Origin of the sequence: Chitinophaga sp., from assembly GCF_035538455.1 — a bacterium.
Lineage (GTDB): Bacteria > Bacteroidota > Bacteroidia > Chitinophagales > Chitinophagaceae > Chitinophaga.
In genome coordinates this window covers 1-57,671 of the sequence record NZ_DATLKJ010000101.1, presented here as the reverse complement: position 1 = coordinate 57,671, position 57,671 = coordinate 1, and the positions used below count along the sequence as shown (strand labels likewise).

Annotated in this window: 50 protein-coding genes, 1 tRNA gene and 2 pseudogenes (1 of these 53 running past the window's edge); 26 read left to right on the top strand and 27 right to left on the bottom strand. The window is 47.0% G+C overall.

The genetic code is table 11. The features are described from left to right. From VM802_RS12565 to VM802_RS12520, 10 genes and pseudogenes are all read left to right on the top strand, one after another. On the top strand, positions 1-1,571 hold the 3' portion of the coding sequence (locus VM802_RS12565) for a glycoside hydrolase family 20 protein (RefSeq protein ID WP_325530913.1). It extends 721 nt beyond the left edge of the window; only the last 1,571 of its 2,292 coding nucleotides appear in the window; its start codon lies off the left edge, out of view; it ends in the stop codon at positions 1,569-1,571. A 284-nt stretch (positions 1,572-1,855) separates the two neighbouring features. Next, positions 1,856-3,787, top strand: a pseudogene (gene nagB, locus VM802_RS12560) (glucosamine-6-phosphate deaminase); the annotation flags it as partial. A gap of 57 nt (positions 3,788-3,844) precedes the next feature. Then, a complete protein-coding gene (locus tag VM802_RS12555) occupies positions 3,845-4,297 on the top strand; it encodes a phosphohydrolase (protein ID WP_325530911.1) in 453 nt (150 codons plus the stop codon). 62 nt (positions 4,298-4,359) lie between these two features. Next, positions 4,360-4,923: a hypothetical protein gene (locus tag VM802_RS12550; protein WP_325530909.1), complete on the top strand. Its 564-nt coding sequence runs from the start codon at positions 4,360-4,362 to the stop codon at positions 4,921-4,923. Between the two features lie 52 nt (positions 4,924-4,975). Then, positions 4,976-5,809, top strand: coding sequence for a hypothetical protein (locus VM802_RS12545; RefSeq protein ID WP_325530907.1), 834 nt, complete (start codon positions 4,976-4,978; stop codon positions 5,807-5,809). 98 nt (positions 5,810-5,907) lie between these two features. Further along, positions 5,908-6,864 (top strand): YeiH family protein, encoded by a 957-nt coding sequence (locus VM802_RS12540; protein ID WP_325530905.1) that lies wholly within the window; start codon positions 5,908-5,910, stop codon positions 6,862-6,864. Between the two features lie 88 nt (positions 6,865-6,952). Continuing rightward, positions 6,953-7,837 carry a class I SAM-dependent methyltransferase gene (locus tag VM802_RS12535; RefSeq protein WP_325530903.1) on the top strand — a complete coding sequence of 295 codons (885 nt, stop codon included), beginning with the start codon at positions 6,953-6,955 and terminating at the stop codon, positions 7,835-7,837. A gap of 64 nt (positions 7,838-7,901) precedes the next feature. Next, on the top strand, positions 7,902-8,600 hold the full coding sequence (locus tag VM802_RS12530; RefSeq protein ID WP_325530901.1) for a glutamine amidotransferase-related protein: 699 nt from the start codon (positions 7,902-7,904) through the stop codon (positions 8,598-8,600). A 12-nt stretch (positions 8,601-8,612) separates the two neighbouring features. Continuing rightward, the gene (locus VM802_RS12525; RefSeq protein WP_325530899.1) at positions 8,613-9,575 is read left to right on the top strand and encodes a YpdA family putative bacillithiol disulfide reductase; all 963 of its coding nucleotides are present in this window, start codon (positions 8,613-8,615) and stop codon (positions 9,573-9,575) included. A gap of 68 nt (positions 9,576-9,643) precedes the next feature. Further along, positions 9,644-9,826 carry a class I lanthipeptide gene (locus VM802_RS12520; RefSeq protein ID WP_325530897.1) on the top strand — a complete coding sequence of 61 codons (183 nt, stop codon included), beginning with the start codon at positions 9,644-9,646 and terminating at the stop codon, positions 9,824-9,826. Positions 9,827-9,903: 77 nt separating this feature from the next. On the opposite strand, the gene murB is transcribed toward VM802_RS12520, so the two are convergent. Beyond that, positions 9,904-10,917, bottom strand: a complete 1,014-nt coding sequence (murB, locus tag VM802_RS12515; protein WP_325530895.1) for a UDP-N-acetylmuramate dehydrogenase — start codon at positions 10,915-10,917, stop codon at positions 9,904-9,906. A 64-nt stretch (positions 10,918-10,981) separates the two neighbouring features. On the opposite strand from murB, the gene VM802_RS12510 reads away from it, so the two are divergent. After that, on the top strand, positions 10,982-11,644 hold the full coding sequence (locus VM802_RS12510; protein ID WP_325530893.1) for an oxidoreductase: 663 nt from the start codon (positions 10,982-10,984) through the stop codon (positions 11,642-11,644). A 23-nt stretch (positions 11,645-11,667) separates the two neighbouring features. After that, positions 11,668-13,647: a DUF3857 domain-containing protein gene (locus VM802_RS12505; RefSeq protein WP_325530891.1), complete on the top strand. Its 1,980-nt coding sequence runs from the start codon at positions 11,668-11,670 to the stop codon at positions 13,645-13,647. Between the two features lie 25 nt (positions 13,648-13,672). On the opposite strand, the gene priA is transcribed toward VM802_RS12505, so the two are convergent. From priA to VM802_RS12490, 3 genes are all read right to left on the bottom strand, one after another. Beyond that, positions 13,673-16,114: a replication restart helicase PriA gene (gene priA / locus VM802_RS12500; protein WP_325530889.1), complete on the bottom strand. Its 2,442-nt coding sequence runs from the start codon at positions 16,112-16,114 to the stop codon at positions 13,673-13,675. Further along, positions 16,111-16,881, bottom strand: a complete 771-nt coding sequence (locus VM802_RS12495; RefSeq protein ID WP_325530887.1) for a lysophospholipid acyltransferase family protein — start codon at positions 16,879-16,881, stop codon at positions 16,111-16,113. Before VM802_RS12495 ends, priA begins: the two co-directional genes overlap by 4 nt. Positions 16,882-16,975: 94 nt before the next feature. Further along, positions 16,976-17,410 carry a DUF4258 domain-containing protein gene (locus VM802_RS12490; RefSeq protein WP_325530885.1) on the bottom strand — a complete coding sequence of 145 codons (435 nt, stop codon included), beginning with the start codon at positions 17,408-17,410 and terminating at the stop codon, positions 16,976-16,978. Between the two features lie 215 nt (positions 17,411-17,625). On the opposite strand from VM802_RS12490, the pseudogene mtaB reads away from it, so the two are divergent. Continuing rightward, positions 17,626-18,768 (top strand): annotated as a pseudogene (mtaB, locus tag VM802_RS12485) (tRNA (N(6)-L-threonylcarbamoyladenosine(37)-C(2))-methylthiotransferase MtaB); the annotation flags it as partial. An 81-nt stretch (positions 18,769-18,849) separates the two neighbouring features. Here mtaB and VM802_RS12480 read toward each other — a convergent pair. The 3 genes from VM802_RS12480 to VM802_RS12470 all read right to left on the bottom strand — a co-directional run bounded on the left by VM802_RS12480 (position 18,850) and on the right by VM802_RS12470 (position 20,598). Beyond that, a complete protein-coding gene (locus VM802_RS12480) occupies positions 18,850-19,458 on the bottom strand; it encodes a DinB family protein (RefSeq protein WP_325530883.1) in 609 nt (202 codons plus the stop codon). A 50-nt stretch (positions 19,459-19,508) separates the two neighbouring features. Then, positions 19,509-20,099: a leucyl/phenylalanyl-tRNA--protein transferase gene (aat, locus tag VM802_RS12475; RefSeq protein ID WP_325530881.1), complete on the bottom strand. Its 591-nt coding sequence runs from the start codon at positions 20,097-20,099 to the stop codon at positions 19,509-19,511. A gap of 190 nt (positions 20,100-20,289) precedes the next feature. Further along, a complete protein-coding gene (locus VM802_RS12470; RefSeq protein ID WP_325530879.1) occupies positions 20,290-20,598 on the bottom strand; it encodes an ATP-dependent Clp protease adaptor ClpS in 309 nt (102 codons plus the stop codon). Between the two features lie 100 nt (positions 20,599-20,698). Between VM802_RS12470 and VM802_RS12465 the strand changes: the two genes are divergently transcribed. After that, positions 20,699-22,843: a cation:proton antiporter domain-containing protein gene (locus VM802_RS12465; protein ID WP_325530877.1), complete on the top strand. Its 2,145-nt coding sequence runs from the start codon at positions 20,699-20,701 to the stop codon at positions 22,841-22,843. Between the two features lie 301 nt (positions 22,844-23,144). After that, positions 23,145-23,222 (top strand) — tRNA-Val (locus VM802_RS12460). A 141-nt stretch (positions 23,223-23,363) separates the two neighbouring features. Here the strand turns inward: VM802_RS12460 and VM802_RS12455 are convergent. After that, on the bottom strand, positions 23,364-24,323 hold the full coding sequence (locus VM802_RS12455) for a hypothetical protein (protein ID WP_325530875.1): 960 nt from the start codon (positions 24,321-24,323) through the stop codon (positions 23,364-23,366). 131 nt (positions 24,324-24,454) lie between these two features. Here VM802_RS12455 and VM802_RS12450 point away from each other — a divergent pair, with 131 nt between their 5' ends. Both VM802_RS12450 and VM802_RS12445 read left to right on the top strand, forming a co-directional pair. Beyond that, positions 24,455-25,114: a metal-dependent transcriptional regulator gene (locus tag VM802_RS12450; protein WP_325530873.1), complete on the top strand. Its 660-nt coding sequence runs from the start codon at positions 24,455-24,457 to the stop codon at positions 25,112-25,114. A gap of 30 nt (positions 25,115-25,144) precedes the next feature. After that, positions 25,145-27,019, top strand: coding sequence for an Nramp family divalent metal transporter (locus VM802_RS12445; RefSeq protein WP_325530871.1), 1,875 nt, complete (start codon positions 25,145-25,147; stop codon positions 27,017-27,019). Between the two features lie 123 nt (positions 27,020-27,142). Here the strand turns inward: VM802_RS12445 and VM802_RS12440 are convergent, their stop codons facing one another. Together VM802_RS12440 and VM802_RS12435 are read right to left on the bottom strand one after the other, a co-directional pair. Continuing rightward, complete coding sequence (locus VM802_RS12440) at positions 27,143-28,735, bottom strand: MFS transporter (protein WP_325530869.1); 1,593 nt, start codon at positions 28,733-28,735, stop codon at positions 27,143-27,145. Between the two features lie 46 nt (positions 28,736-28,781). Then, positions 28,782-29,207 (bottom strand): MarR family winged helix-turn-helix transcriptional regulator, encoded by a 426-nt coding sequence (locus VM802_RS12435; RefSeq protein WP_325530868.1) that lies wholly within the window; start codon positions 29,205-29,207, stop codon positions 28,782-28,784. A 115-nt stretch (positions 29,208-29,322) separates the two neighbouring features. Here VM802_RS12435 and VM802_RS12430 point away from each other — a divergent pair, with 115 nt between their 5' ends. Next, positions 29,323-29,718 (top strand): thioesterase family protein, encoded by a 396-nt coding sequence (locus VM802_RS12430; protein WP_325530866.1) that lies wholly within the window; start codon positions 29,323-29,325, stop codon positions 29,716-29,718. 97 nt (positions 29,719-29,815) lie between these two features. Here VM802_RS12430 and VM802_RS12425 read toward each other — a convergent pair whose 3' ends face one another. From VM802_RS12425 to VM802_RS12400, 6 genes are all read right to left on the bottom strand, one after another. Continuing rightward, positions 29,816-30,562 carry a LytR/AlgR family response regulator transcription factor gene (locus VM802_RS12425; protein WP_325530864.1) on the bottom strand — a complete coding sequence of 249 codons (747 nt, stop codon included), beginning with the start codon at positions 30,560-30,562 and terminating at the stop codon, positions 29,816-29,818. After that, positions 30,540-31,607, bottom strand: coding sequence for a sensor histidine kinase (locus VM802_RS12420; RefSeq protein WP_325530862.1), 1,068 nt, complete (start codon positions 31,605-31,607; stop codon positions 30,540-30,542). The genes VM802_RS12425 and VM802_RS12420 overlap by 23 nt, the downstream gene beginning before the upstream one ends. Positions 31,608-31,625: 18 nt before the next feature. Beyond that, complete coding sequence (locus VM802_RS12415) at positions 31,626-31,979, bottom strand: DUF4288 domain-containing protein (protein ID WP_325530861.1); 354 nt, start codon at positions 31,977-31,979, stop codon at positions 31,626-31,628. Between the two features lie 85 nt (positions 31,980-32,064). Further along, positions 32,065-32,808, bottom strand: coding sequence for a LiaF transmembrane domain-containing protein (locus VM802_RS12410; protein WP_325530859.1), 744 nt, complete (start codon positions 32,806-32,808; stop codon positions 32,065-32,067). 116 nt (positions 32,809-32,924) lie between these two features. Next, complete coding sequence (locus tag VM802_RS12405; RefSeq protein WP_325530857.1) at positions 32,925-33,593, bottom strand: FAD-binding oxidoreductase; 669 nt, start codon at positions 33,591-33,593, stop codon at positions 32,925-32,927. A 45-nt stretch (positions 33,594-33,638) separates the two neighbouring features. After that, complete coding sequence (locus tag VM802_RS12400; protein ID WP_325530855.1) at positions 33,639-34,244, bottom strand: SGNH/GDSL hydrolase family protein; 606 nt, start codon at positions 34,242-34,244, stop codon at positions 33,639-33,641. Positions 34,245-34,457: 213 nt separating this feature from the next. Here VM802_RS12400 and icd point away from each other — a divergent pair, with 213 nt between their 5' ends. Both icd and VM802_RS12390 read left to right on the top strand, forming a co-directional pair. Further along, the gene (gene icd / locus VM802_RS12395) at positions 34,458-35,729 is read left to right on the top strand and encodes an NADP-dependent isocitrate dehydrogenase (RefSeq protein WP_325530853.1); all 1,272 of its coding nucleotides are present in this window, start codon (positions 34,458-34,460) and stop codon (positions 35,727-35,729) included. Positions 35,730-36,060: 331 nt separating this feature from the next. Beyond that, positions 36,061-37,293 (top strand): NADP-dependent isocitrate dehydrogenase, encoded by a 1,233-nt coding sequence (locus tag VM802_RS12390; RefSeq protein WP_325530851.1) that lies wholly within the window; start codon positions 36,061-36,063, stop codon positions 37,291-37,293. A gap of 69 nt (positions 37,294-37,362) precedes the next feature. Here the strand turns inward: VM802_RS12390 and VM802_RS12385 are convergent, their stop codons facing one another. The 7 genes from VM802_RS12385 to VM802_RS12355 form a co-directional block, all read right to left on the bottom strand. After that, a complete protein-coding gene (locus VM802_RS12385; RefSeq protein WP_325530849.1) occupies positions 37,363-39,042 on the bottom strand; it encodes a L,D-transpeptidase family protein in 1,680 nt (559 codons plus the stop codon). A 207-nt stretch (positions 39,043-39,249) separates the two neighbouring features. Further along, positions 39,250-39,822: an AraC family transcriptional regulator gene (locus VM802_RS12380; RefSeq protein WP_325530847.1), complete on the bottom strand. Its 573-nt coding sequence runs from the start codon at positions 39,820-39,822 to the stop codon at positions 39,250-39,252. A 5-nt stretch (positions 39,823-39,827) separates the two neighbouring features. Further along, positions 39,828-40,694: a hypothetical protein gene (locus VM802_RS12375; RefSeq protein WP_325530845.1), complete on the bottom strand. Its 867-nt coding sequence runs from the start codon at positions 40,692-40,694 to the stop codon at positions 39,828-39,830. Positions 40,695-40,708: 14 nt separating this feature from the next. Beyond that, positions 40,709-41,254, bottom strand: a complete 546-nt coding sequence (locus VM802_RS12370; protein WP_325530843.1) for a heavy-metal-associated domain-containing protein — start codon at positions 41,252-41,254, stop codon at positions 40,709-40,711. 82 nt (positions 41,255-41,336) lie between these two features. Continuing rightward, the gene (locus tag VM802_RS12365; protein ID WP_325530841.1) at positions 41,337-41,726 is read right to left on the bottom strand and encodes an HYC_CC_PP family protein; all 390 of its coding nucleotides are present in this window, start codon (positions 41,724-41,726) and stop codon (positions 41,337-41,339) included. 359 nt (positions 41,727-42,085) lie between these two features. Beyond that, the gene (locus VM802_RS12360) at positions 42,086-44,068 is read right to left on the bottom strand and encodes a putative porin (RefSeq protein WP_325530839.1); all 1,983 of its coding nucleotides are present in this window, start codon (positions 44,066-44,068) and stop codon (positions 42,086-42,088) included. A gap of 19 nt (positions 44,069-44,087) precedes the next feature. After that, positions 44,088-44,909: a purine-nucleoside phosphorylase gene (locus VM802_RS12355; protein ID WP_325530837.1), complete on the bottom strand. Its 822-nt coding sequence runs from the start codon at positions 44,907-44,909 to the stop codon at positions 44,088-44,090. Between the two features lie 130 nt (positions 44,910-45,039). On the opposite strand from VM802_RS12355, the gene sucC reads away from it, so the two are divergent. Next, entirely contained in the window at positions 45,040-46,251 is a 1,212-nt protein-coding gene (gene sucC / locus VM802_RS12350; protein WP_325530835.1) for an ADP-forming succinate--CoA ligase subunit beta, read from the top strand. Between the two features lie 90 nt (positions 46,252-46,341). Here the strand turns inward: sucC and VM802_RS12345 are convergent, their stop codons facing one another. Continuing rightward, the gene (locus VM802_RS12345) at positions 46,342-48,756 is read right to left on the bottom strand and encodes a transglycosylase domain-containing protein (protein WP_325530833.1); all 2,415 of its coding nucleotides are present in this window, start codon (positions 48,754-48,756) and stop codon (positions 46,342-46,344) included. Between the two features lie 332 nt (positions 48,757-49,088). Then, positions 49,089-52,157: a type IX secretion system periplasmic lipoprotein PorW/SprE gene (gene porW / locus VM802_RS12340; protein WP_325530831.1), complete on the bottom strand. Its 3,069-nt coding sequence runs from the start codon at positions 52,155-52,157 to the stop codon at positions 49,089-49,091. Between the two features lie 266 nt (positions 52,158-52,423). Here porW and VM802_RS12335 point away from each other — a divergent pair, with 266 nt between their 5' ends. The 5 genes from VM802_RS12335 to VM802_RS12320 all read left to right on the top strand — a co-directional run bounded on the left by VM802_RS12335 (position 52,424) and on the right by VM802_RS12320 (position 54,586). Further along, positions 52,424-52,828 carry a hypothetical protein gene (locus VM802_RS12335; protein ID WP_325530829.1) on the top strand — a complete coding sequence of 135 codons (405 nt, stop codon included), beginning with the start codon at positions 52,424-52,426 and terminating at the stop codon, positions 52,826-52,828. 140 nt (positions 52,829-52,968) lie between these two features. Next, positions 52,969-53,385 (top strand): bactofilin family protein, encoded by a 417-nt coding sequence (locus VM802_RS12330; protein WP_325530827.1) that lies wholly within the window; start codon positions 52,969-52,971, stop codon positions 53,383-53,385. After that, positions 53,309-53,575 carry an AtpZ/AtpI family protein gene (locus VM802_RS32350; protein WP_414647072.1) on the top strand — a complete coding sequence of 89 codons (267 nt, stop codon included), beginning with the start codon at positions 53,309-53,311 and terminating at the stop codon, positions 53,573-53,575. Before VM802_RS12330 ends, VM802_RS32350 begins: the two co-directional genes overlap by 77 nt. Before the next feature lie 59 nt (positions 53,576-53,634). Beyond that, a complete protein-coding gene (locus tag VM802_RS12325; protein WP_325530825.1) occupies positions 53,635-53,958 on the top strand; it encodes a hypothetical protein in 324 nt (107 codons plus the stop codon). A gap of 7 nt (positions 53,959-53,965) precedes the next feature. After that, the gene (locus VM802_RS12320; protein ID WP_325530823.1) at positions 53,966-54,586 is read left to right on the top strand and encodes a SprT-like domain-containing protein; all 621 of its coding nucleotides are present in this window, start codon (positions 53,966-53,968) and stop codon (positions 54,584-54,586) included. A gap of 4 nt (positions 54,587-54,590) precedes the next feature. Here the strand turns inward: VM802_RS12320 and VM802_RS12315 are convergent, their stop codons facing one another. Beyond that, positions 54,591-55,583 (bottom strand): M20/M25/M40 family metallo-hydrolase, encoded by a 993-nt coding sequence (locus VM802_RS12315; protein ID WP_325530821.1) that lies wholly within the window; start codon positions 55,581-55,583, stop codon positions 54,591-54,593. Positions 55,584-55,601: 18 nt separating this feature from the next. Further along, positions 55,602-57,446: a membrane protein insertase YidC gene (gene yidC, locus VM802_RS12310; protein WP_325530819.1), complete on the bottom strand. Its 1,845-nt coding sequence runs from the start codon at positions 57,444-57,446 to the stop codon at positions 55,602-55,604. Positions 57,447-57,671 lie beyond the last annotated feature (225 nt).

The following is a 57,671-nucleotide window of genomic DNA, read 5'->3' as shown; positions in this document are numbered from 1 at the left end:
ATACACAGGAACAGGTGAAAGAAGTAGTGAAATACGCTGCTGACCACTTCGTTACAGTAATACCTGAAATTGAAATGCCCGGTCACTCACTCGCAGTGCTGGCAGCTTACCCCAACCTGGGATGTACCGGCGGCCCCTATGAGGTAGGCACGCACTGGGGGGTATATGATGATGTATACTGCGCGGGTAACGATAGCGTATATACTTTTTTGCAGGATGTGCTGGACGAAGTAACAGCCCTGTTTCCCAGTAAATACATCCACATCGGCGGCGATGAATGCCCGAAGGTACGTTGGGAGAAATGTCCCAAATGCCAGGCGCGCATGAAACAGGAAGGACTGAAGGACGCACACGCCCTGCAGAGCTACTTCATTCAGCGTATGGAAAAATACCTCAACGGCAAAGGTCGACAGATCATAGGCTGGGATGAGATCCTGGAGGGCGGACTAGCCCCCAACGCCACCGTGATGAGCTGGAGAGGTATCGAAGGCGGCATCGCTGCAGCAAAGCAGAAACACAACGTAATTATGACGCCCGGCAGCCATTGCTACTTCGATCACTATCAGTCACGGAGCCCTAATGAGCCACTGGCTATCGGCGGCTTCACTCCCGTAAGCAAGGTATACAGCTACGAGCCTATCCCAGCAGAACTGAGCAAGGAAGAAGCCTCCTACATCAAAGGCGCACAGGCCAACCTTTGGACAGAATACATCAACAACACCGATTATCTCGAATACATGGTGTATCCACGCGCTACTGCACTGGCAGAAGTATTGTGGTCGCCCGCCGATAAGCGTAACTACGATAACTTCCTGGAGAGACTGAAAATCCACCTGACCCGTCTGGATCTGAAGAAAGTGAACTACGCCAAACATGTGTTTGAAGTAACCGGTCAGGTGACAGAAGATAAAAAAGGGGGCGTGCAGGTAAAGCTCGACAGCAAACTGGATGGCGGTAAAGTGTTCTTTACTACCGACAGCTCCGCTCCTACTCCGCAGTCAACACCTTATACAACGCCTGTACAGATCACTAAAACAGGGGCAGTACGCGCGCAGGTGTTCCTCAACGATAAACCTTTTGGTAATGAATACAGCCAGCGTTTCTTCTTCCATAAAGCACTGGGTAAAAAAGTGACGCTGGCCGCAGAGCCTGACAAGGCTTACAATCCAGGCAGCAGCTTTGCACTGGTGAATGGCATTGAAGGCAATGCCACCTTCAATGATAATCAGTGGTTCGGCTACAAGGGCGCCAACATTGAGGCGATAGTGGAACTGGATAGCGTACAGGATATACACGCTGTCGGTATGAACTCCCTGGCATCCAAAGGCAACTGGATCTATCCGCCGAAAGAAGTGAGCTTCGCTGTATCTGATGACGGAAAAACCTGGAAAGAAGTATACAAGCAAAACAGCTTTGCTCAGGATGGCATTATTAAGGTTCGTGGCAACCTGCAGCAGGTACGCGGCCGCTATATTAAGATGAAGGCCGGCAACTACGGCATTATTCCCGCAGGAGGGGCCGGTGCCGGTGACAAAGCCTGGCTGTTTGCAGACGAATTAATAGTACTGTGATTTTATTTAAATGATAATAGTAATGATCCCGATGAAACATAGATTAAGCATTCCGGTATAAAATAAATAAGCCGTTACGGTCATCGTAACGGCTTATTTATTTTATACCCTATACATCATCTGTTCATTATTCTCATCAGAAAAATCAAACATCACAGAAAAATAACCATCGGAAAATCAAAAAAAATCACAAAAATTAAAGTTATGAGCTAAAGTTTAGCAGAATTAGCAGTATTTTTTTTAATTTTCCGGCTCGTTTTTAAACCGCATCTAATCAAAAACGTTTACAAATGACGATTAATCATCAGGAAATCGAACTGATTGACAGCTTTGAGCAGATTGCAGTGGATATACATCCCTCTGCAAAAGATGGTTCCAGGGCCGTTGCCGCTGAAATCGCCGCGCTGATCCGTGAGAAGCAGGCTGCCAATCAAAAATGTGTATTAGGGCTGGCCACAGGCTCCACTCCTAAGTACCTCTATGCCGAGCTGGTTCGCCTTCACAAAGAAGAAGGACTGAGCTTTAAAAATGTAATTACATTCAACCTGGACGAATACTACCCCATAGAGCCGGATGCTTTACAGAGCTACAACCGCTTTATGAAAGAACATCTGTTCAATCATGTTGATATTCCGGAAGGACAATACTTCGTTCCGGATGGAACCATTCCGAAAGACCAGATCAAACAATACTGCACCGGATACGACAAACGTATTGAAGATGCCGGCGGTATTGACATACAGATCCTGGGCATTGGTAACAACGGTCATATCGGTTTCAACGAACCAGGTTCCAATGCCAACCCACATACCCGCCTCGTGACGCTGGATAACAGCACACGTCTGGCGAATGCATATGAGTTCCCTAACATGAGCCAGGTGCCACGCCTCGCCATCACCATGGGGCTCAGCAATATCATGAAAGCCAAGCGCGTAGTACTGATGGCATGGGGTTCCCACAAAGCCAAAATAGTACGCACTTCTGTAGAAGGCCACAGTACGGACCAGGTTCCGGCGTCCCTGCTGCAGCAGCACCCTAACTGCACTTTCGTGATCGATGAACAGGCTTCTGCTGAGCTGACCCGCTTCAAAGAACCCTGGCTCACCGGCGACTGCGAATGGACACCGGGTATCATCCGTAAAGCTGTTACCAGCCTCGCACTGAAGCTGAACAAACCCATCCTGATGCTCACCGATAAAGACTATAACGAAAACGGTCTGAACGACCTGATCGTACAATATGGTTCTGCATATGAGCTGAACATCAAGGAATTTAACGGTATCCGCGACACCATCACCGGATGGCCCGGCGGAAAACCAGGCCCACAGCTGCCTAACCATCCTGAGCGCGCTGAGCCGGCTAAAAAAACCGCACTGATATTCTCTCCACACCCGGATGATGATATCATCTCTATGGGCGGTACCTTCATCCGCCTGCACGAACAAGGCCACGATGTACACGTTGCTTACCAGACTTCCGGTAACATCGCCGTGAACGATGAGTTTGTACTGCGCTTCATCGACTTCGCCGTAGGCTTTGAAGGTATGTTCGATATCGACAGAAGCAAGAGTTCCCAGATACTCGAAGATGCCAAAGCCTTCATTAATGTAAAGAAACCAAGCCAGAAAGATACCAACGAGATCCGCGCCATCAAAGGACTGATCCGTCGCTGCGAAGCTAAAGCTACCTGCCGCTATGTAGGTATTCCTGAAGCCAACGCTCACTTCATGAACCTGCCTTTCTATGAAACAGGCCTCGTGGAAAAGAAACCAATGGGTCCTGAAGATGTGAAACTCACGGTAGAACTGCTGCGCAAAATAAAACCACAACAGGTGTACTGCGCTGGCGATCTCGCCGATCCGCATGGTACCCACAAAGTTTGCCTCGACATTATCTTTGCTGCACTGGAAGAAGTGAAAAACGACGACTGGGCCAAAGATTGCTGGGTATGGCTGTACAAAGGCGCCTGGCAGGAATGGGAAATCCATGAAATTGAAATGGCCGTACCAATGAGCCCTGACCAGGTATTACAGAAACGCCTCGGTATCTTCATCCACCAGAGCCAGAAAGACGTGGTACCTTTCCAGGGTACCGACCTCCGCGAGTTCTGGCAGCGTGCCGAAGACCGCAACGCCAATACCGCAGAACTATACGACAAGCTCGGCCTGCAGAAATATGCTGCCATGGAAGCCTTCGTTCGGTATCATTTTATGTAAATAGATTTCTGTGTTTTGGGATTTTTCTATTTTCGTACCGGACCAACCGATACGAAAATGGAAAAATCCCAAAACTTTTTAACCAAAGCAATCACTATCGCAATGGAGGCCCATAAAGACCAGTATGATAAATACGGTCAGCCCTATATAGGCCATGTTTTTCGCGTTATGCAGCAAGGACGTACCGATGATGAGAAAGCCCTCGGAGTATTGCACGATGTAGTGGAAGATACCAGCTGGACCTTCGAGGCACTGGAACAGGAAGGTATCCCCCTTCATATCATCAACGCATTGCGCTGCATCACCAAATTATCAGAAGACGAAGACTACGATCATTTCGTTGCCCGTACATTACAAAACAGACTTGCTTCTATCGTCAAACTCTATGATCTCACAGACAATATGGACATCCGGCGCATGCCGGAAATACAGGAAAAAGACTTAACCCGCCTGAATAAATACCTCCGCGCATATAGGCAAATATCCGCCGCCGTTATACTTGAGAAATAAATTTATTTCAGGCCCTTTCCGATTTAAACCATTAAATTACAACACAAACTCAATTTGTATCAATGGAAAACGACATCCTCATTGACTTCAGGTTTGCAACAAAAGATAAACCCAGGCTTGGAGAACTTTTTTTAATCACCGGGGAAACACATCCCAAGTTCCCGCCTCGCAACAATGCATTCGAACAGTTAGCCCCGTTAGGTTTTGAACAACTTGATGATTTCTTCGGCATCCTGAATGAAGAAGAAGCCGGCGATGATGTACTCGTATGGCTTTTTCCAATGATCAATGGAGAAGAGGTATTCCACCATAGCGGCCCGTTTGACGCCGTCAGACTTTCATATAGCGCACTGCGCAATACTCCGGCCAACATATCACTGCTGCAGAACTGTTTTGAGTCCATTCAGAAAATGCCCGATGTAGAAGTATTCTTCGATGACAAAAAAATCTCTTCCTTCGAACCAATCAAACAAAAAGCCGACGAAATCGTAGCCCACTGGCGTGCCAACAACATCGAACCTGGTTCCGAACAAAGTTTACTGATTGAAGAAGATGATGAAGATTGGGACGATGAGGATGAAGAATGGGATGAAAGTGCTGACTGGGATGAGCCTTCTTCCAGATAATTGCCGGAGAATTAATATCTTACGGCCTGTGTTACCATTTTTAGTGTGATTTATGAAGAAGATCTTTTATCTGACACTGGCCGTCATCCTCGTTTCATGTAATCAAAAAGACAAATCCAGCAGATTCGACAACGAAGAAAATACCGGCAGCGCGCCTGCCCGGAAAACAAATACCACCACTGCCAAAAAGAAATCCTCAGACACCGCTCCCATACTGGGAGAACGGACAGCTTCAGGCACGGTTATATGTAATAAACCGGGCGGCGATGTAGTCGCTACCCTTCAAGACTACGTACCGCTGCGTTGCGCTCCGCAGGAAAAAGGATGTTATCCCGTCAGTGTAGACTTCGATATCACCCAGGAAGAATACGCCAAACCACTTTTCCGCAAGGGCCGTAAACTCAAAATAAACGGTACCGCTGCCGGCGTGCTGGAACGCGATACCAAACTACCCGTTGCCACCAACGGTGAAAAGATGTGGGCTACCGTCAACGGCTACACGGAAAAGAAGAACATCCGCGGCGGCTCCATCGTGGAAACCGCCCTGTCCTCTTTCCTGAAACAACACAAAGGCCGCAGCATAGCCGACCTGCAACCATTCATCCACAACTTCAACCTCGAAGAAGAAAAAACACTCAAGCCATATACCCTCTATTTCAATTATGAAAGCGGCATTGACGATCCCAGCCCACTCTACCGCATTGCACTCGTATGCCAGTCAGGCGAGCTGCTGGGCATTATCCATTCCAGACCACTCGAGCTCGATGGCAGCACCTCCCGCAAACTGCAACGCGGCTTTACTATTCACTTCCTCAATGGCATCGACAACACACTGAAAGAAGACTTCTGCAAGAAATTCAACAAGTTCATCCTCTCCGTTGATTAATGGGAGTCATAACTTTTAGTTATAATAGATTACTATTCACCATTTGACTTCAGCCAGGATGGTACGGACCTTTGCATCGTAATCAAATCCTGACGACGATGCAACAACAAAAGATAAAACCAGCCTGGCTGAATGGTAATTTCCCGAAAGCATTATTCATAATCGTAGCAGCAGCTACCCTGCTACCCGTTGTAGAACCACCGGTAGCACTGCTGCTGGGCCTCGCCCTGGCACTCACCATCGGCAACCCCTTTGCCCATATTACGCCCCGCCTCACCCACTGGCTGTTGCAATTGTCCGTAATAGGACTGGGCTTTGGTATGAACGTACACACCGCCATCAAAGCCGGTAGTGAAGGCTTCCTCTTTACGGTTGCCTCCATCGCTGGCACATTGCTGTTTGGCACATTGCTGGGCCGTATCCTGAAGATAGAGCGTAAAACCTCCCACCTTATCTCCTGCGGTACCGCCATTTGCGGAGGCAGCGCTATCGCGGCCATTGCACCCGTAATCAGGCCTGGCGAAAAACAAACTTCCATGGCCCTCGGCATCATTTTTCTCCTGAATGCTCTCGCGCTCTTTATATTCCCCGCAATAGGCCACTGGCTTGATTTATCACAGCAACAATTTGGTCTCTGGAGCGCCATCGCCATACACGATACCAGCTCAGTAGTTGGGGCTGCTAACAAATATGGTGCAGAAGCCTTACAAATAGCCACCACCGTGAAACTCTCACGCGCACTGTGGATCATCCCGGTAGCCTTCCTCTCCACCCTCTTCTTTAAAGACGGCAGCGGTAAAATAAAGATCCCCTGGTTTATAGGACTGTTCATCATCGCCATGCTGCTGAACACCTGGACACCAGGTATCAGTACAGTAAGCCCGCTGGTAGTAAAGAGCGCCAAAACAGCGTTGTCACTCACGCTCTTCCTCATCGGCGCTAATCTAACCAGGCAGTCCTTACAGGGAATAGGCTGGAAGCCACTGCTTCAGGGCATCCTGTTGTGGGTAATGATCAGCGCCGGTACGTTGCTGACAATTATCTTCTTAAAATAAAAGATTAACAAATGGGGGAATTTTCCCACGCTCATTGTGATACCTTAATCCTTATCTTTGATTACTTCCATAATCAACCATCATCATAATGAGCAGGGCTCCAACCACCAGTAAAACTGGGACTTTCATGGCCTTATTCCGCGCCTTTGAAAGTACCAGACCGGAGAATGACAGACTATTCTTTGATCCATATGCAGCGGCGTTTCTCCCCGACTACTATAAGGTATTGCTTGCCTGCTGCCGGCTTTCGTTTGTGCGCAAACTGTTTGCGATCTACATACAACTGAGGGCGCCCGGTACTTACACAGCCGCGGTGGCAAGAACTAAGCTGATCGACGACATGGTGATAAAAGCGGTAAGGGAAGAAGGCGTTAACCAGATCATCATTCTCAATGCTACCCTCGATACACGCGCCCACAGGCTTAATATCGGACTACCAGTGAATTTTGTGGAAGTAGACCACCCCTCCATCCAGTTCATCAAGAAATCAATGTTGCAGGACCTGCTCGGTCATCCGGTAACACATGTGGATTATGTGAAACTCGATATGAACACGGAAAATCTGGCCGACATAGTATCTCCACGCATGCATCGTCAGCACTATAAAACATTGTTCCTCTGGGAAGGACTTACTACGCAGGTAGAAGCCATGCAAGCGGAAAACATCTTCAGGTATATCAACTTGTATCCCAAAGGCACGCAGGTAATCTTCACTTACATCGACAAAGCTGTACTCGATAATCCCCGCAAGTTCACAGGCTTCCGCCGTATTAATTACCTGCTTCGCAAAGCCGGTGAAAACTGGAATTACGGCATGTACCCCAAAGACATAGAAACGTATATCCGTCACCGTAACATGACACTGCTGTATGAGGGTGGCGCAGATAAATACCGGGCCACTTATTTCGGCACAAAAAGTAGCCGTATGAAGGGTTACGAGTACTTCCGCGTAGTCAGAAGCGTGTTAAAATAATAAACGGTACGCGCAGGTTCCCGCATAGCATCGTATCTTCGACCAACCATTTATTCAAAATGCTATGCATATCCACTATTTTCAGCACATTCCATTCGAAGGACTAGGTGTCATTAAAGACTGGATAAACCGTAAAGGTCACCACCTGACCGCTACACGCTGGTTTGATGGATCTCCTGACACATCCGGGTTTGCAGGCGCCGATTGGCTTATCGTCGTGGGAGGAACCATGGGCGTATATGAACAGGACCAGTATCCCTGGATGAAAACAGAGATCTCACTCATTCGTGAAGCTATCAGCCAGCAGAAAAAGATCCTTGCCATATGCCTTGGTTCCCAATTACTGGCCCATACACTGGGCGCTGATGTTTACCCGCACACGCAACTGGAAATAGGCTGGTATCCCATCGATATTACGTTCCAGGATCGGGCTGCACCGCTGGAAAAAGTGTTGCCGCATCGCCTCAACACATTCCATTTCCATGGTGATACCTTTGATGTGCCTCCCGGCGCCACCCGCTTTGCTGCCTCTGCAGCTACCAGCAATCAGGCATTCATATACGGCGACCGCGTAATCGGGCTCCAGTTCCATACTGAACTAACACCGGCCTCCCTCGATGAAATGCTGATACCCGGCGAAACCGCCATCAGAAGCGGAGGACCTTTTATTCAAAGCATGGAAAAAATTCATCAGCATCTAGGCCTGATACCAGAAAACAACCAGATGTTGTTCCGCTTGCTGGACTACCTGGAGGCATTGTAAAAACAGAAGATCATGAATGCTGCTTACGACATACTGATTATAGGAGGGGGCCCCATAGGTGTTGCCTGTGGCCTGGCTGCACAAAAAGCAGGTCTCAGTTATATCATCATAGAGAAAGGGTGCCTGGTGAACTCATTATACAACTATCCATTGTACATGACGTTCTTCTCCACTTCTGAAAGACTGGAAATAGGTGGTATCCCCTTTGTGTCCATCAACCCCAAGCCCACCAGGCCCGAAGCGCTGGAATATTACAGGCGGGTGGCCACATCCAATCAGATCAATATAAAACTATTTGAAGAAGTAAGAGAAGTGACGCCAAACGCCGGCGAATATATCATCACCACTACAAAGGATAATTATCATGCGCGCAAGGTGATCATCGCCACCGGCTTCTACGACATTCCAAACCTGCTGCAGGTACCCGGCGAAGAATTGCCGAAAGTAACGCATTATTACAGAGACCCGCACTTCTATTCCACACAACAGGTAGTTGTAATAGGTGCCCATAACTCCGCAGTAGATGCGGCATTGGAGACATACCGCAAAGGCGCCAACGTTACGATGGTGATCCGTGATGGAGAAATCGGCTCCCGCGTAAAATATTGGGTGAAGCCAGATATTGAAAACAGGATCAAGGAAGGTTCCATCAAAACATTCTTCCGTGCTTCCGTAACAGCCATCCGTGAAAAAGAAGTGGACATCCTCACACAGGAAGGCCCCATCACTATCCCCAATGATTTCGTTATTGCCATGACCGGCTACCAGCCAAATTTCAGCCTGTTGGAAAAAGCTGGTATCCGCTTATCTGATGATGGTAAAAAACATCCTGCCTACAATCCGCTTACCATGGAAACCAATATGCCTGGCATTTACCTCGCTGGCGTGGTCTGCGGCGGAATGGATACCCATGTCTGGTTCATCGAAAACTCCAGGGATCATGCAGATAAAATCATTGCGCATATCAGACAATAATATCAGCTAGTTTGAGTTTTAAATGGAGGTATTTATACAATCTCAGTATAACCATTAAACCTCCATTTATGAAAAAGAAAACAACCTCGTTAAACAAGAAATTACTGCTGCAAAAACTCACTGTTGCTCAGTTGACCACAACCACTAAAGCCCGGGTGCAGGGAGGTATCAGTACCACTATCTGCTACCCGCCGCCGCCAACATTTGGGTTATCTGACTGCATATGCCCTACAACTACTGAGCAGCTCTAAGCCTAATGTAATACGCTTACAAATAAAGATTCCCCCTGTATCTGCAGGGGGAATCTTTATTTGTAAGCGCTATATCACTAAATAATATTTACCTCTCTCTCCAGCTGCACACCAAACTTCTCATGTACGCTATCCAGCACTTCCTGCGACAGCTTATAAATATCATTACCAGCGGCGTGGCCATAATTCACCAGTACCAGCGCCTGCTTTGCATGTACGCCTGCATCTCCGTGGCGGTAGCCTTTCCAGCCGCATTGCTCAATCAGCCAGCCTGCTGCAAGCTTGTATTGCCCGTTATCTAACGGATACGCCACTACGTTGGGAAATGCTGCCTTCAGCGACTCATACCTGGCAGCATCTACAGACGGATTTTTGAAGAAGCTACCCGCATTACCAATCTTAGCCGGATCAGGTAGTTTGGATGACCTGATATTGATCACCGCCTGGCTGATAGCCTGTATCGACAACTCTTTCACACCCATACGCTCCAGTTCTTCATTGATAGCGCCGTAGCTGGTATTGAAATGAGGGGTTTTATTAAGACGATAGGTAACGGAAAGAATGGCAAACTGCTGATGATATTGCCGCTTGAAAACACTTTCACGATAACCAAAATGACAATCCGCATTATTGAAGGTAACAACGCCATGATCCTTTAAATGTAATGCTTCCAGCTCATGGAAAGTATCTTTGATTTCCACTCCGTACGCGCCGATGTTCTGCATAGGGCTGGCGCCAACATTACCGGGTATCAGTGAGAGATTTTCAAGTCCCGCCAGGTTCTGACCAATGCAATACTGCACAAAGCCATGCCAGTTCTCTCCTGCACCTGCTTTCACATATACGTGATCGTTATCTTCACCTATTACCTCCATACCCTTGATCTGATTCCGGAGTACCAGTCCGTCATAATCTTTTGTAAAGAGCACATTGCTGCCTCCCCCCAGTATCATATGCGGAATGCCGCCACCGGGTGGTTCCTGCAATAAAGCCACCAGCTCCTCCTTACCGGCGAAAGTAGCAAAGTAACGGGCCGTGGCGCCAATGCCAAAAGTATTATATGACTGAAGCTGTACATTTTCGGATACCATAATAGCGTAACTTTATAATCCCGACAAAGATAGATTTGTATTACGAATTACGAAACCTGGATTTATGCAGAAAACAGCTGTTGTCATCGGCGCTACCGGACTTACAGGCACACACCTCGTTTCAGCACTGCTGCACGATCCTTACTTCAGTAAGGTAAAAGTACTGGTACGCAAACCCTGGGGCCATACCAGGCCGAAACTGGAAAGTATCATCGTCAATTTTGAAGATCCGGCAAGCATCGCCTCCGCGATGGAAGGCGATATACTGTTCTGCTGTATCGGCACTACCATCAAAAAAGCAGGCTCACAGCAGAAGTTCAGGGAAGTGGATTTCGACATACCAGTGAGATCCGCTACCATCGCACATAACAAAGGATTCCAACAATTCCTGATGATATCCTCCATCGGTGCTAACCCTTCTTCCCGCAATTTTTATCTTCGTACTAAAGGAGAAACAGAAACAGCTGTTCTGAAGATCGGCTTTCCCAATATCAGCATCTTCCGGCCTTCCTTTATCATAGGACAACGCGAAGAATTCAGGCTGGGCGAATGGATCGCCAAATACCTCATGCACTTGTTCTATTTCTTACTGCAGGGAAGATGGAAAAAATACCGTGGCATCAAAGCCGCTACCATAGCCAGCGCCATGGTTAACATCGCGAAGAAGGAAGATACCGGCACACATATTTTTGAATCAGACGCCATACAAATCTCAGGTGACGCCTGAATGATTTCATATCTTTAACCCAGATGAAACAATTTATATTACTGACTGTATTTGCGGCAATTACCATACTGCCGTGTCAGACAAAAGCTCAGATCAACACTTATTTTCCCGGCACATGGAAAGATAACCCGCAGCCTGTGGCAGCTGCACAGGCTTCATCTTCCCATCCCTATACCATACTGGACTACAGAGTGGCAAGGGACTTCAATGTCTCCTTCCGGGATAAAACCGACGCATACACGCACTACAGAACCCTTTACAAAAAGATCCGGATCAATACGCAGCAGGGCGCTGACAGCCTTACGCAGCTTGTGCTGACACTGGAAGATAATGAAGACCTCCGGGGATTCCGTGTGCGTGGCATCAACCCTTCGGGTGGCGTGGCCACATTCACCGATCAGACAAGATCAATGAAACTCAATGATGGCCGTACTGCTATCGTAGTCAACAATCTTTCCATACAGCCCGGTTACGAACTGGAATATGAACTGGCACTCAAAGTACAGTACGATTACGCCGGCTCCGAATACCTCCAGTCCGGTATTCCCTGCGAATACACCAACTTCATGCTCGTAGCACCCAAAGACATGCAGTTCCGTTTCAAAAGCGCCAATGGCGCACCGGCGGTGCAAGACAGCGTGGCAGGTACCAATCATTACATCGGCCTGCAAATGCAGCATATATCACCATTGAAATCCAATGATCTCTTCTTTTATCTCCCCCAGCTGCAACGGGTGGATTTCGCACTGCATGCTGTTGTTGATGGAAGGGAAATTGATACCCTTACCTGGCAGAAGTTCGGTGAAGAAGCCTACATCCCTTATGTAGCTATCAGCAAAGCGGAATACAAACAACTGGAAAAAGAGCTGAACAAATGGACATTCCTCAATCGCCGTATGCCGTTACCACAACTTATTTACGCCGTTGAACATTATATCAAGACAACATATAAAATAAGAAACTCCGACGAAATGTATGAAACGCCGGATATCATCAACGCACTGCAGTTTAAGAGAACAGATAAAAACGGAATGGTAAGATTGCTCAATGCAACATACTACATGCTGAATATACCGGTGCAGATGCTGTTCACCTCCGCCCGCGATACACTCCCCCTCGACTCCCAGCTGGTGAACAGGGCGTTCGCTTCCAACATACTGCTCTACTTCCCCACGCTTCAACTGGCGCTGGCTCCAACAGAATCAAATACACGCTTCCCGTGCTATCCTTCATTGTGGACCAACCGCCCCGCACTCCGCTGCCGTGATACCCTCGCAAGCCACGAAAGTAAGGTGCTCACCGATTTCATCACCACGCCGTTGCCACAATATACCCTCAGCAATATCACAATGGAAGCCACACTCAGCTCCGTCACAGCACCTTCCTGGGAAGTAACACAATCATTCGGTGGCTATGCAGCACAGAATATCAAGACCGCCTTTACCAAAGCCGGTGATGCAGAGAGCCTGCGGAACAACGTATTCAATGCCATACTGCCATTTGAGCCTGGTACCCGCAAACCCACAGCTGTAAAAGCTCAGAACGAAACGTTCACACCACTGCCGCTGGACAAGCCTGTAACAATAACAAGCACATTGCAGACACCCGACATTGTTACCCAGCAAAGCAACGGCTATCAGATCAGGCTGGGACAACTGCTCGGAGGCACACTGGACCTGAATATGACGGCGCCGGGAGGAACACTGCCTATACAACTCTCTTTTCCCTACTACCAGGAAAAGCGTATCCATATAGATATTCCGGCCGGATATAAAGTGGCCAACCTGAATGATTTCAATGCCAATACTGTGCAGAGTGGAAGCAACAATCCATCTATGGGCTTTAAAATGAGAGCAGAACTGGATAACAACCGCCTGCATATCTTCACCATTGAATGGTACAGCCAGAGCGACTTTGCAGGTAACAACAAGAAAATATTTGAAGAAATAGTAACTAAATTCAGGTCGCTGCAGAAGCAGGAGCTGGTGCTGGTAAAACAGTAATTAGCAATTAGCCGGAAGCTAACAGCTACACACAATCCACATCCGGTACAATCACTACAGAGCGGAACCGCTTCTCCGCCAGCAGCTGAACAAAGAACTCGCGGAGCACCTGTTTTACATGCGTTATTACACGTGCTTCGCGGGGCAGCTTAATCAGCATCTCCTGCAGGTAATTATTTCTTACCCTCGCCACCATAGGCGCCGAAGGACCTACCAGCTGCGTACCAATATGTGGCTGCAGCCAACTTGCCAGCACCTGTGCGGCCTGCTCCACAATCTGTTGATCTTTATGTCGTAACGTTAATTTGAGAATACGGAAAAAAGGAGGATAACCAAACTGCTGCCGCTCTGCTATTTCCGCTTCATACATAGCCTTATAGTCATGCAACGTTACATAATGTAATACCGGATGCCTGGTATTGCTGGCCTGTATCAGCACTTTACCTGAGCCGTGCTTTCTGCCGGCGCGGCCACTCACCTGTTCCATCAGCTGGAACGCCCTTTCATTCACCCGGAAATCAGGATAGCTCAGCAGACTGTCAGCACTAAGGATACCCACCAGGTTTACATTTTCAAAGTCCAGCCCCTTTACAACCATCTGTGTGCCTACGAGTATATCGATGGCTTTTTCTTCCAGCAGTTGTATCATTTTATTGTGGCTGTCTTTGTTCCTGATGGAATCCACGTCCATACGCGCAATGCGTGCTTCAGGGAATATCTTTTGCAGATCGTCTTCTATCTTTTCAGTACCAAAGCTCTTAGGCACCAATGTTTGTGAGCCGCAAGCCTCGCAAGTGTACGCATAGGGATAGCGCGTGCCGCAGTAGTGGCAATGCAGCTTATCCTGGTTACGATGATAGGTAAGTGATACGTCACACTGTTTACAGTATGGTATCCAGCCGCAGGTAGTACAGAGCAGGAAGGGGGCATAACCACGTCTGTTCTGAAACAGGATCACCTGTTTGTTATCTGCAAGACTTTGCGTAACAGCCGTTTTCAGCGCCTGTGTAAAATGGCCGTCCATCGTCTTTTCAGCCATCTCTTTTTTGACGTCCACAATTTCTATGGCAGGCATCTCAATACCTCCGAAGCGCTCTTTCAGTTCTACCAGTCCGTACTTGCCTTGTTGGGCATTGTAATAAGATTCCAGTGCAGGTGTGGCGGAACCCAGCAGTACCTTGGCTTTGAACAGGCCCGCATAATAGATGGCTGCATCCCGCGCATGATAACGGGGCGCCGGGTCCTGTTGTTTATAAGAAGCGTCGTGTTCTTCATCGAGTATCACCAGGCCAAGGTCCCTGAACGGAAGCAGCAGGCTGGAACGTGCGCCCAATACAATTCGTAGCTCGCCGTTCTTTACCTTGTTCCAGATTTCCACCCGTTCGTTATTGTTAAAGCGGGAATGATAGATGCCGATACTGCTGCCGAAATGCTTTTGCAAACGACGGATGATCTGCGCCGTAAGCGCGATTTCCGGAAGCAGGTACAACACCTGTTTGCCGGCTGCCAGGTGTTCTTCCATCATCTTCACATACACCTGCGTTTTACCACTCGATGTAACACCATGCAGCAACGTTACCTGCTTCTCCTGCAAATGACGTTTTACCTCCTGCAGAGCTTTCTCCTGCGCAGGGCTGAGATCAAAATCTATCTGGGTATCTACTTCACTTGTTTTGATCCTGTCTACGGTGCGTTTCTCAATCCACAGGATATTTTTATCCACCAGTCCTTTCAGCTGCGCCGTAGTAGCGCCGGACTTTTTCAGCAGTTCATTCTGTAATACGCTGCCCTGTGTTTTCAGGAGATGCAGGTAGGCAAGCAGCAGCTCCATCTGCTTCGGAGCGCGTCCCATTTCGTTGAAAAGAGGGGCTAGTTGCTCTTCGTCATGATAGATACTGTTCAGCTGTACATAATTCTCTTTCTTCTCCTTATATACCTCTTTCAGCTCTTCATAGATCAGACAGACTTTTTTGTCGATCAGTTTTTTGATGACAGAATAGACCTCAGATTTATCGAGAATAAGCTGTACTTCTTCAATACGAAGCTCTTTACGGATCAGCAATGCTTCCGCTACCAGGTATTCATCATCATCAAGTGCGCTGAAATCCTCTCCGTAGGTATCGTTAAAGAGCAACAGTGTTTCGCTGGACAACTTCAGATGCGCCGGTAACGCTGCATTGAGCACTTCGCCCTCACTGCACATGTAATAGCTGGCTATCCAGCTCCAGAAGGCTAGCTGTGTCGGATATACGACAGGATCTTTGTCCAGCATATCCAGCAGCGGCTTCGTTTTGTACAGGGGTGCCTGTTCATGTATCGCCTTTACAATGCCTGCATACTTTTTTTGCTTACCCAATTGCACAGCCACACGGCTCCCGGCCTGCAAGCTGTTTTCCATGCTTTCAGGAACAGAATAAGTATATGTTTTAGGTAACGCCAGCGGCAATATTACATCTGCGTATTTCATCCTGCGTGTTGCAAAGAAGGGTAATGACGATGTTTACGTAAGGCACTATCCATCACCTCGTACACACGTTGCTTGAGGTCGTTGATGTCATCCAGGGTAAGACCCGCAACAGGTATTGTGGGCAGGAATACAACACGGCACTTGCCGGGATTTAAGTTCATCGGACCGGTATGAGGCAGCCTGTCACCCGCATCGAGGTATAATACTGGTTTGATAGGGATCTGCATTTCGATGGCCATACGGAATGCGCCGTTATGGAATGGGCGCAGCGGCTGATCACTCTCATTGGTAGTGCCTTCCGGAAACATGAGTATGGAAATACCTGCTTTCAGTGCAGTCATCATCTCCCGTACGCTCCTGGCCCTGGCCGGCGCATTGGAACGATCCACTGCCACCACGGAGTTTTTATAAATGAATCCGAAAAAAGGAATCTTAGACATTTCCACTTTTCCCAGCGGACGGAAAGGTAATCTCATTACCTTCACGGCTATAGCGGCATCCAGGTAAGAACGGTGATTCACTACGTATATGCATGGCTCTTTGTCTTCGGGCGCACATTCGTAAATGCGGCGTACCGGCATGCCTGCCATCGGGAACCATACATGCGCCCAGAAACGCAGGAAATAAAAGATGATATTCCCACCCTTTTCCTTACCCAGCAAGGATGCCAGAAAGATCGGCGGCAGTATAAGGAACATGATGCCCAGGAAGATAATAGCGGCGTACACCACATAAATGACACGCACCAATTTCATGATTAAGCCCATAAACGCCGTTGAGAAAATGAAATAATAAGCCGGAAAACTACAAATAATTTCTCGCAAAGAAGAGAATTAGTTCGCAGAAGCCCTTCACTCTTCATTAATCACAATAACAACTCCAATCTTTGTCAAGATCAATACAGGTAATCACCTTCGCACTGTTATCGTCGCAGGGAGCAAATACAATACGCAGGTGCTGACCTTCGTGCGAATAACCTTCCAGTGCGTAGGTAGGACATGGATGGTCTTCAGGATTGGATTTTGCAGGGTTGATAGCGCCTTCGGCGAGGATCTCCTGCACTTCGGTTTCTGTCACATGACGGCATTCCATCCGACAGATGGCATGTTTCGTATAGGTAAGGCGTGCATGCCTGTTCAGCGGCCCGTTTGCCGGATCAGAAGCGGGAACGGTCACAGTACCGCGACTGGCCGGCGATGCCTGGTGGCTGTTACTCCTCCACCATCTCTGCTGCCAGCCGGCAATGAGCAGCAATGCTAACAATACAACGGGTAAATATCTCTGCAATGATTTCATATGTTTCAAGAAAGCGTCGCAAATTACTTAAAATTCCTTACCAAACTATGACATAAAAAGTTGCTACCTTTGCCCTCCTTTATGGAACAGGTTAAAACAGTAGCATTTCATACACTCGGCTGTAAGCTGAATTTTTCAGAGACCTCTACTTTAAGCAGGTTACTGGAACAGGATGGGTTTGTAAGACGGATTTTGAGAATCCTGCAGATGTTTATGTAATCAACACCTGTTCTGTGACAGATAATGCCGATAAGGAATGCCGTCAGTTGGTACGCCGCATACAGCGCCGCGCACCTGAAAGCATGGTAGTCATCACTGGCTGCTATGCCCAGCTCAAACCGCAGGAAATCGCGTCTATTGAAGGCGTAGACCTCGTACTCGGCGCCGCTGAAAAATTCAATATTGCCGAGCACCTGAAAACGCTCACCAAAGGCGACAGCACAAAGATCTGCTCCTGCGATATTGAAGATGTCAACACCTTCCACTCCTCCTACTCCGTAAACGACCGCACCCGCACCTTCCTGAAAGTACAGGATGGCTGCGATTACAGCTGTACCTTCTGCACCATTCCAATGGCCAGAGGTAAAAGCCGCAGCGACAGTGTTGCCAACGTGGTAGAACAAGCCAGGCAGCTAGCTGCCAACAACGTAAAAGAAATCGTACTCACAGGCGTTAACCTGGGCGACTTCGGCAAAGGACTGCATGGCGGTAAAAAAAGAGAAGAAACTTTCTTCGAACTGGTACAGGAATTGGAAAAAGTAGACGGCATAGAACGCTACCGTATATCTTCCATAGAGCCTAACCTGCTCAGCGACGAGATCATCACATTTGTGGCCGGCAGCAAAAAATTCATGCCGCATTTCCACATTCCGTTGCAAAGCGGTAACAACGAGATCCTCGGACTGATGCGCCGCCGCTATCGCCGCGAGCTGTATGCTGAAAAAGTGGCACTGATAAAACAACACATCCCCCATTGTGCAATAGGTGTTGACGTTATCGTTGGCTTCCCTTCCGAAAGTGATGATCATTTCCAGGACACTTATAATTTCCTGCACGGGCTGGACGTATCATACCTGCACGTATTCACCTACTCAGAGCGCGCCAATACACCCGCAATTGAGATACAACCTGTCGTGCCTGTAAACGTACGCCACGAGCGTAACAAACAGCTGCGCAACCTGAGCCATAAAAAGCTGCAGTACTTCACAGAACAGCATATTAATCAGGCACGCAAGGTATTGTTTGAAGGACATAATAAAGACGGCATGATGGAGGGTTACACAGACAACTACATCAAAGTAATCACGCCGTTCCGCCCGGAATGGGTAAATCAGCTGGTAGACTGGGAGCTGCGCTGATCAGCTATTTCAACAAACAACATTTTATCAGATAAAAAGAGCTGTCAACCATCAGAACAGATGGCTGACAGCTGAATATGCTTATTTGGGGAACCCTTCAGAGGCTTTCACTTCTTCCAACTGCATGGTATGACGGGTAGTATGTGCAGCGTCCAGTAACAGTATCTGGTAAGCATCCATTGGCCCCAACGGCATTTTATCACTGATGTGGCTACGTAACTCATCTGTAGTGTTCGTTACATAATCAATGAGCTTGTCACGCTGCTCTGTAAATGCTTTGATAACATCCGTGGGCTTGCCCAGCGTATGTTTCGGCTGCAACGGATCCGGAGCCTTGAATTTATGGCTGCGGTCTGTTACCATTGTCAGTATACCTTCATCTGTCACCTTCACATCGCTTCTCTTTTCCGGGTTGGCAGGTTGCTTTACCAGCTGCTGCACGCCATCCAGGAAGCCTTTTTCTGCCAGGGTAATATGCTCCACGCACTCTATTACAGACCAGCGGTCTGGCGCAGACTTATATTCCAGTTGTTGATCAGAAAGACCCTCAAGGTCTTTGAGCAGTTTCTCCTTCGTTTGTTGTAACTGCGAAATCAATAAGGCTCTGTCTTCTACCGCTGTGTGCCGTTTACCTGGCATAAATGAACACATCAGTACGACAGTCACTAATAGCAAAGAAAGCTTTTTCATTTGGTGGTAAATTTAAATATTAGATTAGAGGAATCGGGGTACTTGAAAAGTTACGAAAAATTAAGCAGCTCAAGAAACTCTTCTCTGCTGATAAAGCCTGCTCCCAGAGAGGCAAGGTGATCCGTCTGCACCTGACAGTCTATCATCTTCAGTTCATGGGCATACGTCTGTACAAAGGTGATAAAGGCTGCTTTCGAAGCATTACTCACATCCGCAAACATAGACTCGCCAAAAAAGTATTGGCCTATTTTCACACCATACAGCCCGCCTGCTAATTTGTCGCCTACCCAGCTTTCAACAGACATCGCATAGCCGGCTTCATGCAAGCGCATATAAGCCTGCCTCATCTCATTTGTAATCCAGGTACCGCTTTGTCCTGGCCGTGCAATGCGGCTGCAGCGGGCAATAACACCATTGAAATTTTCATTGAAAGTGATCCGGAATTGTTGACGTCGCAACACCTGCCGCATACTGGCAGACACCTGCAGATTGGAAGGAAACAATACAAATCGGGGATCAGGGCTCCACCACAAGATCGGTGGCTCATCATACCAGGGAAAAATCCCGGAACGATACGCCAGCAACAGTCTTTCTATTGAAAGATCCCCGCCTGCCGCCAGAAGGCCATCTGGCTCTGACAAATGGACAGGGGGAAATATGATTTTTTTATTAAGACGAAAAACCGGCATAATTATTCGAGAGGCTGCTATGATTTTCGAATTTATTGATTTAGATATTTAGTTATTTAAAAATGCGGCAGAGACTATGTTATATCTCACAATCTCCACCGCATTTTTAAATAAAAAATATCTAAATCAATAAATCTCAAAATTATTTATCCGCCATCTCTTCAATGGTGGCGCTGATGCCTCTGTCGAGAAGGGCTTCACAAAGGGGGCGTAATTTGATATACTCGCCTTCTTTAACGGCATATTTTCCATTATGGTGTATGATCAGTGCGCATTGTTCCGCCTGATGATGGGTATGTCCGCACACTTCCATCAGAGAGGAAATAACCCAGTCAAAGGTATTAACATCGTCGTTCCATACGATCAGACTGAAGGGAAACTGTTCGTCTTCTGCTACCAGGACGTCTTCCAGTTCCTCAGGCAATACCTCTGTATTTGTGTGTTTGCTCATTTTTTAAATTAAGCTTTACGCAAAATTACATGGATTATTCGTTAATTTATCCATGTTTGTTGTTATGGTTAAGAGATTTTGTTAAATAAAAAACAGTTATATGATGAATAGCCCGGTTTTATTAATGGACATAAGTTTGCCGCTGAAAGATCCCGTACCTATTTTTTCACTGGTACTATTCATTATACTGCTGGCCCCAATCCTGCTGCGTAAACTACGGATTCCCAGCATTATCGGGCTGATCATCGCCGGCATGCTTATTGGCGATCATGGCTTCAAAATCATTGAAAAAGGAAGTATTGACCTGTTTGGAAAAGCAGGTCTGCTCTATATTATGTTCCTCGCAGGCCTGGAACTGGATATGACTGAATTCCGCAAAAATCGCTATAGAAGCATGGTTTTCGGGGCGCTCACCTTCTCTATTCCTCTGCTGTTAGGTTACCTGGTATGTACCTATGTACTGGGATTCAATTTTAAAGCAACCATACTCGTAGCCAGCATGTTTGCTACACACACGCTGGTGGCCTATCCGCTGGCAAGCCGCCTGGGAATCACTAAAAATGAAGCGGTTACGGTTGCGGTAGGAGGCACTATCATTACCGATACAGCCGTACTGCTGATCCTCGCTATCATTACCGGTGCACAGGCCGGCAACCTGAATACTTATTTCTGGGTAAGACTGGGCATCTCACTCACCGTCTTCGCCACCATCATTCTGTGGCTCATGCCGATGCTGGGCAGATGGTTCTTTAAGAAAATAAAAGATGATAAAACCTCCCACTTCATCTTTGTGCTGGCATTGGTATTTGCAGCTGCATTCCTGGCAGAGCTGGCCGGCGTAGAAGGCATTATCGGCGCGTTCCTGGCCGGATTGGCTCTCAACCAGCTCATACCACACACTTCACCGCTGATGAACCGCATTGAATTTGTAGGCAACGCCATCTTCATCCCTTTCTTCCTGATCAGCGTAGGTATGCTGGTAGACCTGCGCGTACTCATGAATGGGACCGAAGCACTGATCATCGCAGGTGCGCTCACCTCAATGGCGCTCAGCAGCAAATGGCTCGCAGCCTTCTTTACACAGCTGATTTTCCGTTACAGCCCTACACAACGTAATGTGATATTCGGCCTTAGCAGTGCACATGCTGCCGCCACCATAGCAGTGATACTCATTGGTTTCAACATGCACATCGTCAATGAGAATGTACTCAACGGCACAGTAGTACTGATCCTGATCACCTGTCTCGTAGGCTCTTTCGTTACAGAAAATGCAGGCCGTAAACTCGCTACGCAGGAATCCGTACAGAAACCCGAGCTGCCCGATCAGCCGGAACGTATACTGGTACCCGTTTCCAACCCCGACCGTATTGAAGCGCTACTCGACTTTGCCGTGATGATCAAAGACAAACAGGCGCCCACCCCCATTTATCCGCTGGCAGTTGTACAGGATAATGAAGAAGCACGCGAAAGAATACACCTGACAAACAAAATGATGGAAAAAGCCATCATCCATGCTTCCGCCACTGAAAGCAATGTACAGGCCGTAACCCGTGTAGATCTTAACGTTTCGGATGGTATCGCCCGCGCAGCCAAAGAACTGATGATCAGCGACGTAATCCTGGGCTGGACAGATAAAACCAGTACCACTGACCGTCTGTTCGGCAACATCTTCGGTACCACACTCGACAACGTACTACAAAGTGTATGGGAAACTGTTTACGTTTGTAATTTTCATCATCCGCTCAGCACTACCAAGAAAATGGTGATGGTATTACCTCCTAATACAGAATACGAAATTGGCTTCCTGCACTACCTGCAGAAGATGTTCATACTCGCCAAACAAGCCGGCGCCAAACTGCTGATGAGCTGCAATGCTAAAACACAAACATTTGTAGAAACATTTATAAGCCAGTCGAAATTAAGTGTGGAGCTCACTTTCAGACCATTCGACTCTCTCGAAGACTTCCTGATCCTGTCCAGGGAAATTACCCGCGATGACCTTGTAGTAGTCGTGACAGCCCGCAAAGGAACACTCTCCTACCACGCTTACATGGAAGGTATTCCCAGTAAACTGGGCCGTCACTTCAAAGACAACAACGTGATACTCGTATATCCTGAACAAACGCAGATAGACTACCTGGAAGCAGGATTGCAGCCGGAAGATCTCACCCTGGCGCCTATCCAGGAACAGCTGGCCAACCTTAATAAACTGGGGAGAGCAGTAAAGCGTATATTCAAACGCTGACAACGATTTTTTCGATTTGTTTGATTTTTATAATGAGCGAAGATCAATGTAAATTTTTATGATGAAGTAATTTTTATAAAAACAGCTATGTCGCTAAAAATCAATAGTGTCAAAGGTTCCCATTGATCTTCGCCCATCATAAAAATCAATTCAATCACACAAATCACAGTTCAGACAATCACTCACTCATCAGGAAAATCAAACAAATCAAAAAAAATTACAGTGAAAATTTGGTAGAATAAAAATAGTTTATACCTTTGCAATCCCGTCAAACGAAAGGTTGCGGCGAACGAAGAAAAAAGGGAGCTTAGCTCAGCTGGTTCAGAGCATCTGCCTTACAAGCAGAGGGTCACTGGTTCGAATCCAGTAGCTCCCACCACTTCAAAAGGATAACAAGCACTTGTTATCCTTTTTTATTTTATATCCCTGTAACGCTGATAACTACCATGTAGTTTCCATAAAACAAAACGGACGATCGCTTTTACACAACCGTCCGCTTTATTTTTATATACATGCGTACTTACTTGCCTTTCTTTTTCTCCACTTTCTTTTTCTCCGCCTTCTTCACAAAGCCGCCTTCAAAGAAACACTTCACACCCCGATATGCGCCACAGCCACCAATCTCACGAATGGCCACCCTGCCGGTAGAGAACTGAAAAGAGATACCACAGGAGGATTCCTTGTCTTTATATTCACCTCTGTTTCCGGCAATATAACGACCTTTCCCACTCAGCTCTCCTTTGCAGGCGCCATTGTCTTTGGAGAAGGTAATAAAGAACTGGAATGTTTTAGGGTCATCACCATCGCGGATAGACACGATATTCATTTCACCGGAAGTATAATCACCGGAGAACTTCTGCTTACGTGGCAATGTATCAATAGGATTGAAGATCTGACCAGGCGTTGTAGGGCCATTGGAGTTGGTCATGATCAGTTGTACACTACCATCTTTATTGATGGTATAAAAGTCTTCCTTCAGGGCGGAACGGCTTGCTGTCAGCTGCTTTTCAGTACTGAGCTTGATCACATTTCTTGTATCAATAGTAGTGTAGGTAACGTTCTCATCGCCGCTAACAGTGCTGGCTATACGCAAGCGGTTCAGGTACTTCCCTTTTTTGTCAAGGAAGCAGAGATAACCAGCGGTCTGCGTTCTTCCAACCGCTTTTATGGTCATATAGTTCATATCGTTGCCGGCTATACGTTGCAGTGGAAAGAATTTCACTTTTTCATTTCTGGCGAAGTCGCCTTTGGTAAGCGTGTTTGTCAGGAAGCGGTGCACATCTGCGGTATCCAGCGCCAGTGAATCGGCCGTTTTCTGAGTAAGGGAATCAGGAGACAACTTATACGGCAGCGCTCCCGGCACAAAGAGTGCCTGGAAGTCTTCAAATGTCATAGGTTCCCCTCCGGTGCCGTGCTTCTTTTTGCTCTTACAGGCCGCTAAAACACCAATAGCCAATAATAATAACAGGTAACGCTTCATTACAAAAGTTGATTCTGGACGAAAAGTTAGATATAATTTTGATATGTGCGCTGCTATTTTCAAAAAACATACCGGATATGGAAAAGTTTGGAATAATTATTTAGATTTGTCTAAATATTTATTTAGGCAATATGAATTTATCGATAGCAGAAGAGAACTATGTGAAGTCCATTTACAAACTGCAGGAAGGCGAATCAGTGGTAACTACCAATGCACTGGCTTATGAGCTCAACACCAAGCCTGCATCTGTAACGGACATGGCCAGGAAGCTGAAAGACAAGAGTCTGATTGATTATGAAAAGTACCGGGGCATCGCCCTCACAGCAGAAGGCAGAAAGGCTGCCCTCCAGATTATACGCCGCCACCGCCTCTGGGAGTGCTTCCTGGTAGACAAGCTGAGCTTCAGCTGGGAAGAGGTACACGAGCTGGCGGAAGAGCTGGAACACGTGCGTAGCGAGAAACTCATCAACCGCCTTAGCGAATACCTCGGTAATCCCATCATCGATCCGCATGGAGACCCGATTCCCGACGCACACGGTAAAATGGCCAAACCACGGCCACAAACCTCGCTGGACCAGGCTAACGCCAAACGGCTGGTAGTCACGGCCGTTACTGATCAATCGGTGGCTCTGCTGGCTTTTCTCAACGCCAAAGGCATCAAACTGGGCACACAATTGGAAGTTGTTGCGCATTACGAATATGACAACTCCATTGAAATAAAGCTCAAACATCAACCCGCCATTACAATCAGTGAACAGGTGGCAAAAAATATTATGGTACGGCCGGTATGACATTCACACCGGCATCACGTGTAAGCATTTATGAACTTTCAGCATACAACTACTTCCCTGAGTGAAGTACATCAGAGTGTCGATACAAATGGCAAATCAAAATGGCGGAAGTTCTTCGCCTTTTTTGGCCCCGCCTACCTGGTAAGCGTAGGCTACATGGACCCGGGCAATTGGGCGACAGACCTTGCCGGCGGCAGCCAGTACGGCTATAAACTGCTCTGGGTGCTGCTCATGAGTAATCTCATGGCATTGCTCCTGCAAAGTCTGAGCGCACGCCTCGGTATTGTACGCGGCCGCGACCTCGCACAAGCCAACCGCGAAACCTATCCCCCATTCGTAAATTTCGTTCTCTATGTACTCGCGGAAATAGCCATAGCCGCCACAGACCTGGCGGAGGTGCTGGGTATGGCCATCGGTATACAACTGCTAACCGGCCTGCCGCTGGTGTGGGGCGTAAGCCTCACCGTGCTGGACACCTTCCTGCTGCTGGTATTGCAACGTTACGGCATCCGCAAAATGGAAGCCTTCATCGTAGCCCTGGTAGCCATTGTTGGCATCTCATTCCTTATACAGCTGGTAATGGCCAAACCCGCTATGAACGAAGTAGTAAAAGGCTTCGTGCCCAGCCTCCCGGACAATACGGCGTTATACATCGCCATCGGTATCATCGGGGCCACGGTGATGCCGCACAACCTATACCTGCACTCCGCTCTGGTGCAAACCCGCAAAATCAAAAGAACAGACAGCGGCATCAGACAGGCGCTGAAACTCAACTTCATCGATAGTACCATCGCCCTGAACCTGGCCTTCTTTGTAAATGCCGCCATCCTCATACTGGCCGCATCCGTGTTCTTTAAAACCGGACGTACAGACATTGCGGAGATCCAGGACGCCCACAAGCTGCTGGAACAGCTGCTCAGCAGTAAGCTGGCTCCTATCCTTTTCGCAGTAGCGCTCATCGCCGCCGGGCAGAGCTCTACAGTTACCGGTACCCTCGCCGGACAAATCGTAATGGAAGGCTACCTGCACCTGCGCATCAATCCCTGGCTACGCCGTCTGATCACCCGGCTCGTAGCCATTATTCCTGCCCTGCTCACCATCCTGATTGCCGGCGATAACAAAGTAGGCGAACTGCTGGTATTCAGCCAGGTTCTCCTGAGTATGCAGCTCGGCTTCGCTATTATACCGCTGATCCATTTTGTAAGTGATAAACACACCATGGGGCAATATGCCATCAAACCAATCGTTAAGATCATTAGCTGGGCTATCACCGCCCTGCTGGTATATCTTAATATCCGCATGGTATACACAGAAGCTATAGGGTACATCGCCGACAACAGCAACATATGGATCGATATCACCATCATCATCGCCGGTACCGGTTTCATCGCCCTGTTGCTGATCACCATCATTTACCCACTCATCAGCCGCTACCGGCTGGAAGCCAGCGGTGGTATACACAAACCACAGATCTCCCTCGGAGAACTCGAGAAACCCGTATACCATCGTATTGCTATGGCACTGGATTTCAGCAACAAGGATGAACAAATCATCACCAATGCCATCGCTCACGGTAACGCACATACGGAGTACATACTCATACACATCGTGGAAAGCGCTTCTGCCAAATACTTCGGTAAAGAGTCGGACGACTTTGAAACCCGCGAAGACCAGGAACAACTGGACACATATATCAAACTGCTGAAAAACCGCGGCATCAAAGCCAAAGGCTTGCTTGGTTTCCGGCACCGCGCCAAAGAGATCGCACGCATCGTGAAAGATGAACAGGCCGACTTCCTCGTGCTAGGTGGACATGGCCACCGCGGTATCAAAGACTGGATCTATGGTGAAACCGCCAACCAGGTAAGGCACTTTGTAAAGGTGCCGGTACTAGTAGTGCAATAAGATTTATTTATGCGTTTATTTAGTTATGTAGCTATTTTGAAATGCAGCGAAGGCCGACATTCGCCTTTCCTATCTTCGCTGCATTTCAAAATAGCTACATAACTAAATAAACACATAAACAAATCAAACAAGTTTATACTTATTGCGGGCAGCAATTTCGTGCATCTCAAAACGCTTTATCAATAAGGCGATCAACGCTGCTACTACTGCTGCCACAGCCACATACAAGGCAATATCCCTGAGAGACGCCAGCATAGCCTGCAGCTGCAGCTTTTTACTGAGCACCGATAATGCCGCATTACCGGCCTGCGTTGCGTCCATCCCCTTTGAAAGAAAGCCAGCTTTCAGATGACTTAACGTTGATGTATATACGGGATTATAGTAAGTAACATCTTCTGAGAGAAATGCCCGCTCACGGGCCATACCTCTGAACAGCCAGTTACTGTACAACGCATATCCTGCAAAAGATCCAATGATATAACGGAACGACAAACTCCCCATCACCCTGTCTGCATTGAATTTCCGCGGTACGTTGGTTGCTGTGAAAGTAGACAGAGTAGTCAGCATCACACCGTATGCCATACCCTGCATCAGGTAGGGAATAATCAGCCTGTCAATGGTATTGTAAGTCTGAACAGTCTGACAGAAAAGAAACAACGAACCAGCATATAAGAGTAACCCTATAACCAGCATCACCCTCACTCCCGCCCCCCTGTAAAGCAACAGTCCTGTCAGCGGAAAACTAAGCAGATAGGCTCCCAGCGTAATTACAGCAACCCACGACAAATAATTCTCTTCCCTATGAAAATTGTATCCTGCATATTGATTGAACAGGATATTAGTACTGTAAAAGACATACAACAGCAGCATGAAGGCTACACCCAGCGGGACCTGCTTATACAGGCTGAATACACGCAGGTTCCAGAAAGGACGTTTTACATGGTACTGCCGGTACACGAAGAGCAGCACCAGCATAGCGCCTGCTATAGCAGCCCCGGTGATGCTCCTGTCATCAAACCAGTCCTTGGTACGGCCAAAGGTCAGCACATAACATAGCAGCAGTGCGGCGCCTGCAAAAAGGAACATACTGAGCCAGTCCACCTGGTAAAGCGGAACCTTCCGGTGCATGCGCTGCCGGTGGAAAAGCAGGACGCAAATAATCATACAAATACCGGCAGCTATAGCAGCAATGAAATAGATATATTGCCAGTTGTATTCATCCAGCATCGGATTCACAAATATATCAGCCAGCTCTCCGCTGGTACGTGCAATCGTATAATATATGCCGTAAAACATAGCCCTGTGACGCATAACAGGATAGCGGTCCGTAAGCAGTGAAATAAAATCCAGCAGGCATATCAGCTTCAGCAATCCCATAAAGAAGTTGCCCGACAATAACAACGGCGCATAACTGATAGTATAGCATAAGAGGGAAAGAAACGCCTGGGCGGTGAGCGCAAACAACAGCAGATCCGCCTTCTTGAAATACATGCGCAGCCGGTAATACACAGGGATCATCGCTACCATTCCCACCGCACCTGTTTGTGAGAACCATGTCACCGTATCCGGTTCTATCCCGTAGAAGGCAGACAGACGCGAAGCCGTAGTGGGTGTGATGCTAAGCACGAATGACTGCAACAATACCAGCAGCACAATAGCAGGTCCTTTTATACGGTCTGGCACACTGTTTCTGTATGGAGATGATGCATAAGACATAGATCAATAATTTAGTTGAATACTCAACTATCAGGCTAAAAAAACACTATTTCAGTTTCTGGATAATACCCGTAAGCACACGCCTGGTGGCCTCCAGATCCGCCTGGCTGGCATGATCTATAACACTGTCCAGAAAGCCATCTAAAAGAGGCACTACTTTTTTCTTCATGGCTTTGCCCTGGGCGGTGAGCACAATGTTTTTGTTCCGCGCATCTTCAGCATCGGTCACACGTTCCACCAGCTCCCGTTTTTCAAGGTTATCAATGATCTTGGTGATGCTGCCTTTATCCTTACACAGTATATCGGCCAACTCCTGCTGCTTCCTTCCTTCCTTTTTCCACAATATCCTCAGTACGGTGCACATCTCGGAAGTGAGGTCAATATTGTGCTGTATCAGCAGGGCATTAATCCGCAACCGGTAAAGCCCCAGCGCCTGGGATAAGAGCAGGCTGACCCTTGGTGAATTATTCATCGTCATTGAAATATTCACAAAGATACTGCTTATTGGTTGAATATTCAACTAATTTACATGAAGCCGATAACTACCGGCTTTTAGCTTAAATTAGTATCGGACAATACACCATTACATGTTACATCCATTTCAGCCCGGCGATACCAGGCAATTCACGAGGCAGGTGCGCAGCGAAGACTGTGCGGCATTCGACAGCGGGCAGGTACATCCGGTGTACGCTACCTTTGCGCTGGCCAGGGATGCGGAATGGTGCTGCCGTTTGTTTGTACTGGAAATGAAAGAAGAGGATGAAGAAGGAATAGGCACCACACTCACAGTGCATCATCACGCGCCTGCAATCGTAGGCAGCGAGGTGGTATTTACCGCCACCATCGCCACACTGAAAGGACATGAAATCATCTGTAATTATGAAGCCCGTTGCGGCGCCAGGCTGATTGCAAGCGGCACACAGGGCCAGAAGATATTGAAGAAGGAGAAGCTGGAGAAGCTATTTAGGGATTTATTTATGTAGTTATTTAGAATGCAGCGGAGATCGATATTATATCAAACAAGGATTATCGATCTCCGCTGCATTCTAAATAACTACATAAATACATAATCAAATACTATTACATTCCCAATGCCGCTTTCAGCCTGGGATAGCCGGTTTTGCTCACTAATATTTTAGCACCGCTGCGCAGGATAGCCAGGTGGTTTTCTTTCTCGTAAGGATCAATACGTGTTACCTGGTTAATGTTCAGCATATAAGAACGATGTACCCTGGTAAACTGTTGCGGATCCAGTGTCTGCTCAAAGAACGACATGGTTTTGTTTTTGAGGAAGCTGCCTTCATGGGTTATCACTTTCACATAATCATCAGCGGCTTCGAGGTAATGAATATCCTGTACGGGGATGATCTTAATCTTTCCGTTGATCTTGATCACCACACGGTTGCTTTGCAAAGGTGTAGCCGCAGCGGTCTCCAGCAACGCTGCAGTGGCTGCCGCAGCAGCATTGCTGTTGGCATGCTGTTCCAGCCATTTCTGTACTGCCTTGGTGAAACGGTCACGGGAAAAGGGTTTCAGCAGGTAATCCACTGCATGCACTTCAAAAGCGCGCAGGGCATGTTCTTCAAAAGCAGTGGTAAAAATCACTGCTGGCATAGTTTCCAGCAGCTCCAGCATTTCGAACCCGGTGATTTTGGGCATCTGTATATCCAGGAAAATAATATCCGGCTGATGTTGTTGTATAGCCTTCAGTCCTTCAAATCCATCATTACACTCCTGCTTTATTTCTATCTGTGGAAACTCTGCCAGGAATTCCTTTACCACTTCGCGGGCTAATGGTTCATCATCAATTATTACTGCTTTTATCATGCGTTTGCGGTACTTTAATAAGGGTGATAAAAATGTTTTCTTCTGTGCTGGTTTCCAGCAGATCTTCACGGGCAAACAGCAGGTAGAGTCGTCTGCTGATGGAACTGAGGCCAAAGCCCGTTCCTTTGTTGGGCTGCTGTTGTAGTTCGTTGTCGAAAGGATTTTTCACTTCAATATACAACATATCATCTGCTGCCCAGGCTTTTATGCTGATGGTGATTTCACCGGTAGTATCATATAATCCGAACTTGATGGCGTTTTCCACAACGGGCTGCAATAACATGGGAGGCATATACATCCTGGCAGTTGTTTCATCATGCACAACAGTGGTGGATAAACGATGACCGAATCGTACCTTCTCTATGTCCAGGTAAAGCTCCAGGTAAGACAGTTCATCGGGTAAGGTTATCCAATGCTCATCCTCTCTTTTAAGAGAGCCGCGCAGGAAGTCAGATAGCTTCAGCACCATCTCACGGGCCTGATGCGGGCGGATCGTGATCAATGCGTTAATGGAATTCAGGCTGTTGAACAGGAAGTGCGGCTGCAGCTGCTGGCGTAGCTTGAACAGCTCTGCTTCGCGCACAATCTTCTCGGTGGCTTCCTGGCGTTGCCTTTCATGCTGTTCTTCTGCGGCATCGTACCACAACTGGCTCCTGAAACCAATGCCTCCTATTATCATACATCCAACAATAAAATGAATAGGAATAGCATTGTTCAACCAGTGTGTATATCCGGTATCTGCATCGAAGGCCCTTACCAGCAGCCAATGGCTGAAAAAAACCCAGATAGCAGCCATCACAATACTTACAATCGTCACATACAGGAACTTGTTAGGCCCCGCGCCAGGACGGTAATAGGCAAGATTGCGGCTCAGTACAACGGCACAAGCCCCTAACAATACAACATGTACGGAGCTATCTGTCAATGCCTGTAATATTGGGAAATCGAACCAGTACCAAAGCAGTGCTCCATACATTATAAACCATATCAGGAATGAAATGAGGAGCCCCCGCCAGTGATTACCCTTTAATAATTGTTGTGCCAATAGAAGCGGATTTAGCTTTTATACGTTGAGCTCAAAGTATTGTTGCCCCTGCAGCTGGGCTGATTTCATCTGCAGCCACGCAATGTAGGAGTTTGCATCTCCCGGTTCTTCAATGCGTGAATATAGTTCCATTCCGTCTGTCAGCTGATCCAGGGTATATACTTCCGGTACATTGATAAATTTCCATTGTACCAGTTCCTGTTGCTGGTTGCGGAATGCATATTGTTCCTGCATACCTATTTCGCGGGCCTTTTCACAGGCATCTTTTTTAGTGATAGCGCTGATCAATCTTAATTGTTCATCGAATTGCGGGGTATGGCTTCCGTTTCCGCAAATAATCTGGTAAACTACCTTAGCAACAAACCAATGCATATGATAAGAATTTAAAAGTTGGATGATAATAGTACAGTTATGATCGTACAGTTATATTTAGTGCTGTTATAGCGTGACGCTTATATCAGTAGCTCTTGATCTCCACTCCGCCAAAGGTACAGGAGCCTTTCAGCACCAGCACTTTATCTTTGTCGTTGTTCATCAGCGTCACCGGGCGTTTATCTTCCACACCGCCCATGATGGTAATGATATCCACTTTCACAGTCCAGTTGGAAGGCACCAGCAGCTCACAGCCACCCATGATGGTGGTGATTTCCAGCTCCACCCTGCCGTTGATATCCGCTTTCATGAAGTTGAGATCAACACCCCCGCAGATGGTGGAAACCTGTCCGCCTTTAAAATCTTTTGACACAATTACTTTATTCACCCCACTGAACATAGCTGATACATTAATACTGTCCTCTCCCACAGACGGATCGCCCCCCAGGTCTCTGGCAAATACGCTTGTAAACATATCCTTCCGGTCCTCGTCGTCATGCCTGTGCCGGTTAAATACCACCGCTATACCAATCACAATCAGCACTAGCGGCCAGATAAAGCGGGCAGAATTATAAGGCCAGTCCATGATCTCCCCGGCCAGGAAGATACCGCCAACAGAGATCATAATCAGCCAGGCTGAACCCATGAAGCGGTGTTTGAGGCCCACGAGCAAACCAATACCGATAAGGAGCATCTGCCAGGAAAACACCCAGTTGGGAATATCCAGGTCCATTTTCTGCAACAAGAGGCAGACGCCTACTATAATCAGTATCAGCCCTCCGAATCCGCGGCTTCTTCTTCTTGATGCGATAATGTCTTCGTTTTTCATTGCTTTAATATTTACGATACAAAAGTAATCAGGCCACAGCTGTGGGGAAAGGCTGTTTAGGCCAAAAAAGCGGTTTTACCGGTAAAAGGCAGGAAAAAACCGGTAAAAAACATGGTTCAGATTTCTACCGTCACCAGATCCGCATTCCCAGACAACCGCTGCAGTGTTTCCTTTAGTTGCATCACCATCGGATCAGGGCCGCAGATGTAGAAATGCTGGTTGAAATCGCTGACCTTCTCTTTCAGGTAAGCTTCATCTATTTTATGGTGATCGTACCCTGGTACATTTTCTTTTGTCAGGGTATTGATAAAGCGATCACCCAGCATTTGTGTGAATTCGTCTTTAAGGATGATATCCGCCGCCGTTTTGTTGGAGAAGATCAGCTTGTTGCTGCCAAGGCGGCCTTGCTGCTCCAATGCCCTGAAAATGGCAATGAAGGGTGTTACGCCTGCACCGCCTGCAATGAACACACCTTCCCCCTTATAATGTATGGCCCCCCACACGTCATGGATAATCAGGCTGTCGCCTGGTTGCAACTGTCCAAGCAGATGGGTCACACTGTTACGGTCATCATATATTTTGATAGTAAACTCCAGGTGGTCCCATTCATTCAAAGACGTAAAAGTGAAGGGGCGGCGTTCGTTTTCCCAACCGGGCTTGTTCACAGCCACTTCTGTAGCTTGACCGGGAACAAAGCTATAGCCCTGGGGCTTTTCAATCGTAAACTGCCTTACATTGTGTGTGATCTGCTTTACAGATAGGATTTTTACAATATGGCTTTCCATAACAGGTTTCTCTTAAAGGTGAAGTGGAATATTGAGAATGCTTACTTATTGTAATGTCTGTAGAAATATCGGAGCCAGGTCTTGCGCCCAGCGGGCATAATCCTTTCCGGAAGGGTGCAATCCGTCTGAAGCCACCAGTTCCTTGTCTACGGCCGCCTGTCGGGTATAATGTGTAATATCCAGGTAATGCACGGCCATGCTTTGCGCAATTTCCCGGTTTACGGCATTGAATGCATCAATCGCTGTTGCGATAACATCGCCCTCACGGTCTGCAGCAAAGGGGGTCACACTCCAGTCGGGGATAGACAGTACCACCACATGCGAAGAGTCATTGCCGGCAAAGGCAATCGCTTTTTTCAGCAACGCAGTAAACTCACCTGCATACTCCTGTGCAGAGCGGCCACGGTACTGGTTATTCACGCCAATCAACAGGGTAACCATATCAAAGGTACGCGAGATGCCCGCCGCCTTAATGCCTTGCTCCAGTTCATCTGTAGTCCAGCCAGTAGTAGCGATGATCTCCGGATAATCTACCTGCAAACCACTGCCGCGTAGCAACTTCACCGTCTGCACAGGAAAGCTCTCGTTTTCCGCCACACATTCACCGATGGTATAACTGTCGCCCAGCGCGAGATAATGAAAGGGTGTCATAGCTTTTGGTTTTGTTGTATTCTCTTGATAAAGCAAAGAAAAAGAATATCAAAATAATACTAAAATAATATTAAAATAATATTAATACCTGCGCTGTACAAGAATTTAAGCGAGAGAGAAGAAGAGCCATGAAAGTTAACTACCCTTTAACCTGAAATGCGTTACCTTTGCACCCGATTACAACTTTTAAGTAACGCATAAAGAAACCGTTTTATGCCGGCAGAAAAAATAACGATGAACAACGGCCTGTTAAAGGTCCCCACACACCCAATCATACCATTTATAGAAGGCGACGGAATTGGTCCGGATATCTGGAGAGCCAGCGTACGTGTATTCGACGCAGCTGTTGAAAAAGCCTATGGTAGCGATCGGAAAATTGAATGGAAAGAAGTACTGGCAGGCGAAAAGGCATTCCAGGAAACCGGCGAATGGTTGCCCAAAACAACGCTGGATGCGTTGAAAGAGTACCTGGTGTCTATCAAAGGACCTCTGTCTACCCCCGTAGGTGGCGGTATCCGCTCCCTGAACGTGGCTATGCGCCAGGAGCTTGACCTCTATGCATGCGTACGCCCGGTACGCTGGTTCAATAAAGTACCATCTCCCGTGAAACATCCGGAGAAAGTGGACATGGTCATCTTCCGCGAAAACACCGAAGATATTTATGCCGGCATCGAATATATGACAGGTACGCCGGAAGCTGATAAACTGCTGAACTTCCTGCAGAACGAAATGGGCGTGAAGAAGATCCGCTTCCCGCAGACCTCTTCACTGGGTATCAAACCGGTATCTGTAGAAGGTACTGAAAGACTCGTACGCGCTGCTATCGTCTATGCGTTGGAGCATAAACGCCCTTCCGTTACCCTCGTTCACAAAGGTAACATCATGAAATACACCGAAGGCGGTTTCAAAAACTGGGGCTATGCCCTGGCTGAAAAAGAATTCGGCGATAAAGTATATACCTGGGAACGCTGGGAAAAAACCAAGAAAGAACAAAGCGAAGACGCTGCCAATAAAGAGCTGAAACTCGCACTGGCAGAAGGTAAACTGCTGATCAAGGATGTTATCGCAGATAACTTCCTGCAACAAATACTGCTGGCGCCACAGGATTACTCTGTAGTAGCTACACTCAACCTGAACGGCGACTACATCTCTGATGCACTGGCTGCCGCTGTTGGTGGTATCGGTATCGCCCCCGGCGCCAATATCAACTACACCACCGGTCACGCTGTATTTGAAGCTACACACGGTACCGCTCCCCGCTTCGCCAACACCAACACCATGAACCCATCTTCCGTTATCCTCAGCGGTGTAATGATGCTGGAATACATGGGCTGGAAAGAAGCCGCAGAGATCATCGTACATGGCCTCAGCACCGCCATCGCCCGCAAACGCGTAACCGTAGATTTCTATAATCTCATGGACGACGCCACCCTGGTGAAAACCAGCGAGTTTGCTGATGAGGTAATCAAACAAATGCAACTCTGATTTCTTTTTGATTCAGCTGATTATCCTGAAAAACAGGAAAAATAAAAGACCCGCTCCGGACCATCCGGGGCGGGTCTTTGTCTTAACGAAAAGATCATATAGCCTCTTCTGTCATCAAAAAAATCAAACTAATCACATAAATCACAGTGCAGACAATCTTCGCTTCTGTCTTCACCCATCAGAATAATCATCCCAATCACAAAAATCAGTGGTCATTGTTGGTTATTATGTCAGCTATTCGTATTTTTCGGGATTATCCCATAACGGGACTTGCTTGAATAGTTGTAGTTTTTATTTTTATTGCTTTAATTCTAATTAAAAAAAACCCGAAATGGCAGGAAAAATTAAAGTTGCTAATCCGGTTGTAGAACTGGACGGAGACGAGATGACACGCATCATCTGGAAATTCATTAAGGATAAACTGATACTCCCATACCTGGACGTTGAAATTAAATATTATGACCTCGGCATGGAGCATCGTGATGCTACTAACGACCAGGTAACAATAGATGCTGCCAACGCAATCAAAGAAGTAGGCGTAGGTATCAAATGCGCGACCATCACTCCAGACGAACAGCGTGTAACAGAATTCAACCTCAAGCAAATGTGGAAATCACCGAACGGTACTATCCGTAATATCCTGGATGGAACCGTATTCCGTGAGCCCATCGTAATGAAGAACGTACCCCGCCTGGTACCTAACTGGACTGCTCCTATCTGCATCGGCCGTCATGCTTTCGGCGACCAATACCGCGCTACCGACTTCGTTACCAAAGGTAAAGGCAAACTCACCATCAAGTTTGAAGGTGAAAACGGCGAAGTGATCGAACACGAAGTGTACAACTTCAAAGGCGACGGCGTCGCACTGGCTATGTATAACACCGACGAATCCATCAAAGGCTTCGCACGCGCATGTTTCAACCAGGCCCTGATGAAAAAATGGCCGCTGTACCTGAGCACCAAAAACACCATCCTGAAAAAATACGATGGTCGTTTTAAAGATATTTTCGAAGAAATCTATCAACAGGAATTCAAAGCCGAATTCGATAAAAACGGCCTCACCTACGAACACCGTCTCATCGATGACATGGTGGCCAGCGCATTGAAATGGCATGGCAACTTCGTATGGGCATGTAAAAACTACGACGGCGACGTACAGTCTGACACCGTTGCACAAGGCTTCGGTTCACTGGGCCTCATGACCTCCACACTCATCACTCCTGATGGTAAAACCATGGAAGCAGAAGCGGCTCATGGTACTGTAACACGCCACTACCGCGATCACCAGGCAGGCAAACCCACTTCCACCAACCCTATCGCTTCCATCTTCGCATGGACACGCGGTCTGGAATTCCGTGGAAAACTGGACAGCAACCAGGAACTGATTAACTTCTGCCACGCACTGGAACAGGTATGTATCGAAGTAGTAGAAAGCGGTAAAATGACCAAAGACCTCGCTGTCTGCATCCACGGTAACAAAGTGGAGCATGGTAAACACTACCTCTACACAGAAGAATTCCTCGAAGAATTGAACACTGCACTGAAAGCTAAGCTGGCTAAATAGTCCCTGGCTTTAAGTAATAAAAAAAGGTTCGCATAACATTATGCGAACCTTTTTTATTGCCAGTAAAAGCTAGAATTTCATCAGCTTTCTTAATACTTTATCTTCTCCGTAAATATCATCATAGAACACCAGTTTCCCGTCATGTCCTTCCGCTGTAAAGTAACGCAGGTAGATGGGAATACGCGCCGGCAAATCCACCTGACGCTGTTCTTCCCGTACTATCCACGCGTGTACGCTATCCCCGCGATGATTGCTGGAATCAGGCGTATGCACCAGGTACTGCGAAAGACTGTCCCACTCCTGCACACGCACGCAACCGTGGCTCATAGCACGCATAGAGTTCTTGAACAGTCCGCGGTTATTGGTATCATGCAGGTATACACTGTATTTGTTCCGGAAATTGAACTTCATAATGCCGAGTGAGTTATCCACACCATCCATCTGACGCAACACGTAAGGGAAGTATGTTTTGCTCAGTTTATTCCAGTCTATCGTCGACGGATCTACGGCGTTACCGCTCCGGTCTATTACTTCGAGATTTTTGTTGGCCAGGTAATTCACATTCTTCCTGATAGCCGGCAGCATCTCTTTGAATACAATACTGTAAGGTACCCGCCAGTATGGGAACATCACAAAGTTGGTCATGTAAGAATTGAGCAGCGGCGTACGTGTACGCGGCGTACCTACTATAACTTTGGATTCCAGCCTTATTTCCCCGCTGTCTATCACGCGCAGCGTATAGCCCGGCACGTTAACCATGATATACCTGGAAGGCATCGTGTCCGGTAGTTTGCGCCACCTGTCGAGATTCAGCCCTGCCTGCACCACCCAGTCATGTACCGACTTGTTCATCGCCATCACAGTACGTCTGCCGGCAACGCCGTCAGAATATATGTTGAATTCCTTCTGGAATGCTTTGATACCGGTTTTCAGCATGGAGGTATCGACCTGCTGCCCACCGGAAGTATCCAGATGACCGCTTTGTACAAGGCGGTTGGCAACCAGCTGCTTAAAGCCTGTGGTATCTGTATAGTTAAGGGGCAATGTATCCCAGTGATAGGCCGCATATTTTTCTTTGAAGGCCCTGATACCCTCTTTCAGTGCGAGATAGCCGGGATGCACGGGCTCCAGCTGATGCAATGCACCGGTAACGTTGTTTTCCTGCAATGCCTGTTTTAGCTTGCCGGTCAGGTCTGTTTCTGTGAATACCGAATCAGTTCTGAGGGTGATACTATCCCTTGGCGCTACGCCGAAATGCAGGTCAGAGGCCATTCTCATGAAAGCGTCCGTCATCATTACGTCGATCTTGGCCCAGAGAGCAGCGTCCTTCTTTGCAGAAGGATCATTGGTCAACTGGTACCAGGCTGCCGTAAGCGCAGGTGCATGGTACTGCGCAGGCATCAAGCCCATATCGTCTGCCTGCCGGATCAGCTCCAGCAATGAATCGGCAGCTGGCTTGATCACACCATCGTGCGACCATTGACTGGCATTCCTGTTTTCCTCATAAAAATCCCGGATGGCCTGGGGTCTGAAGGCGGGCGTGCTATCTTCCATCAATCCTTCATTGTCTTTAATTGCGGTCAGGCGCTCTGCAATACTCTCCGTCACAACTTCATCGAGCTGCCTGATGTTCGTTACAATCTGTTTCTGTTTTGGGGCTGTGTATTTTTTCTTACTGTGGCCACAGGCTAACAACATGTACACTCCAGATCCGCATAACAAACTGATAATAAAAATTCTGTTCTTCATCTGCAGTAAATCGCTTGTAAAGATAGCTATTTACAAATACTATGCTGAAAAAATATAACACCTGTTATCTGCAACAGTCCTTTTTTACAAATAATGATTTTAACACCTTCAATATAGCTGACATCACCTTTTTCATACCCATTGATTTTAAAATGAGGCTACGGTGTGCTGTAGCCTCACTTCAAACTAAAACTAAAACAACTGTCTTTATAACTTATCAAGCGGAATGCGCTTGGGTGTTTTCAATTGTTTGAACTGGCTGGGAGTCATACCGGTTACTTTTTTGAACTGCCCGGATAAATGCGCTACACTGCTGTAACCCATTTTATAACTGATCTCGCTCAGACTAAGTTCATTGTAATCCAGTAACTCCTTCACTTTTTCTATTTTCTGCTGTATGATATACTGCTCAATAGTGGCTCCTTCCATCTCTGAGAAAAGACTGCTCAGGTAGTGGTAATCCTTCTGCAGCTTGTTGGCCAGCAATGTGGAAAAGTTCTCCCGCATTTCATCCAGTTCAGAGTAATGTACTGTTTCCACTACCACATTTTTAATGGCGGCCACCAGTTGTTGCTTCTTATCGTCTATCAGGCTGAAACCTTCCGCCTGCAACGTCTGCGTGATCTGCTCCAACTGTTTTACATCCGGTTGTCCTTTTACGGTAGCCTTTCCCAGTTGTATATCCTGTACGGTAACACCCGCGTCCTCTATAACCGTCCTTACCACTTTTACACAACGCGGGCAAACCATATTTCTTATAAATAAATCTGTTGTTTGCATGCGGATTATCTTTTTCTGATGTTAAAGATATTATGCTCAAACTTCAAAAGAAAGGAGTTGAACATATTGCGGGGCATATTTCCTGCCAGCTGCGTACGGTAGGAAAGGTCCAGCCTTGTTGTACTGTTGAAGATAAACTGTACGGCCGGCGCGATGTCCAGGTAAGAGCTGCGTGCTATTGCATCTGTATTGGTTTTACCCAGCAGTTCCACATACAGGTTTAAATTCGTCTGATTATAGCTTTTGTAAGTGACCGGCAGCAGCAGGTAACCAGCTGAAAGACTATATTGTACCGCATTCTGTGAAAATTCGTATGGGATATTGTCCTTTATATTGTTCATATAACGGGTATACCCCAACGTAGTTGACAACGCCAGCTTATGCAGCAGCTGTGTGGCAATAATACCACCGCTGACACCCGAGGTAGCGCCCTCCAGATCCAGCTCCACATTATTGTACGGCTTGTTGCTGTGAGTGGCAGGATCTACTTTGGGGTAATACGGATTATCAATTACAGACCCTTTCACATAGGCGGCCATCCTGAAATGTGCATGCTGCTGATCCAGCGACAGGAAGCGGTACTTAGCGTAAATACTCCCTCCTTCCGCACGGATAGATGACTGCATCATGTTGGATGCATAACCAATAACATGCACCATCAGCTTCTTGTTGATGCCCCACATCACCTCCGGCTCCACACGCATACCCACAGTGCCGGTGTGCTCCATTTTAAAGAACTTATTGGTAAGCCGGATGCCCAGCGAATTGGCGGCCATATTACTGGCAGGTTCTGTATTCACATACAGCTCCTGCGCAACAGCCAGCCGGCTTATAATAATAAGACCAAGTACAGCTATAAAAAGTTTATTCATACGCCGCGCCGGTATTAAATAGTAACATGATATATTCTCGTAGAAGCCAATGCTGATCCATGTTTGCAGCAATCGCCCATCATACCGGTCTTATAACAGGGCATGGTTGTTTCGGTGGAGAATTTTTTAAACTGCCTGGCAGAAACGAAATTCTTGTCAATAACAGTGATGTCCTTTTCGCCATTCAGCACCTGGTCTTTCACATCCATGAAGTGAAGGGTATTACCGGCAAAGGAAACATGCGCATCCTTCTGCACTTTTACGTCGCTGAAATTAGCGGTCATCACCAGTTTCCCTACGGAGAAACCGGCATCTTCCACTTTCTGCTTGATAGCGTCGATGTTCACGGCTGCATCTTTCTTGAAATAGAGGATAAAAGTGGTGTTGTTAAGGTCGGTATCGATCTTGTCAACAAAAGGTAATGTCTGCAGTGATTCAAGGGTTGCCCTGGAACACATGGCGCACGTAAGGCCGGTAGCCTGCAGACTGGCTTTCCTGAATTGAGCCTGCGCGCTGAAAGTTACGCCCAGTGCAAATAATATAAATAGTATCGTTCTCATGATCTGATCAATAATTGAATGAAAAAATTACAGCAATACAATTCTGTGCTTCAGTTAACGAAGCATAGTAGCAATGCAGCAATCAGATCAGGAAAGTACAATTCTGAAGGAAGATGGGATTGGACGGAGGCTCCGGCGGATCGTGCAGATAGCGGAATGCCGGAATAGTCCGGGAAGATAACGACGGTGCAGATAATACTTTTACCGGCAACGTCAGGTCAGTGCTCAGCTGAAAGTCCGTTTGCAGGGCCTTGGCAGCCTGGTGCGTTTCTGTCACCTTGCAGAACCTGAATTCATTTTTGCAACAATCCATGCCTTTGGTTGGCTTCCCGCATTTGCCGCACATGTCAGCCGGGGCCGATTGCAGCTTTACGGACGCCAGCTTGCCCATGCAATAGTGCATGTTCACTGAAAACCCGCTGGTGAGCAGCGTGTACAGCATAGCAAAAAATATGGCAAGAAATCGTTTCATGATGACACACAAAAATACGGCATAAAATTGTTTCCGCCCAGCATTATGCCATTTTAAACGATTCCTTCTGATTTTTAACGTTTTATTTCAGATAAATCCCTTATTCACATATTACTTTTTTTCTATTGGTTAGAGAGTAGAGAAAACCCCTACTGACTACATTTGCAGGCATCAAGTCCACCTCTCATTCGTCTTTCGTTCGATTCTCACAGGAAGTAAAAGCGCACTATCAAGCTGATCAAATAATAGTGTTTTCACTAATATAATCCCTGGCAAATAGAAAGGGATTCAGTATTCTGATGAATGAATCACGTCAATCAGAAATACCGAATCCCTTGATAAATAATTAAATAATATAATTAATTCACAAACCACCATCTCAGCCCGACTCTGAAAGCAAAGTTATTGAGCGGGTAATGCGGGCCTGTGAAATTATTGTCAGCGAAGAAGGTATTCAGGTTCTCCCCACGTATATAAGCGGAGAACGACTTGATACGGAAGTTGATGAACGCCGCAATATCAGGTGCACTGTAGGAAACCTTCTGTTTATCCTGATATATAAACTGACCCAGCAACGGCGAATAGTCGTTGGCGTTATAGCTGGTGTTGTATCTCAGCTCTATACCGGTCATCAGGTTCAGGTTAGTATACAGCGTCTTTTCAAAGGTAAAGCGGTGACGTGTCCAGATAGTAGGCACATTGATCGGGCCATTGCCATGCAGCTGCTGAAACGCAATGTCCGCATACCAGTGGAACGGCTTCAGCGAGAACTTCTTGCTGAATACAATCTGCAACAGGTTGAACAGCGACTTATACTGATCGCTGTGGTAGTAATCTTTGAAATAAGTGAAGTTATTAAAGAGGAAGTAGTTTACTTCCAGGTTATACTTCAGCCGCTTGTTATCCGCCGCCAGCTGCAGTTGCGTAACGTTCTCCTTGGCAAGCCCGGTATTATACCAGGTATCGCGCGAACTGTTGAAGTACTTGTAAACATAAGACGGCTCCCGGTTCACGTTAGTAAACGACAGCTTCACATCTCCCAACAGGTCGTTCAGATGTCGGCTCAATGTACCAGACAAGCCATAGTCACCATTGTTCCTGCCTATCACATAAAACTCACCTTTGGCAGAGAAATCCCATAGCTTATTCCGGGTCTTATTCCGATATTCACCATGTATAGCCAGGTTGGTAAAATTAATATCCGCATCCAGGAAAGTACCGGTAATACTTTCAAAACGCGCGCCCAGGTTGATAAAGTGCCCCAGGTTACGCAACACCGGGAACTGGATCAGTGACAGATCGTTCGTAATCTTCTTCCAGACGTGCTTTGCACGGATGGTATCTCCGGGAATGTATGCCAGGTTATAGTTTCTTGTATAGAAAGTAGTATCCGGACCGGTATCAAGGAACTGATAGTTATTGTTTTCGTAGTTAAATGTATACTGTATGCGGAACTTGGGATAGAAGCGGTAAATATCCGTAGTGTCGTTCACGTGAATGGAATCACCACGGCCAAAATCGTACTGCTGCTGAAACAGAAAGCCCGTTTCCTGGTACTGCGACTTCACCGGGATGGTACTGCCGAAGAAGCCGTAAGTGGGAATATCAGTATTACCCAGGTTTACGTTCATGGTTCGGCGTTGCTTGTACCTTGAATCATTGAGATCCGCATCGTTCTTAATACCACCGTTTTCACCACCGTTGAGCTTATTGTAATAGAAGCTCAGGTAAGAGTTGGCCCGCTTGTTTTTGCTCTGGTAGCGGGATGTGAAGCGATAGGTATCGTGATTGGTATTCTGTGTACGGAAATAACCGGGTGCATTCACTTTGCGGTAATCAAATGCGAAGTTGAAACGATCCGTGCGATTCTGGGTGTGCGACACACCTATTATCTGTTCCTGTTTACTGCCTATCAGATAGCTCAGTTCACTGTAGGGACGGTTGGTGAAATAGAAACGTGCATCGCTATGCCTGTTGCCATAAACGTCGTATGCATGAAAACCCGCATCAAACCCAGGTTTCATTATCGGCGTATAAATGAGGTTATAGGCTGCCGATCCGCTGTTGCCAAGTGTTACATAGTTGGCAGGCACTTTCACGTAGTTCAACTGAAAGTCTGCTATAGAGGAATCTATAGTATATTCTGTTGGATCACCCAGCAGACGATAAGTGATAGTAAGCGTGTCCGGCTCATGATCATGCTTGCTGGTATCACGCTGCAGTCCTTTGGAGCCGCTGCTACTACCACCGCCCATGTTGCCAAAACGGTTGGTGTTAAACTGCGCCCGTAACTGGCTTCCGCCCAGCAATAGCAGGGCTATGATAATAAGAGATTGCCTCATCCGAATTTGACAAAAACGTTTATAGTTGCCGGATTAATTCACTAAAGATAAGCGTCAGCTTAGGTTCAGCCGCTTTGGCCGCTTCCAGCACCTCATCGTGTGTGATCACGTTTTCTTCTTCTCTGATACCAATGTCGGTGATCACGCTCATCGCAAAAACTTTCAGCCCTGCGTGCGCAGCTACAATTACTTCAGGTACAGTACTCATACCAACTGCGTCGCCACCGATAATATGCATGTATTTATATTCAGCCCGGGTTTCGAAGGTTGGCCCCTGCACGCCTACATATACGCCTGTATGCAGAGATATATTGTTGTCGGCCGCAATTTTATAGGCTGCATTGATCAGCGATTTGGCATAAGGCTCGCTCATATCCGGGAACCGGGGTCCCAGGGTATCTTCATTGCGGCCGCGTAAAGGGTGTTCCGGCTGCAGATTGATATGATCCCTGATCACCATCAGGTCGCCCACTTTGAAACCGGGGTTCATACCACCGGCTGCATTGGAAATAAATAATGTGTGTATACCCAGCTCTTTCATCACGCGCACAGGGAACGTTACCTGGCGCATAGAAAAGCCTTCGTAAAAATGGAACCTGCCAGCCATGGCCACTACGGGTTTGCCCTGCATACGACCAAGGATCAGTTTACCGGAATGTCCTTCTACAGTAGATTCCGGGAAATGAGGAATATCCCTGTAAGAAATCTCAATGCTGTTGTCTATCTCCTGCGCCAGGTTACCCAGGCCGCTTCCCAGTATAATACCGGCTACCGGGGTTTCCTGCCAGAATTTTCTGATATAATCCCCCGCTGCTTTAATCTGGTCCGTTAATTCACTCATCGTATTTATTATATATTAGGTAAAAGTCGGATTAAAAACAAAACCGCGCAAAGTTATTTTTTAATTCACAAATGCCTGCAGTTTTATATTTAAAACATAATGACCTATTTTAGCGGCAAATTTAATTCCGATGAACTTACACGAGTACCAGGCTAAAGAACTGTTGAAAAAATATAATGTACCGGTACAGGAAGGCATTCCGGTAGATACGCCTGAAGCGGCCGCCGAGGCTTACAAGCAACTGAAGGTGCAATATGGTAATGAATTTGCTGTTGTAAAAGCGCAGATCCATGCCGGAGGACGCGGTAAAGGTAAGATCCGTGGTACTGAACAGAGAGGTGTGGCTGTAGGAAAAAATGCAGAAGATATTAAAACCATAGCAGGCAATATCCTGGGCGGTACACTGATTACTATCCAGACCGGCGCTGCTGGTAAGGTGGTGAATAAGGTACTGGTTGCACAGGACGTTTATTATCCTGGCCCTAACCCGGTAAAAGAATTCTACCTCTCTATCCTGCTCGATCGTGCTAAAGGACAGAATGTAATCATGTATTCTACTGAAGGCGGTATGGATATCGAAGAAGTAGCGCACAGCACCCCTGAGAAAATATTCAAGGAATGGGTAAAGCCTAACATGGCACTGCAACCGTTCCAGGCTCGCAATATCGCGTTCAACCTGGGTCTCAGCGGTGAAGCATTCAAAAACATGGTGAAATTTGTTACCAATCTTTATAACGCATACGTAGGACTGGATTGCGCCATGCTGGAAATTAATCCGCTGTTCAAAACCAGTGACGAGAAAATAATCGCTGTAGATGCTAAAGTAAACCTGGACGACAATGCGCTGCTTCGTCATCCTGACCTGGAAGCACTGCGCGACATTACTGAAGAAGATCCTACAGAAGTAGAAGCTGGTAAATACAACCTCAACTTCGTAAAACTGGATGGTAACGTAGGCTGTATGGTAAACGGCGCCGGTCTGGCCATGGCTACTATGGACATGATCAAACTGAGTGGTGGTGAACCTGCCAACTTCCTGGACGTAGGTGGTACTGCCAACGCACAGACTGTGGAAGCCGGTTTCCGCATCATCCTGAAAGATCCTAAAGTAAAAGCTATCCTGATCAACATCTTCGGTGGTATCGTTCGTTGCGACAGGGTTGCCCAGGGTGTTATCGATGCTTACAAATCCATCGGCAATATCACTGTACCGATCATCGTTCGCTTGCAGGGTACCAACGCTGCTGAAGCTAAAACCCTGATCGAACAGAGCGGCCTGCAGGTACAATCTGCTACCCTCCTCAGCGAAGCTGCCGACCTGGTGAATAAAGCGATCAAATAAGTTACAGGTATTAGCCTCCGGCTTTTCAATAAAATAAAAATGGTTCGTATAGATATTATACGAACCATTTTTATTTTTATCTGATAACTCTTAATTATTCTCTTTCTTCGGAGGGAACACTGCTTTTGGTGCAGGTTTAGATTCGTCCTTCTCCTTCGGCTTCGGCGTTGCAGCAGGCTTCGTCTCTTCTTTTTCTTTTGCCTTAGGCGCCGGCTCTGTTGCAGGTTTATCAGCACCTGGGCTGTACATATCTTCCTGGTCACCCTGGTTGTAGTCTGACTCAGAACCGTTACCTATATCTTCTGCTTCAGCACCAGGCTTCACATTAGTTTCGTAGTTGGAGTAATTTTCATCCGCCATATTAGCCGGTATCTGGAACTTATCGCTGCTGTTGATCTTCAGCGTATTGTCTCCATATACTTTCTGCATGAAATAAGCCCATATAGGCAGACCGGTATTAGCACCCTGTCCTACTGCGGTGGTAGAGAAATGTATAAAGTTGTTTTCGCAACCTACCCATGCACCAGCCAGCAGCTTTGGTGTATAACCAATAAACCAGCCATCCGTGTTATCGTTGGTGGTACCGGTTTTACCAGCCATCTCTCCCTGCATGTTATAACGGGAACGCATACGCGCACCTGTACCGCCAGGTTGTACCACGCCTTCCATCATTTTCACCATCGTGTAAGATTCCCGCTCACTGATCACTTCACGCTTCACCGGAGCAAAGGTTTCAAGAATATTACCATTGCGGTCTTCTATACGTGTGATATAAATAGGTTTGGTATTGATACCACGTCCCGGGAACATGGTATAGGCACGCAACATCTCGTACAGCGACAGTTCCGGCGTACCCAGCGCAATGGAAGGATACGGCGGTATCTCACCCTCAAAGCCGATCTTATTCTGTGCGAAATCAGCGAATGCTTTGGCTCCGATCTGTTTAATCAGGTATGCAGATACCAGGTTCAATGATCTTGCCAGCGCACCCGCCATGGTAATACTACCACCCACACTTCCTTCTGAGTTACGTGTGAGCGTCCACTTGCCGATGGTAACCGGTTCATTGGGCAGCATCGTGTTAGGCGACATACCATTCATAATGGCAAAGCAGTAGAGGAATGGCTTGAAGGTAGAACCAACCTGACGGCGGGTTTTAGCAACGTGGTCATTTTTGAAATAGCGGAAGTCAGGACCACCTACCCATGCCTTCACTTCACCACTTTCCGGATCCATTGCCATAAAGCCTGCCTGCAACACTGCACGCATATATTTAATAGAGTCCAGCGGGGCCATCACAGTGTCCACTTCGTTGAGATCAGGCTCAGTAAAGCTTTTCCAGGAGAACACCTTCATGCGGGTGGGTGTATTGAAAGCTCTGGTGATGGTGGAGTCGGACTCTTCATCATCTTTCATAGCACGGTAACGGTCAGATTCCTTGATGTACTTATCCAGAAACTGCGGCCATTTTTTCCATACGCTGCCGGTTTTCACATCAGACTGTGCAGACAAATATTTTTGCAAGGCCTGTAAGTGTTTAGCCACCGCCTCCTCAGCATATACCTGCATACGGGGATTAATGGTGGTATATATTTTCAGACCGTCGCGGTAAAGGTTATAAGGAGTGCCATCTGCCTTCTTATGCTCTTTACACCATGATTTAAGCTCATCGCGCAGTACTTCCCTGAAATAGGGCGCCAGTCCTTTGTTATGGTCAATCTTGTTGTAGTGCAGTACAATCGGTTTACTCTTGGCTGAAGCAGCTTCAGCTGGCGTAATGAAGCCGGCTTCCACCATATTATCAATCACCGTATTACGGCGATTGAGCGCCAGCGCCGGGTTACGGCGGGGATTATAGATCGTATTACCTTTCAGCATGCCCACAAGTATAGCCGCTTCTTCAATGGAAAGATGCCCTGCATCTTTACTGAAGAAAGTACGGGCGCCGTTTTCAATACCATACACGTTATCGCCGAAAGCCACTGTGTTGAGGTACAGCGTAAGAATCTCCGGTTTGGTAAAATTCCTTTCCAGCTTTATGGCAATAATCCACTCCTGCAACTTCTGAAATGCTCTGCTGACAGGATTGGTAGCACGCTGTTTCCCCAGGTTATCCGCCTGCAGGTTAAGCGCCAGCTGCTGTGTAATGGTACTGGAACCGCGCTTTTTTCCGAGAAGCAGGTAAAAAGGAATAGCCAGTGTGCCTTTGGCATCAATGCCGGAATTATCGTAGAAACGTGTTTCTTCTGTTGCGATCAGCGCATTGATCACGTTTTTGGAGATCTCGTTGTAGTCGCTACTGGAACGATCTACCTGGTAGTATTTACCGAGAATGGTGCCATCATCCGCAATTACAGAGGAAGCCAGCGCTGCACGCGGATTTTCCAGTTCTTCCATAGACGGCATATTACCGATCACACGGAAATTAATAAGCAATACCAGGAGAATGAAAAGAGCTAACATACCAAACGCCACACGCCACAATATTTTCACCGATTTTTTCATGCGCTATATGATTTGATGTACGGACAAACCGCCTGTGTTGTTTTAAGTTTTATGGACAGTTTAATTAACTGTTGTTGGCCAAACAGATATTGTTTTTCAATAAACGATTCAACGTATAACAGCCTGACCAACAAAGATACTGCGATTTTTTAATTGATTTGACTTGATTTTCCCGATATGCGAATATAGTCTGAACTGTGATTTATTTGATTAGTCTGATTTTCCTGATGTGTGAAGATTATGATAATATTTTTAATCGCTTACAACTTCGCACATCAGGAAAATCAGACTAATCAAATAAATCACAGTTCAGACTATATGCGTTTAATCGTTTATTGTGTTACATAGTTATCCACAAAAAACTTCCGGTATCCGCTGATATCCTTGGTGCTGTTCAGGAGGATGAAATTGTCTCTCGATATCACAAAGAAAGTGTATTCCGTAGGCCGGATACGTGGGATGATACTAACCGCCGCTTCTTCCCTGATTTCGTCGAAGTAGGTCAATGCCTTGTCTTCGTTGGGGAATATGCGGAAAATCAGCATAATATCATTAGGTGTCAGCACAAAGCTGCCTACTTCTATTTTCTCACTGGCGTGCTTGGCGGCATTATAGCGGGTGAACTGATTCAGCCCTTCGTCCATCAAATCCTTTGATACCCGGTTGAATGCGAGCACTACAAAATACGGATTATCTGCAGAAAGCTTATAAGGAGTTACAGGCTTGGGTGGCTGTACCGTGGCTATAGGAGCAGTCGGCGCGCCCTTCACATTGGCCGCGATCTTTGAAGAATCCAATGGTGTCTTGGCGGTATTCAGCCGGTCTACCAGCACAGGTTGCGGATTCTGCCAGGGATAGCGCATGGAGATATTTTCATCCACCATTACACCACCTCCTTCATCTTTCCTGATCTGCAGCTGCGCCAGGTAATTCACCAGTTCTGCACGGTGATCCAGCGCATCCAGCAGCGCCTGCGCCTGCGCTTTTATAGCGGGGTCTGAAGCGTATTTGTTCATTACGGCAGTCACTGCCTTACGGGAGAGTTGCAGACTGTCGGTTGCAGATAATGTATCATTCTTCACAACAATCATTGCTTCCAGCAGATCAAATTTCGGTTGCAGGAAATTCACGCCAAAAGCTGTATCAGCTGCACGCTTGCGCGCTAACGCACCTGCGACGTCACCACTCATGAAGGCTGTATAGGCTGAATCATAAGCCTGACTGATCTGTTTTTTCTTGGCTGCATCTACATCTTTCAATCCACCTGAACGGATGATGTCCGCAAAGTTAGTATTGCCATACTGGTTAAGCACCAGTGTTTTATAGCGTTCTGCCTCGGCAGTCCTGTTCAGTTTCCCATTCCAGATATACAGCGAGTACAACACTTCAGGCTTACGAGGGTGGTTGGGATATTGCAACAGCAGCGAGTCATAAGTTTCAATGGCAAGCGGGAAGTTCTCCAGTTTGTCGTGATACAGCTTGCCCAGTTCAAACCAGGCATCTTCACTCAGTTTCACTGATGCGGCCAGTTTTTCAGGCGTAAGCGGGAGACCCTTGGCGAGGACTTCACCGGTAAGGCTGTCCGGTGGTACATTTGCACCAGGAGCTTCCGCTGCGGCAGTTTCCACTTGTATTGGTGCATTGCTGTTGGCTTGGTTCACTACGCCGCTCTGACTTCTACGCCAATTGTCCGTAGCTTGCCGGTTACCCCATCTGCGTTTAAACTCAGAGTACCCGGAAGCTTTGCTGGATTGATTATAAAAATACCAGTCTCCCTTTTCTTCTTTAGGACCATAGCTATTATCCGCGTTATTGAAACCGAAAGCAGGGTTATCATATGAGTTGGAACGCTGCATAGCGTCTTTCTTCTTCTTTTCTGCAGCCGCAGTACGAATGGTAGCAGCCATTTTTGCCAGCAGGATGTTACGATCTGATTCCGGCATTACCGCAAGGCGGCGCAGGCTGTCTTCACGCTGTATGACAGCCACTTTCGCGGCAACTTCTGTCAGTACTTCCTTACGTGTATTAACGATAGCGGCATCCGCAAAATCAGGCGTCATCACGCCGGCAGTGCTGTCGTAATACTTTTTGGCTTCCAGGTATTTACGCTGATCGTAATAAATATCCGCGATGCCTTTATAGGTAAGGGTGCGCTGTACAATGTTATCACTGGAAACCTTAAGCGACTGCTGCATATAATTCAGTGCTGCTTCCGGGTCTTTGGGATACTCCAGGGTACCCATTGTATAAAGGATAGCATCACGGAAATGTGAGAAACGTTCTTTCTTCAGCATATGGCGCAGTGCAGACTGGCTCTGTGCAAGCCCGCCATCAGTTGTTGCATTCATTTTGGCAATCTGGAGCCTTGCCTGGAAATCCATCATGGGATCAGGCTTCAGCCGTATCACATGTCTGAATTGATCCATGGCGGAGTCGTTGCGGTGCTGCATCACGTAGAGCTGACCAAGAATGAATGACATACGCGCCTTCGCTACTTTGTCGTGGCTTTTGTCTATGGCCACCTGCAGCGGATCTATGGTTTCAGCGTAACGTCCCTGCATATAGTTACTGTAGGCGCGTACTTCTGCGAGGCCGCCATCAAGGCGGTGGGGGAAGTTGGGATCTGCCTGGAGAATATTGAGGAGCGCCTGCACTTCATCATACTCTTTCAATTCCAGCAGCGTTTTCGCGCGCCACAGGAAAGCATCATTACGGGCGGATTTGTGGCGGAAACGCGACAGGAAGCCTTTGGTTTTTTCCCGGTTGGCGATAGAGATCTGATCATTCTCATTGGCGCCTATCACAGTCTTGTACTCTGATTTTTTCCTGGGAGCAAAGGCAAGGTTGATATATTGGAATGTTTTATTGGCATTTTCGAAATCCCCTTCATAGAAGTAGGCGCGGCCCATCAGCAGGAAGCAGTCATCTATCCACTTACCACGTGGGTCATGCAGCTGGATAGCCATGTTGGTTTTCTCTATCACCGAATCCAGCTCCGCCTTGCTGTAACCCTGGTTCTGCAAACTGGCAGGATAAAAGGGAAGCAATACGTTATAGTTGTCCTGGCCACTGCGGCTGGCAGTTTTCACCACCCGGTCCAGCTTTACACGGGCATGGAAATAATAATTGAAGCGGGTGGCCATGTTCTGGAAGAACTTACGAACGATAGTCCAACGTTTTTTTTCCAGCATCACCTCGGAGGGTGGACGTCTGTCCTGCACCTTCGGCTCTCTGGGTTTGAACAGAGGCTTGGGGTGAGCCTGCGGTTTCTGATTGCTCTGCGGCGCTTGCTGCGACTGGTTGTCCCGGGGCTTGTTCTGGGCTATAACCGTCGGTAATCCCAGGCAAAACAATAAGGAAAATAAAACCGGATATTTTTTAAGCGATTTATAGGAATTCATGTATGCCAGGGTGTATAGGCTTAAATATATATAACTAATAGTTTGGAAAAATATTTTAAAGATAGAATAAAATAGTTGATTGCAGGAAGCGCCCTCCATACCGTTTCTTATTTTATTTTCCCTCTTTCCTTCCATAATATACTGATTTTCAGAAAAAAGATCAGCGGTTACCGGCTAATCAACAAAACAATCTTCCTTATTATACAATTATGATTAACTTTAGCGGCCTGATTTAGCATTAAATCTCTATAAGTACTACCATTAACATGGCCAAGAAGGGGAAGAAAAACAACCGGAGAAACCTGGAAAAGCTGAGTCATAAGTACCGCCTGGTAATTATGAATGATGATACATACGAAGAGGTGACATCCTTTAAACTGTCGAGGATGAGCGTGTATATTGCACTGAGTACCCTTTTTGTATTGCTGGTGGCCATTACAGTGGCTACAGTAGTATTTACGCCGCTGCGGTATTATATCCCCGGCTATGGAGACCTGAAACAACGGAAGGAATTTATCCGTCTGAAAATGCGTGCGGATTCGCTTGAATCTGCCATCAATTCACGTGATCTCTACCTGGACAATATCAAGAAGGTCATCAACGGGGAGTTTACCGGCAAGCTCGATACGACGATGTTGAAAGTGCCTAAAGTAGACAACAGCACTTACTGATTTTAAAATTTAATTATTTATTCATTTTGATATTTTTCTGACGATCATCTTCGGAAGAAAACTTCTTAATATCCAAATAATAAAAAATAATATATATTTTAACTATCTTACATCGCTAAACTTGAAAAACCTGAAGACCTATGTTTAATAACAACAAAGCAAAGGGCGATAAACAGACGATGTTGCCCACGTCGACTATTAACATTATAGGAAGTGGTACTTCTATCCAGGGAGATATTGTATGCGAAGGCGATATCAGGATAGACGGCCAGGTGAACGGCCTTGTATCAACTAAAGCCAAGATCGTAGTTGGCCCTGAAGGAGATATTACCGGCGACCTGGTTTGCGAAAGTGCTGATATCCTCGGCAAGGTAACTGGTATCATCAAGGTACAGGAATTGCTGTTCCTGAAAGGGAACGCACTGGTAAAAGGCGATGTGTACACCGCTCATTTTGAAATGGAGCCTACTGCCAAGTTCAATGGCCGTTGCTACATGGACGAACAGGCTCCGGACAATCAGAAACATGGAAAATCCGTCCTCCAGGAAACCGAATAAACGCAATCTGGTATTACGTTATGCCGGACTGGCGTTTCAGATGATGACCACATTAGGACTAGGTGTGTTTGCGGGCCTCAAGCTGGACCGATGGATCGGCTGGCGGTTCCCTGTATTCCTTATCATTTTTTCTTTACTGGCTTTAGCCATACTTTTGTGGCAAATTATTAAAGACACCCGTCGGCAATGAGTGACAGATTTTTTATCAGATTATTCGCAGTTTTTGGAATTTTAAACGGACTTATTATAATGTTCAAACCCCGGTTGCTGGACCTCGGTACACACGTATATGTACTGATGGCCGGCAATCTGGCTTTGGCTGTGATCACACTGGTCTCTTACCTGATGAGCCGCAAAGGGCTCGCTTCCGCCAATCACAACGCCTTTATCCGCGCAGTGTACGGCTCCACACTCAGTAAACTCATGCTGTGTGTGCTGGGCATTATCACCTATGTCCTGATATACAAACCCAACGTGAGCAAGCTCACGATCTTCATGCTATTATTCCTGTACCTGGTCTATACCATATTTGAAACCGTAAGCCTCTTCCGGCTTACCCGGCTAAAAAAATAATACCAGCGTGAAACAAGAGGCGCCTTTACATGCATTAGCGTCGTATTTACCGGATGGCACCTTCGGGCAGGTGATGGATTTCCTCACCATATACAAGGTCCACCTTACCATCACCCGCGAAAGACAAAGCATCCTCGGCGACTACCGGCATCCGGATGGCAGAGGTAAAGGACACCGCATCAGCATCAATGGCTCACTGAACAAATATGCCTTCCTGCTCACACTCCTGCATGAAATTGCCCACCTCACCACATTCAATAAATATGGCAACCGCGTAGCCGCGCACGGCAAAGAATGGAAGCAGGAATACAGTTTCATACTCCGCGACTTCGTTGGCAAAGATCTCCTCCCCCATGACGTAGAAACCGCTGTACGCCAAGGCATGAACAACCCGGCCGCCAGCTCCTGCGCAGACGAGCATCTCATGCGTGTGCTCCGCAACTACGACAAAAAAAAAGAAACCCATTTTCTCGTAGAGCAATTACAGTTAGATCAACTCTTCAAAACAAAAGATGGCCGGATTTTCCGGAAAGGGGAAAAAATAAGAAAACGCTACCGCTGTGAAGAGGTAGCGTCTCGCCGTATTTATCTGTTCAGCCCCGTATATGAAGTGGAACTGGCCGATTGATGGATCAGCCTTTAGTTTCTTCTCCTTTGTAATGCAATACAGGAAAGTTCATCGCCCTGTCAATCAGTTGTATACCCAGCTGCAATATATTAGCTTCTGCATCCGCCTGTAACTTGGGCACATCATCTGTAGGCTTGTGATAGTCATCATGCCCGCCGGTATGGAAAAACATCACGGGCACCTGGTGCATATAAAAATTATGATGGTCTGATGCCCCTTTTCCGGAAGCATCTGTGAAGAAGCGGATACCCGCTTGTGTAACATCTTTGAATATTTCAGGCCACTCCTCAGCACTGCCAAAACCACCAACGCCAAGGCCTCTGTCAGGATTATAGCGGCCAATCATATCCATATTCAGCATGAAATGCATTTTGTCCAGCGGCATCAGCGGATGCGCGGTATAGTATTTAGATCCCTGCAGCCCCAGCTCCTCGCCGCCAAAAGCGATGAACAGGAAGTTGAAAGACTCCTTGCCGCCGTTCTTTACATAATGACGCGCCAGTTCCAGCAAGCCGGCCACACCAGAGGCGTTATCATCCGCTCCGTTGTGAATCTGGCCTACAGGGTATTTACCGTCAAACAAAACAGCCGTACCCAGGTGATCATAATGCGCGCCGATGATAATCGTACGTACAGCGCCGTTATCCAGGAACCCGAGCACATTGCGGCTGGGAATATTCTTGTGCGAGTTTTTATCGAAAGTGAAATCCTGGAAATAACTGCTGCCATTCACCGGCTTCAACCCCAGTTTCCGGAACTGCTTTGCTACATAGGCTGCTGCTTTCCTGCCTCCTTTTTCAGCAGTACCCCTACCCTTCAGCTTATCTGAAGCCAGGTAGCCAACAATCTCTCTGATGCGGCCTGCATCAGGCAATGTGTCCTGCGCATGTGCCATCACATGCATTCCTCCTGTCAGTAACAGTAAAAACAAGCTATTCTTCATCATATCTGTCATTAAGCAAAAGCCCCCAACATAACTGCCGGGGGCTTTTTCCATTAAAAATATTTTAAGTTCTTATTTCTTTTTCTGTTGTTGCATTCCCTGCTGGCGCTTCTGCACTTCTTCCAGTTTCTCCTGCCATTTGGATTTGGAGACCGGTTTCTTTTTATTCTCCTGGATCTGCGCGTGGATCTTGTCGTGGTTGATGATGAATTTCTGGATCACCCACTGCAACACGATACTGATTACGTTCGACAGGAAGTAGTAGAAAGTAAGAGCGGCAGCCAGTCTGTTGAAGATACCCAGCAGCATGATAGGCATAACGTAAGGCATATACTTCATTACCGGATTGCTCTGGTCTGTCATACCACGGTTATAAAAGGCCAGTATTAAGCTGGTGATGGTCATCAGGATGGTGAACAGGCTGATATGGTTACCATAGAAAGGTATATTGAACGGCAGATTCAGAATGGAATCGTAGGTAGAAAGGTCTTTCGCCCAGAGGAAACTTTCCTGGCGCAGTTCAATAGAGGATGGGAAGAAGCTGTACATCGCCACGAGGATAGGCAGCTGCAGCAATGCAGGTAAACATCCACCCAGCGGGTTTACACCAGCGCTTTTGAAAAGTTTCATCTGCTCAACGCCAAAAGCTTGCTGGTCGTCGCCATGTTTAGCTCTCAGTTCGTCCAGCTCTGGCTTCAGCACTTTCATTTTAGCCTGTGATACATAACTCTGGTAAGTGAAAGGAGCTATCAGCAGACGGATGAAGATAGTGAGCAGGATGATGATCACACCGTAGTTGTGGATAAATCCGCTGAGGAAGTTAAATACCGGGATGATAATCCATTTGTTCACATACTTCACAAAGGCGAAGATACCGGAACCAAGCGGGATGATCTTTTCCAGGCCCAGGTCAAATGACTTCAGGGTTTTATAATGGTTAGGACCATAATAAATTTCTACCGGGAAGTTGAAATCATTAGTGCGGTTGTAAGGGATCTGCAGGGAGGCAAAGGTCTGCCCAACAATATTGGCGCTCTGCGGAACCTTGGTGTTAATATCAGCATTATTGAAACCGTCATTCTTTGCAATCAGGGTAGTATTGAAGAACTGTTGTTTCACGCTTACCCATTTCAGCTTGTTGTCCAGTTTTTCGTGGCTGGTACGCTGTAAAGTGAAGTAGTCATGTTTATCGTTGCTGTACATGTAGTGCACCTGGTTGTTGAGGCGCTCATTCTCCATGTCATGCTCCTGTTTGTCGTCCTGGCTGTTCCACTGCAGGGTATAGTAGTTCTGGTTACCTGGCATCAGGTTCTGCAGACCTACAGTATGGATATTGTAGGTCACAATATAACCACCGGGTTTCAGGGTATAGGTGAATTCCAGATAAGCGCCGGGGTTGGTGGAGTTCAGACGGTAACTGAGCGACTGAGAGCCGTCGGCCAGTTTCTGAACGGAACCTGGAGTAAAGAAAAGATCAGCACTGTTCAGCACTTTGGCAGGGCTGGCAGGCACTTCAAGGGAAAGACGGTTGAAAGAGCCTTGCATCAGCATCAGCGGGCCACCTTCAGCGCTCTTGAATTTCTTCAGTTGCACACTCACGGGCTGACCACCTTTATTGGAAAAGGTGATTTTAACTTCATCGTTTTCCATTACAGTAGTCTGAACGGAGGCAACAGCAGCGCCTGCAAATGCCCCAAACTCACCCGCAAGCTGGGCTTGATGCGCAGAATCCAGCTGTGCACCTGCGGCCAGGGTGGCAGTATCTGTAAATGAAGGTTTTGGCTTGTTAAGATTAGCAATGGAATCTTGCCGGGCTTTCTCCTTTGCGATGTTTCCCTGTTGTTTCTGATTATAGAAAATGTATCCTACAAGCAGCACTCCCAACAGTAAAAATCCAATTACCGAATTTCTATCCATGAAATGCAATTAAAATTTAGGCAGCAAAGGTAAGCATGATTTATGATTTGCACAGGCTTTTTAGGTGAAAGCCCTGTTAAATGGGGCGAAACTTTGATTTTTATGATTTGTATGATTTTCCGATGAATGAGGATCACAGTATCTGACATCAATGAAACACCAGTCAGTACTTATTTTTAATATTTATCTCATCACCTGTCAATCATACAAACCACAAAATCATCT

Excerpts from the sequence above, each read along its gene's own strand:
- VM802_RS12330 (WP_325530827.1), top strand. The coding sequence starts at position 52,969 with ATGTTTAATAACAACAAAGCAAAGGGCGATAAACAGACGATGTTGCCC.
- VM802_RS12550 (WP_325530909.1), top strand. The coding sequence starts at position 4,360 with ATGGAAAACGACATCCTCATTGACTTCAGGTTTGCAACAAAAGATAAA.
- VM802_RS12455 (WP_325530875.1), bottom strand. The coding sequence starts at position 24,323 with ATGAAGCGTTACCTGTTATTATTATTGGCTATTGGTGTTTTAGCGGCC.
- VM802_RS12525 (WP_325530899.1), top strand. The coding sequence starts at position 8,613 with ATGAATGCTGCTTACGACATACTGATTATAGGAGGGGGCCCCATAGGT.
- VM802_RS12410 (WP_325530859.1), bottom strand. The coding sequence starts at position 32,808 with ATGAAAAACGAAGACATTATCGCATCAAGAAGAAGAAGCCGCGGATTC.
- VM802_RS12470 (WP_325530879.1), bottom strand. The coding sequence starts at position 20,598 with ATGAGCAAACACACAAATACAGAGGTATTGCCTGAGGAACTGGAAGAC.
- VM802_RS12535 (WP_325530903.1), top strand. The coding sequence starts at position 6,953 with ATGAGCAGGGCTCCAACCACCAGTAAAACTGGGACTTTCATGGCCTTA.
- VM802_RS12385 (WP_325530849.1), bottom strand. The coding sequence starts at position 39,042 with ATGAAGAACAGAATTTTTATTATCAGTTTGTTATGCGGATCTGGAGTG.
- murB (WP_325530895.1), bottom strand. The coding sequence starts at position 10,917 with ATGGTATCCGAAAATGTACAGCTTCAGTCATATAATACTTTTGGCATT.
- VM802_RS12370 (WP_325530843.1), bottom strand. The coding sequence starts at position 41,254 with ATGAGAACGATACTATTTATATTATTTGCACTGGGCGTAACTTTCAGC.
- VM802_RS12355 (WP_325530837.1), bottom strand. The coding sequence starts at position 44,909 with ATGAGTGAATTAACGGACCAGATTAAAGCAGCGGGGGATTATATCAGA.
- VM802_RS12545 (WP_325530907.1), top strand. The coding sequence starts at position 4,976 with ATGAAGAAGATCTTTTATCTGACACTGGCCGTCATCCTCGTTTCATGT.
- VM802_RS12380 (WP_325530847.1), bottom strand. The coding sequence starts at position 39,822 with ATGCAAACAACAGATTTATTTATAAGAAATATGGTTTGCCCGCGTTGT.
- VM802_RS12360 (WP_325530839.1), bottom strand. The coding sequence starts at position 44,068 with ATGAGGCAATCTCTTATTATCATAGCCCTGCTATTGCTGGGCGGAAGC.
- VM802_RS12440 (WP_325530869.1), bottom strand. The coding sequence starts at position 28,735 with ATGTCTTATGCATCATCTCCATACAGAAACAGTGTGCCAGACCGTATA.
- icd (WP_325530853.1), top strand. The coding sequence starts at position 34,458 with ATGCCGGCAGAAAAAATAACGATGAACAACGGCCTGTTAAAGGTCCCC.
- VM802_RS12315 (WP_325530821.1), bottom strand. The coding sequence starts at position 55,583 with ATGGAAAAAGCCCCCGGCAGTTATGTTGGGGGCTTTTGCTTAATGACA.
- VM802_RS12520 (WP_325530897.1), top strand. The coding sequence starts at position 9,644 with ATGAAAAAGAAAACAACCTCGTTAAACAAGAAATTACTGCTGCAAAAA.
- VM802_RS12530 (WP_325530901.1), top strand. The coding sequence starts at position 7,902 with ATGCATATCCACTATTTTCAGCACATTCCATTCGAAGGACTAGGTGTC.
- VM802_RS12425 (WP_325530864.1), bottom strand. The coding sequence starts at position 30,562 with ATGATAAAAGCAGTAATAATTGATGATGAACCATTAGCCCGCGAAGTG.
- VM802_RS12430 (WP_325530866.1), top strand. The coding sequence starts at position 29,323 with ATGTTACATCCATTTCAGCCCGGCGATACCAGGCAATTCACGAGGCAG.
- VM802_RS12495 (WP_325530887.1), bottom strand. The coding sequence starts at position 16,881 with ATGGGCTTAATCATGAAATTGGTGCGTGTCATTTATGTGGTGTACGCC.
- VM802_RS12345 (WP_325530833.1), bottom strand. The coding sequence starts at position 48,756 with ATGAAAAAATCGGTGAAAATATTGTGGCGTGTGGCGTTTGGTATGTTA.
- VM802_RS12415 (WP_325530861.1), bottom strand. The coding sequence starts at position 31,979 with ATGCATTGGTTTGTTGCTAAGGTAGTTTACCAGATTATTTGCGGAAAC.
- yidC (WP_325530819.1), bottom strand. The coding sequence starts at position 57,446 with ATGGATAGAAATTCGGTAATTGGATTTTTACTGTTGGGAGTGCTGCTT.
- VM802_RS12375 (WP_325530845.1), bottom strand. The coding sequence starts at position 40,694 with ATGAATAAACTTTTTATAGCTGTACTTGGTCTTATTATTATAAGCCGG.
- VM802_RS12505 (WP_325530891.1), top strand. The coding sequence starts at position 11,668 with ATGAAACAATTTATATTACTGACTGTATTTGCGGCAATTACCATACTG.
- VM802_RS12445 (WP_325530871.1), top strand. The coding sequence starts at position 25,145 with ATGAACTTTCAGCATACAACTACTTCCCTGAGTGAAGTACATCAGAGT.
- VM802_RS12480 (WP_325530883.1), bottom strand. The coding sequence starts at position 19,458 with ATGAAAAAGCTTTCTTTGCTATTAGTGACTGTCGTACTGATGTGTTCA.
- VM802_RS12465 (WP_325530877.1), top strand. The coding sequence starts at position 20,699 with ATGATGAATAGCCCGGTTTTATTAATGGACATAAGTTTGCCGCTGAAA.
- VM802_RS12405 (WP_325530857.1), bottom strand. The coding sequence starts at position 33,593 with ATGGAAAGCCATATTGTAAAAATCCTATCTGTAAAGCAGATCACACAC.
- VM802_RS12390 (WP_325530851.1), top strand. The coding sequence starts at position 36,061 with ATGGCAGGAAAAATTAAAGTTGCTAATCCGGTTGTAGAACTGGACGGA.
- sucC (WP_325530835.1), top strand. The coding sequence starts at position 45,040 with ATGAACTTACACGAGTACCAGGCTAAAGAACTGTTGAAAAAATATAAT.
- VM802_RS12325 (WP_325530825.1), top strand. The coding sequence starts at position 53,635 with ATGTTCAAACCCCGGTTGCTGGACCTCGGTACACACGTATATGTACTG.
- priA (WP_325530889.1), bottom strand. The coding sequence starts at position 16,114 with ATGAAATACGCAGATGTAATATTGCCGCTGGCGTTACCTAAAACATAT.
- VM802_RS12435 (WP_325530868.1), bottom strand. The coding sequence starts at position 29,207 with ATGAATAATTCACCAAGGGTCAGCCTGCTCTTATCCCAGGCGCTGGGG.
- VM802_RS12400 (WP_325530855.1), bottom strand. The coding sequence starts at position 34,244 with ATGACACCCTTTCATTATCTCGCGCTGGGCGACAGTTATACCATCGGT.
- VM802_RS12335 (WP_325530829.1), top strand. The coding sequence starts at position 52,424 with ATGGCCAAGAAGGGGAAGAAAAACAACCGGAGAAACCTGGAAAAGCTG.
- VM802_RS12490 (WP_325530885.1), bottom strand. The coding sequence starts at position 17,410 with ATGAAATCATTGCAGAGATATTTACCCGTTGTATTGTTAGCATTGCTG.
- porW (WP_325530831.1), bottom strand. The coding sequence starts at position 52,157 with ATGAATTCCTATAAATCGCTTAAAAAATATCCGGTTTTATTTTCCTTA.
- VM802_RS12540 (WP_325530905.1), top strand. The coding sequence starts at position 5,908 with ATGCAACAACAAAAGATAAAACCAGCCTGGCTGAATGGTAATTTCCCG.
- VM802_RS32350 (WP_414647072.1), top strand. The coding sequence starts at position 53,309 with ATGGCCGTTGCTACATGGACGAACAGGCTCCGGACAATCAGAAACATG.
- VM802_RS12450 (WP_325530873.1), top strand. The coding sequence starts at position 24,455 with ATGAATTTATCGATAGCAGAAGAGAACTATGTGAAGTCCATTTACAAA.
- VM802_RS12365 (WP_325530841.1), bottom strand. The coding sequence starts at position 41,726 with ATGAAACGATTTCTTGCCATATTTTTTGCTATGCTGTACACGCTGCTC.
- VM802_RS12555 (WP_325530911.1), top strand. The coding sequence starts at position 3,845 with ATGGAAAAATCCCAAAACTTTTTAACCAAAGCAATCACTATCGCAATG.
- VM802_RS12510 (WP_325530893.1), top strand. The coding sequence starts at position 10,982 with ATGCAGAAAACAGCTGTTGTCATCGGCGCTACCGGACTTACAGGCACA.